The 44,930-nt window shown below is 53.1% G+C and carries 40 protein-coding genes (1 of these 40 running past the window's edge); 12 read left to right on the top strand and 28 right to left on the bottom strand.

The window, feature by feature from the left end; all coding sequences use genetic code 11:
• Nucleotides 1-216: 216 nt before the first annotated feature.
• On the bottom strand, nucleotides 217-780 hold the full coding sequence (gene gmhB, locus NC856_RS06845) for a D-glycero-beta-D-manno-heptose 1,7-bisphosphate 7-phosphatase (protein ID WP_264089671.1): 564 nt from the start codon (nucleotides 778-780) through the stop codon (nucleotides 217-219).
• A gap of 179 nt (nucleotides 781-959) precedes the next feature.
• Here gmhB and metN point away from each other — a divergent pair, with 179 nt between their 5' ends.
• The 6 genes from metN (at nucleotide 960) to proS (ending at nucleotide 6,620) form a co-directional block, all read left to right on the top strand.
• A complete protein-coding gene (gene metN / locus NC856_RS06840) occupies nucleotides 960-1,991 on the top strand; it encodes a methionine ABC transporter ATP-binding protein MetN (protein WP_264089670.1) in 1,032 nt (343 codons plus the stop codon).
• Nucleotides 1,984-2,637, top strand: a complete 654-nt coding sequence (locus NC856_RS06835; protein ID WP_264089669.1) for a methionine ABC transporter permease MetI — start codon at nucleotides 1,984-1,986, stop codon at nucleotides 2,635-2,637. Before metN ends, NC856_RS06835 begins: the two co-directional genes overlap by 8 nt.
• A 65-nt stretch (nucleotides 2,638-2,702) precedes the next feature.
• A complete protein-coding gene (locus NC856_RS06830; RefSeq protein WP_264089668.1) occupies nucleotides 2,703-3,518 on the top strand; it encodes a MetQ/NlpA family lipoprotein in 816 nt (271 codons plus the stop codon).
• A gap of 117 nt (nucleotides 3,519-3,635) precedes the next feature.
• Nucleotides 3,636-4,043 (top strand): Rcs stress response system protein RcsF, encoded by a 408-nt coding sequence (gene rcsF / locus NC856_RS06825; protein ID WP_264089667.1) that lies wholly within the window; start codon nucleotides 3,636-3,638, stop codon nucleotides 4,041-4,043.
• On the top strand, nucleotides 4,040-4,747 hold the full coding sequence (gene tsaA, locus NC856_RS06820; RefSeq protein WP_264089666.1) for a tRNA (N6-threonylcarbamoyladenosine(37)-N6)-methyltransferase TrmO: 708 nt from the start codon (nucleotides 4,040-4,042) through the stop codon (nucleotides 4,745-4,747). Before rcsF ends, tsaA begins: the two co-directional genes overlap by 4 nt.
• Before the next feature lie 154 nt (nucleotides 4,748-4,901).
• Nucleotides 4,902-6,620: a proline--tRNA ligase gene (gene proS / locus NC856_RS06815; protein ID WP_264089665.1), complete on the top strand. Its 1,719-nt coding sequence runs from the start codon at nucleotides 4,902-4,904 to the stop codon at nucleotides 6,618-6,620.
• 105 nt (nucleotides 6,621-6,725) lie between these two features.
• On the opposite strand, the gene rpoS is transcribed toward proS, so the two are convergent.
• From rpoS to cysG, 15 genes are all read right to left on the bottom strand, one after another.
• Entirely contained in the window at nucleotides 6,726-7,718 is a 993-nt protein-coding gene (rpoS, locus tag NC856_RS06810; protein WP_264089664.1) for an RNA polymerase sigma factor RpoS, read from the bottom strand.
• Between the two features lie 53 nt (nucleotides 7,719-7,771).
• Nucleotides 7,772-8,794 carry a murein hydrolase activator NlpD gene (gene nlpD, locus NC856_RS06805; protein ID WP_264089693.1) on the bottom strand — a complete coding sequence of 341 codons (1,023 nt, stop codon included), beginning with the start codon at nucleotides 8,792-8,794 and terminating at the stop codon, nucleotides 7,772-7,774.
• Nucleotides 8,795-8,919: 125 nt separating this feature from the next.
• Nucleotides 8,920-9,546: a protein-L-isoaspartate(D-aspartate) O-methyltransferase gene (locus NC856_RS06800; RefSeq protein ID WP_113868140.1), complete on the bottom strand. Its 627-nt coding sequence runs from the start codon at nucleotides 9,544-9,546 to the stop codon at nucleotides 8,920-8,922.
• Between the two features lie 126 nt (nucleotides 9,547-9,672).
• Nucleotides 9,673-10,719: a tRNA pseudouridine(13) synthase TruD gene (gene truD / locus NC856_RS06795; protein WP_264089663.1), complete on the bottom strand. Its 1,047-nt coding sequence runs from the start codon at nucleotides 10,717-10,719 to the stop codon at nucleotides 9,673-9,675.
• A gap of 19 nt (nucleotides 10,720-10,738) precedes the next feature.
• Nucleotides 10,739-11,236 (bottom strand): 2-C-methyl-D-erythritol 2,4-cyclodiphosphate synthase, encoded by a 498-nt coding sequence (ispF, locus tag NC856_RS06790; protein ID WP_264089662.1) that lies wholly within the window; start codon nucleotides 11,234-11,236, stop codon nucleotides 10,739-10,741.
• Between the two features lie 35 nt (nucleotides 11,237-11,271).
• Nucleotides 11,272-11,988 carry a 2-C-methyl-D-erythritol 4-phosphate cytidylyltransferase gene (gene ispD / locus NC856_RS06785; RefSeq protein ID WP_264089661.1) on the bottom strand — a complete coding sequence of 239 codons (717 nt, stop codon included), beginning with the start codon at nucleotides 11,986-11,988 and terminating at the stop codon, nucleotides 11,272-11,274.
• A 3-nt stretch (nucleotides 11,989-11,991) separates the two neighbouring features.
• Nucleotides 11,992-12,318, bottom strand: coding sequence for a cell division protein FtsB (gene ftsB / locus NC856_RS06780; RefSeq protein ID WP_264089660.1), 327 nt, complete (start codon nucleotides 12,316-12,318; stop codon nucleotides 11,992-11,994).
• Nucleotides 12,319-12,684: 366 nt separating this feature from the next.
• Entirely contained in the window at nucleotides 12,685-13,956 is a 1,272-nt protein-coding gene (locus tag NC856_RS06775; protein WP_264089659.1) for an FG-GAP repeat domain-containing protein, read from the bottom strand.
• A gap of 144 nt (nucleotides 13,957-14,100) precedes the next feature.
• Nucleotides 14,101-15,804 (bottom strand): alpha/beta fold hydrolase, encoded by a 1,704-nt coding sequence (locus NC856_RS06770; protein WP_264089658.1) that lies wholly within the window; start codon nucleotides 15,802-15,804, stop codon nucleotides 14,101-14,103.
• Nucleotides 15,805-15,860: 56 nt separating this feature from the next.
• A complete protein-coding gene (locus NC856_RS06765; RefSeq protein ID WP_264089657.1) occupies nucleotides 15,861-16,487 on the bottom strand; it encodes an NADPH-dependent F420 reductase in 627 nt (208 codons plus the stop codon).
• A gap of 168 nt (nucleotides 16,488-16,655) precedes the next feature.
• Nucleotides 16,656-16,988, bottom strand: coding sequence for a DUF3561 family protein (locus tag NC856_RS06760; RefSeq protein ID WP_264089656.1), 333 nt, complete (start codon nucleotides 16,986-16,988; stop codon nucleotides 16,656-16,658).
• Nucleotides 16,989-17,050: 62 nt separating this feature from the next.
• A complete protein-coding gene (gene cysC / locus NC856_RS06755) occupies nucleotides 17,051-17,734 on the bottom strand; it encodes an adenylyl-sulfate kinase (protein WP_264089655.1) in 684 nt (227 codons plus the stop codon).
• Nucleotides 17,673-19,133, bottom strand: a complete 1,461-nt coding sequence (cysN, locus tag NC856_RS06750; protein ID WP_264089654.1) for a sulfate adenylyltransferase subunit CysN — start codon at nucleotides 19,131-19,133, stop codon at nucleotides 17,673-17,675. Before cysN ends, cysC begins: the two co-directional genes overlap by 62 nt.
• 11 nt (nucleotides 19,134-19,144) lie before the next feature.
• Nucleotides 19,145-20,053, bottom strand: a complete 909-nt coding sequence (gene cysD / locus NC856_RS06745; RefSeq protein WP_264089653.1) for a sulfate adenylyltransferase subunit CysD — start codon at nucleotides 20,051-20,053, stop codon at nucleotides 19,145-19,147.
• Nucleotides 20,054-20,062: 9 nt separating this feature from the next.
• Nucleotides 20,063-21,505, bottom strand: a complete 1,443-nt coding sequence (gene cysG / locus NC856_RS06740) for a siroheme synthase CysG (protein ID WP_264089652.1) — start codon at nucleotides 21,503-21,505, stop codon at nucleotides 20,063-20,065.
• Between the two features lie 432 nt (nucleotides 21,506-21,937).
• On the opposite strand from cysG, the gene NC856_RS06735 reads away from it, so the two are divergent.
• Nucleotides 21,938-23,317 carry an aldehyde dehydrogenase family protein gene (locus tag NC856_RS06735; RefSeq protein WP_264089651.1) on the top strand — a complete coding sequence of 460 codons (1,380 nt, stop codon included), beginning with the start codon at nucleotides 21,938-21,940 and terminating at the stop codon, nucleotides 23,315-23,317.
• Nucleotides 23,318-23,457: 140 nt separating this feature from the next.
• Complete coding sequence (gene eutR / locus NC856_RS06730) at nucleotides 23,458-24,498, top strand: HTH-type transcriptional regulator EutR (RefSeq protein WP_264089650.1); 1,041 nt, start codon at nucleotides 23,458-23,460, stop codon at nucleotides 24,496-24,498.
• Nucleotides 24,499-24,502: 4 nt separating this feature from the next.
• Here the strand turns inward: eutR and NC856_RS06725 are convergent, their stop codons facing one another.
• The 4 genes from NC856_RS06725 to NC856_RS06710 all read right to left on the bottom strand — a co-directional run bounded on the left by NC856_RS06725 (nucleotide 24,503) and on the right by NC856_RS06710 (nucleotide 30,123).
• A complete protein-coding gene (locus NC856_RS06725) occupies nucleotides 24,503-25,237 on the bottom strand; it encodes a phosphoadenylyl-sulfate reductase (protein WP_264089649.1) in 735 nt (244 codons plus the stop codon).
• A 12-nt stretch (nucleotides 25,238-25,249) separates the two neighbouring features.
• Nucleotides 25,250-27,001, bottom strand: a complete 1,752-nt coding sequence (gene cysI / locus NC856_RS06720; RefSeq protein ID WP_264089648.1) for an assimilatory sulfite reductase (NADPH) hemoprotein subunit — start codon at nucleotides 26,999-27,001, stop codon at nucleotides 25,250-25,252.
• Entirely contained in the window at nucleotides 27,001-28,821 is a 1,821-nt protein-coding gene (gene cysJ, locus NC856_RS06715; protein WP_264089647.1) for an NADPH-dependent assimilatory sulfite reductase flavoprotein subunit, read from the bottom strand. The genes cysI and cysJ overlap by 1 nt, the downstream gene beginning before the upstream one ends.
• Nucleotides 28,822-29,163: 342 nt before the next feature.
• On the bottom strand, nucleotides 29,164-30,123 hold the full coding sequence (locus tag NC856_RS06710) for an AraC-like ligand-binding domain-containing protein (protein ID WP_264089646.1): 960 nt from the start codon (nucleotides 30,121-30,123) through the stop codon (nucleotides 29,164-29,166).
• Nucleotides 30,124-30,289: 166 nt separating this feature from the next.
• On the opposite strand from NC856_RS06710, the gene NC856_RS06705 reads away from it, so the two are divergent.
• From NC856_RS06705 to queD, 3 genes are all read left to right on the top strand, one after another.
• On the top strand, nucleotides 30,290-31,312 hold the full coding sequence (locus NC856_RS06705; protein WP_264089645.1) for a carbon-nitrogen hydrolase family protein: 1,023 nt from the start codon (nucleotides 30,290-30,292) through the stop codon (nucleotides 31,310-31,312).
• 126 nt (nucleotides 31,313-31,438) lie between these two features.
• A complete protein-coding gene (locus NC856_RS06700; protein WP_264089644.1) occupies nucleotides 31,439-32,326 on the top strand; it encodes a transporter in 888 nt (295 codons plus the stop codon).
• A gap of 120 nt (nucleotides 32,327-32,446) precedes the next feature.
• Nucleotides 32,447-32,812, top strand: coding sequence for a 6-carboxytetrahydropterin synthase QueD (gene queD, locus NC856_RS06695; RefSeq protein WP_264089692.1), 366 nt, complete (start codon nucleotides 32,447-32,449; stop codon nucleotides 32,810-32,812).
• Between the two features lie 36 nt (nucleotides 32,813-32,848).
• On the opposite strand, the gene queE is transcribed toward queD, so the two are convergent.
• Nucleotides 32,849-33,520, bottom strand: coding sequence for a 7-carboxy-7-deazaguanine synthase QueE (gene queE / locus NC856_RS06690; protein ID WP_264089643.1), 672 nt, complete (start codon nucleotides 33,518-33,520; stop codon nucleotides 32,849-32,851).
• 177 nt (nucleotides 33,521-33,697) lie between these two features.
• On the opposite strand from queE, the gene NC856_RS06685 reads away from it, so the two are divergent.
• Nucleotides 33,698-34,663 carry an MBL fold metallo-hydrolase gene (locus NC856_RS06685; protein ID WP_264089642.1) on the top strand — a complete coding sequence of 322 codons (966 nt, stop codon included), beginning with the start codon at nucleotides 33,698-33,700 and terminating at the stop codon, nucleotides 34,661-34,663.
• A gap of 43 nt (nucleotides 34,664-34,706) precedes the next feature.
• On the opposite strand, the gene bglB is transcribed toward NC856_RS06685, so the two are convergent.
• The 7 genes from bglB to rlmD form a co-directional block, all read right to left on the bottom strand.
• A complete protein-coding gene (bglB, locus tag NC856_RS06680; protein ID WP_264089641.1) occupies nucleotides 34,707-35,846 on the bottom strand; it encodes a beta-galactosidase BglB in 1,140 nt (379 codons plus the stop codon).
• Between the two features lie 44 nt (nucleotides 35,847-35,890).
• Nucleotides 35,891-37,450, bottom strand: coding sequence for an MFS transporter (locus tag NC856_RS06675; RefSeq protein ID WP_264089640.1), 1,560 nt, complete (start codon nucleotides 37,448-37,450; stop codon nucleotides 35,891-35,893).
• A 406-nt stretch (nucleotides 37,451-37,856) separates the two neighbouring features.
• Nucleotides 37,857-39,152, bottom strand: coding sequence for a phosphopyruvate hydratase (eno, locus tag NC856_RS06670; RefSeq protein ID WP_113868108.1), 1,296 nt, complete (start codon nucleotides 39,150-39,152; stop codon nucleotides 37,857-37,859).
• An 82-nt stretch (nucleotides 39,153-39,234) separates the two neighbouring features.
• The gene (pyrG, locus tag NC856_RS06665) at nucleotides 39,235-40,872 is read right to left on the bottom strand and encodes a glutamine hydrolyzing CTP synthase (RefSeq protein WP_264089639.1); all 1,638 of its coding nucleotides are present in this window, start codon (nucleotides 40,870-40,872) and stop codon (nucleotides 39,235-39,237) included.
• A gap of 226 nt (nucleotides 40,873-41,098) precedes the next feature.
• Nucleotides 41,099-41,896, bottom strand: coding sequence for a nucleoside triphosphate pyrophosphohydrolase (gene mazG, locus NC856_RS06660; protein ID WP_264089638.1), 798 nt, complete (start codon nucleotides 41,894-41,896; stop codon nucleotides 41,099-41,101).
• 12 nt (nucleotides 41,897-41,908) lie between these two features.
• Complete coding sequence (gene relA / locus NC856_RS06655; protein ID WP_264089637.1) at nucleotides 41,909-44,140, bottom strand: GTP diphosphokinase; 2,232 nt, start codon at nucleotides 44,138-44,140, stop codon at nucleotides 41,909-41,911.
• Nucleotides 44,141-44,154: 14 nt separating this feature from the next.
• A protein-coding gene (gene rlmD / locus NC856_RS06650) for a 23S rRNA (uracil(1939)-C(5))-methyltransferase RlmD (RefSeq protein ID WP_264089636.1) crosses the window boundary here: on the bottom strand, nucleotides 44,155-44,930 show its 3' portion. Its footprint extends 586 nt past the window's final position; only the last 776 of its 1,362 coding nucleotides appear in the window; its start codon lies off the right edge, out of view; the stop codon is at nucleotides 44,155-44,157.

The following is a 44,930-nucleotide window of genomic DNA, read 5'->3' as shown; positions in this document are numbered from 1 at the left end:
GTGCTGGCCTGAGCCACTAACGCGAGGTGGCGTATATTACGCTTTCCTCTTTCAGAGTCAATGCCTATTTCAGCATCTCTTCTTTTTTCGCCGCTTTGTTGTGATTTAGTTCACAGCGCCGTGTCGATGGAGGCGCATTATAGGGAGCGAATAAGGAAGCGCAAGCAAATATATTCAATTTTTTTCTGTTTGCGCAACTTTCATTCACTTGGTCTATTAACTACGCGTTTTTATCCATTGAGGCAGGTCGGCAAGGCTATCAATGACCCCATCCGCCAAGCTTTCCCCTTGTTCGGTGATAGGTTTTCCAGTGCGAACCAGGACATTGGTTCCAATACCTGCAGCAATCCCCGCCTGTATATCTTCTGTTTTATCGCCGACCATATAGGAAGCCGCCATATCAATATTCAGATGCCGTTGCGCGGAGAGCAGCATGCCCGGTTCAGGTTTACGACAATCGCACGTCTGACAATATTCCCCTTCACCTGCTTGAGAATGATGCGGACAAAAATAGATACCATCCAGATCGACACCACGATCAGCCAAAGACCAATCCATCCATTCGGTCAATTGCATAAACTGATCTTCAGTAAACTTGCCACGGGCAATACCGGATTGATTGGTGACGACGACCAGCGCAAACCCCATTTTCTTCAGTTCTTGCATGGCTTCGATCACGCCGTCAATGAATTGAAACTGATCGATCTCATGCACATAGCCGTGGTCGATATTGATCGTACCATCACGATCAAGAAAAACTGCTGGAACACTTTGTGCCACTTACTTAGCTCCCGATGGCGTGAATTGCCCGTTAGTATCGCATGTTTTTACCGACAGAGAGAATGTCAGGTAACCTCAATCTCAATTGACTTAGACGTCTAGACGCCCTAACATCCGCTTACTATTCCGGTTCTACGGAATCTGGTTTATCCAGCCATAGGCACTCACGATAAAAATATATGATTGAACTTTCTAATATTACCAAGGTTTTTCAGCAGAATAGCCGCTCGATTACCGCCCTTGCTGATGTAAACCTGCATGTCCCGGCGGGACAAATCTATGGCGTTATTGGCGCATCCGGCGCGGGTAAAAGCACGCTTATTCGTTGCGTGAATCTGCTGGAACGTCCCACACAAGGTAAAGTGCTGGTTGACGGACAGGATCTGACATTGCTTTCAGATACTCAGTTAACGCGCGCCCGCCGTCAGATTGGTATGATTTTCCAACATTTCAATTTGCTTGCTTCACGCACGGTATTCGGCAATATCGCTCTGCCTCTTGAATTGGATAACACCCCAAAAACGCAGATTACTCAGCGAGTAAATGAATTACTGGACCTGGTAGGGCTGACGGATAAGCATGATGCTTATCCGGCAAATCTTTCCGGCGGTCAAAAACAACGCGTCGCCATTGCTCGCGCACTGGCCAGCAACCCCAAGGTGTTGCTGTGTGACGAAGCGACCAGTGCGCTAGACCCCGCCACTACCCGCTCGATACTGGAACTCCTTAAAGATATCAATCGTCGTCTGGGGCTGACGATCCTGTTGATCACCCATGAAATGGATGTCGTAAAACGTATTTGCGATCAGGTCGCGGTAATCAGCGGCGGGCAGCTTATTGAGCAAGACACGGTCAGCGAAGTCTTCTCTCACCCGAAAACACCGCTGGCGCAAAAATTTATTCAATCCACCTTACATCTCGATATTCCCGACGATTATCTTTCTCGTCTGTCACCGGAACGCGGCGCCTGTACCACACCGCTATTGCGCATGGAGTTTACCGGCCAGTCTGTTGATGCGCCGTTACTTTCCGAAATCGCCCGACGCTTTAACATCAATAACAACATTATCAGCGCTCAGATGGATTATGCCGGCGGCGTCAAATTCGGCATCATGCTGGCGGAAATGCATGGTGAAGAAGCTGATACGCGAGCGGCTATCGCTTTCCTGCAAGAAAGTCACGTCAATATTGAGGTTCTGGGTTATGTCTGAAGCAATGTTATGGTTAATGGCGCGCGGAGTATGGGAAACCGTCGCAATGACGTTTGTTTCCGGTTTTTTTGGCTTCGTCATTGGTTTGCCGGTAGGCGTCTTGTTGTATACCACTCGTCCAGGACAGATTATCGCCAATCCCAAACTTTACCGCGTAGTTTCAGCGCTGGTGAACATCTTCCGCTCTATTCCTTTTATTATTTTACTGGTATGGATGATCCCTTTTACCCGAATTATTGTCGGTACGTCTATCGGCCTACAAGCCGCGATTGTCCCGCTGACCGTCGGCGCGGCGCCGTTTATTGCCCGCATGGTCGAAAACGCGTTGCTGGAAATCCCGACCGGACTGATTGAAGCGGCGCGCGCTATGGGCGCAACGCCGATGCAAATCATCAGAAAGGTTTTATTACCAGAAGCCTTACCCGGTCTGATTAACGCCGCAACCATCACCCTTATTACACTGGTAGGCTATTCTGCTATGGGGGGGGCTGTCGGTGCCGGGGGCTTAGGTCAAATTGGTTATCAGTATGGTTATATTGGTTATAACGCCACGGTCATGAATACGGTATTAATATTGTTGGTTGTTCTGGTTTATCTGATTCAATTTTGCGGGGATCGGGCAGTAAAGGCTGTCACGCATAAGTAATCGTTAAATTCGCATTTGCCTATTCCGGGCAGATGTCATGAAGACTTTTAATTAGAGGGAAGGATATGGCTATAAAATTGAAATCCATCGCGACCATCGGCGCATTGATCAGTGCTCTGGCGTTAGCGGGATGTGGTCAGGAAGAAAAGGATCCGAATCATATTAAAGTTGGCGTCATTGTCGGCGCTGAACAGCAGGTTGCTGAAGTTGCCCAAAAAGTGGCAAAAGACAAATATGGTCTGGATGTTGAATTAGTGACCTTCAACGATTATGTCCTGCCTAACGAAGCACTGAGCAAAGGCGATATCGATCTGAATGCTTTCCAGCATAAACCTTATTTGGATCAGCAAATCAAAGATCGTGGCTATAAATTGGTTGCCGTTGGTAATAGCTTCGTTTACCCGATTGCCGGCTATTCCAAAAAAATCACCTCTCTGGATGAGTTAACAAATGGCGCACAGGTTGCGCTGCCTAACGATCCAACCAATCTGGGCCGTTCATTGCTACTGTTGCAAAAAGTCGGTTTGATTAAACTGAAAGATAATGTTGGCCTGCTGCCGACTGTTCTGGACGTCACCGAAAACCCGAAAAACCTGAAACTGGTTGAACTGGAAGCGCCGCAATTACCACGTTCGCTGGACGATGCACAAATCGCGCTGGCTGTCATCAACACCACATACGCCAGCCAGATTAACCTGACGCCGGCAAAAGATGGTATCTTTGTGGAAGAAAAAGACTCTCCATATGTCAACCTGCTGGTATCCCGCGAAGATAATAAAGATGCGGAAAACGTGAAAAAATTCGTCCAAGCTTATCAGTCAGATGAAGTGAATGAAGCCGCGAATAAAATCTTTAATGGCGGCGCCGTTAAAGGCTGGTAAAACACGCGTTACCCGTTTTATTTAAATATATCCTCAAGACGGGCCCTGGCCCGTCTTGTTATTTGGGCGATAGCTTGCTTCAATATCCGCTCTTTAACAAAAAGTAGAGGTAATTCTATGCGCGTAGTCCCTCTTATTCTGTTAACGATATCGTTAACAGGCTGCTCTCTGTTGCAAAAGCCGACGGAACCTGTTCCTCAACCAGCCAACGAACCGACAGCAGCGCCGGCGCCCAAGCCCAAACCAGCGCCACGTCCCACGCCTGCCGTTTTATATCAAAGCGCTGAAGAACTGGTTGGCAAACCATTCCGTGATATGGGAGAAGTATCCGGTTCATCATGTCAGGTCAGCGCGCAGGATGCGCCCCCCAGTATAGCTAATGCACGCAGGAGAATGCAGAACCGTGCAACAGGGATGGATGCCAATGCGGTTTTATTGCATGAATGTCAGATCATCAGTAGTGTTGCCGGTTGCTATCGTCAGGCGGTTTGCCAGGGTACGGCACTGAAAGTTTCAAATAAATGAATCGTTTTGTTTTCAATCAGATCGGTGTCATTCGCTCGCCTTATAAAGAAAAATTCGCTATACCGCGGCAGCCGGGCCTGATTGAAGATGGTGGAGGAGAACTCCAGTTATTACCGCCTTATAATCAGGCGGAATGCCTGCGCGGACTCGCAGACTTTAGCCATATATGGCTGTTGTTCATTTTTCATCAAACCATGGAGGGTGGCTGGCGTCCGACGGTTCGGCCGCCAAGACTAGGTGGCAATGCGCGCGTTGGCGTATTCGCGACACGCTCACCTTTCCGCCCCAACCCCATTGGCATGTCGTTGGTGGAACTGAAAGCCATTCATACGCAAGGCGATCGCGTCACGTTGGAATTAGGCAGTCTCGATTTGGTCGATGGTACGCCAATCGTTGATATCAAGCCCTATCTTCCTTTTGCGGAAAGCTATCCCAATGCATTGGCTGGTTTCGCGCAATTCGCGCCCCAAGCCGCTATGCCGGTTATCTTCTCTCCGCTTGCAGAACAACAGATCGCTGACAATCAGCATAAATATCCGCATTTAAAGCGTTTTATCAGTCAGGTGCTGGCTCAGGATCCGCGTCCTGCTTATCGAAAAGGTGAGGATGTCGGGCGGGAATATGCTGTTTTACTGTTGGAATTTAACGTGCGCTGGCGGGTATCCGGGCAGCAAACCGAAGTGTTATCCCTCGACTTGCATTAAAGAAGCACTGAAACAGGCGGTGGCTATTCCACATAAATTTCTTCCCCTTCTCTTTTGACGAACGGTTCACGCTGTTAAACTAAGCCACTTTTTAAGCCTTCGGCTGCATTAGGCAGCACGTTGCTATTTCTTGTTCTGACGGAACTCAAACACCATGCGTACTAGTCAATATATGCTCTCCACACTCAAGGAGACGCCTGCCGATGCGGAAGTTATCAGCCATCAGTTGATGCTCCGGGCCGGAATGATCCGCAAGCTGGCCTCCGGCCTTTATACCTGGTTGCCTACCGGCTTACGGGTTTTGAGAAAAGTTGAAACCATCGTGCGTGAAGAAATGAATAACGCTGGCGCGATTGAGGTTTCCATGCCGGTTGTGCAGCCAGCCGATCTGTGGGTAGAAAGCGGTCGCTGGGAGCAATATGGCCCTGAATTGCTTCGTTTTGTCGATCGCGGCGAACGTCCTTTTGTTCTTGGCCCGACGCATGAAGAAGTCATTACCGATTTGATTCGTAATGAAATCAGTTCATATAAGCAGTTGCCGCTGAATTTTTTCCAGATTCAAACCAAATTCCGCGATGAAGTCCGTCCGCGCTTCGGCGTTATGCGTTCCCGTGAGTTCCTGATGAAAGACGCCTACTCTTTCCACACCTCCCAGGAATCGCTACAGGCGACCTACGATGCGATGTATGCTGCGTATAGCAAAATCTTCAGCCGAATGGATCTTGATTTCAGAGCCGTTCAAGCCGATACCGGTTCCATCGGCGGCAACGCCTCCCATGAATTCCAGGTGCTGGCCGCTAGCGGCGAGGACGATGTGGTATTTTCCACCGGTTCCGATTATGCCGCCAACATTGAACTTGCAGAGGCCGTCGCGCCACAGTTAGGTCGGGCGGAAGCAACGGAAGAGATGCGTCTGGTGGATACGCCAAACGCCAAAACCATCGCTGAACTCGTCGAACAATTCAAACTGCCGATTGAAAAAACGGTCAAAACCCTGTTGGTGAAAGCGGCGGAAGAGAGCGGCCATAAATTGGTTGCGTTGCTGGTACGCGGCGATCATGAACTGAATGAAGTTAAGGCCGAGAAAATCGCCCTGGTCGCCAGCCCGCTGACGTTCGCAACGGAAGAAGAAATTCGCGCTATCGTCGGCGCCGGGCCAGGTTCGCTGGGACCGGTGAATTTACCGATTCCAGCCGTTGTCGACCGTTCTGTGGCGGCGATGAGCGATTTCGGCGCCGGGGCCAATACCGATGGTAAGCACTATTTTGGCATCAACTGGGAACGTGACGTAGCCCTGCCGATGGTTGCGGATATTCGCAAAGTGGTGGAAGGCGATATCAGTCCTGATGGCAAAGGCATGCTGCAAATCAAACGTGGTATCGAAGTCGGTCATATTTTTCAATTGGGCAGCAAGTACTCTGAAGCGCTGAAAGCGACCGTGCAAGGAGAAGATGGACGCAATCAGATCCTGACTATGGGGTGCTATGGCATCGGGGTTACTCGCGTGGTCGCTGCCGCGATTGAGCAAAATCATGATGAGCGCGGCATTATTTGGCCGGATGCCATCGCGCCGTTCCATGTGGCGATTCTGCCAATGAACATGCACAAATCTTTTCGTGTGAAAGAGGTGGCTGAAGATATCTATCAGCAATTGCGCGCCAACGGTATTGACGTTCTGCTGGACGACCGTAAAGAACGTCCGGGCGTGATGTTCGCCGATATGGAACTGATTGGCGTACCGCACACTATCGTCATTGGCGATCGCAATCTGGATAACGAAGAGATTGAATATAAAAACCGCCGCGACGGTGAAAAGCAGATGATTAAAACCAGCGAGATCATTAACTTTCTGCTGGCAAACATTGTTCGCTAATCTTTACTCCAATATCCCTTCTCTCCCACAGGGGAAGGATAGACGCAAAAAAACGGTGGGTTGCCCCACCGTTTTTACTCTGACAAATACCGTGTCGAACCGATATTATTCACGGAACAATTCTTCAATGTTAAGGCCTTGCACCTGCAAAATTTCACGCAGACGACGCAAGCCTTCAACCTGAATCTGTCGAACGCGTTCACGAGTTAAACCGATTTCCCGGCCAACATCTTCCAACGTCGCAGCTTCATAACCTAACAAACCAAAACGACGAGCCAGGACTTCACGCTGTTTGGCGTTTAGTTCAAACAACCACTTCACGATATTCTGCTTCATATCGTTATCTTGAGTGGTATCTTCAGGTCCGTTGTCTTTTTCATCGGCCAGAATGTCCAACAGCGCTTTTTCCGAATCGCCACCCAGCGGTGTATCAACGGACGTAATACGCTCATTCAGACGCAGCATACGATTAACGTCATCAACTGGCTTATCAAGCTGTTCGGCAATTTCTTCCGCGCTCGGCTCATGATCCAGTTTATGAGAAAGTTCGCGTGCAGTACGCAGGTAAACATTCAGTTCTTTGACAATATGGATAGGTAAACGAATGGTACGGGTTTGGTTCATGATTGCCCGTTCAATCGTTTGCCGAATCCACCATGTGGCGTAAGTGGAAAAACGAAATCCTCTTTCAGGATCGAATTTTTCGACTGCTCGAATCAGACCAAGATTCCCTTCTTCAATCAAGTCCAGCAACGCTAGACCACGATTGTTATAGCGGCGGGCGATTTTCACCACCAGTCGCAGGTTACTCTCGATCATCCGGCGGCGCGATGGAACATCACCGCGTAACGCGCGCCGGGCAAAATAGACTTCTTCTTCTGCGGTTAAAAGTGGGGAATAACCAATCTCTCCCAAATAGAGTTGCGTTGCGTCTAAAACTCGCTGTGGGACTCCTTGTGATAATAACTCGTCGTCAGCCGCATCATTATCAGTGGTTTCTTCCTCTGCCAGCGCCTTGTCGTCAAAAACGTCAAGTCCATTCTCTTCGAAATCAGCATCTTCCTGTAACTCGTTAACTTTCAGCGTGCTTTGGCTCATAAGTGGCTCCTACCCGTGATCCCATGGCAGAATACCGAAATATTCTGCCCGATTTATCGCTGCGGAAGGAAACGCAGCGGGTTTACGGATTTCCCCTTGTAACGAATTTCAAAATGCAAACGAACTGAACTGGTTCCGGTGCTACCCATGGTAGCGATTTGTTGCCCCGCCGTGACCTCTTGTTGTTCCCGGACCAGCATTGTGTCGTTATGGGCGTAAGCACTCAGGTAGTCATCATTATGCTTGATGATTATCAGATTACCGTAACCTCGCAAAGCGTTGCCCGCATAAACTACACGCCCACTGGCGGTAGCCATGATCGGTTGCCCACGTGAGCCGGCGATATCAATCCCTTTATTTCCCCCTTCGGATGCGGAGAAACTATCTATGACTTTCCCTGAGGTAGGCCAACGCCAACTGCCGACAGCAGCGGTACTGCTTGTATTGCTGCTGGCAACAGCCGCTGGTGCGGTAACAGGAGCGGTGGCTGTTGCTCCTGCCGTAGGTAACATTTTACCTACATTCTGTTTACCCGAATTACCAGAATACGCGTTAGTTGACTGAGAATCAACCTGCGTAGTTTGTATTTGAGTACTTGACGGCGGCACCGGGACGCCCCCCGTTGTTGCATCCGTCGCTGCCAGCATACCACCACTACCGGTCGAACCGCTACCTGCCGTTCCTACAGCGCCATTGCCAATACTCAGCGTCTGACCGACATTCAGGCTGTAGGGCTCTGGAATATTATTACGCTGCGCCAGATCCCGATAATCGTTACCGGTGATCCAGGCGATATAGAACAGGGTATCGCCCCGCTTAACCGTATAGCTATTGCCGCTATAACTACCTTTTGGGATATTGTCATAGCTACGGTTATAAACAATGCGGCCATCACGCGTGGCAACCGTTGGGTCACCGGATGCGATTCGTGATGAAGGCGTAGACGACATGCCGCCTCTGCTGCCCGCATTCCCGTCAACACGACTTATCGGTGCGGATTTGCCGTCATTGTTGGAACACGCGGCCACGCCTAAGATAATCACCGTACAAGCAGCAATCTGACGCAAATTCATCATTCGGCTTACCATGCGCCCACTCCCCTATAACTATTAAAATACCAGCAATATCAACAAGTTTTAAAAAACCTCGTTGTACTGAAATGTTAAACACTTAACAACAATACCAAATCACCGCAACGGTATCAGGCTAATTCGCCTTTGACTAGCGGAACAAACCGAACTGCTTCAACCGCCTGGATAATAAATTCCCCCGCCTGACGTTGCACCACCTGCAATGTTTGCGATTGATCGCCAACCGGCAAAACCATTACTCCGCCTTCATCCAACTGGGCCAGCAACGCTTTCGGGATCTCAGGCGGAGCGGCGGTCACGATGATGGCATCAAAAGGCCCGCGAGAAGCCCAGCCCTGCCAGCCGTCGCCGTGACGAGTGGAAACATTGTGTAAATCAAGTTGTTTAAGCCGACGCTTGGCCTGCCACTGCAATCCTTTGATACGCTCGACAGAACAAACATGTTTGACCAGATGCGCCAGGATCGCCGTTTGATAGCCGGAGCCCGTGCCAATTTCCAATACGCGTGAGGCTGGCGTCAGACACAGCAACTCCGTCATTCGCGCCACCATATAAGGCTGAGAGATGGTTTGACCGGAGCCTATCGGCAAGGCGGTATTTTCATAAGCTTTGTGCTCAAACGCCTCGTCAACAAAGCGTTCTCTGGGGACGGCTTCAATAGCTTTCAGCAGGCGCTCATCCTGTATGCCTAACTGACGCAGTTGCGTCAGCAACGTTTGCATGCGTTTGTTTACCATTCTCCGCTAACCTCAGATTGGGTTAACCCCGTCGTCAATGCGCATTTTCCCCCAGGTGGGGTAAAAATTGCAGCTACCATCATCATCGTTAAAGATACCCGATCAAGAAAAATAAACCGCAATGCATCAGGCAATGCTATCCGTGTCCTGCTGCAAGTTGATAATTTCACGCACCACGCTGGTCGCGAAACTGCCAGCCGGCAACCAGAATGTCAGTTCAACCGCACTGTCATCCAGCCAGTTCCAGCCCATACGCTGCGGATACAACAGGATCGCGCGCCGAGCGGGTTCAACCCGTTCACGCCGCAATAACGACAACAACGTTTCCTGCCCGCCCAGACTCTGCTGCTCAAAGGCCAGCGCGTCCTCCTGCGAACCAAACGCGCCGTCGCCGGGCAATGGCGCGGTGATCTGAAGTTCGCCCGCATCAACCCTTGCCTGTAAATCCGCCAGTTCATCCTGTCTGGCGACAAACCAGCTTCCGCGGCCGGTTAATTGTAATGCATCGCCAGATAACACGGTTTTCGCCTGCTGTTGGCTAAGCCTGGCGCTGGCGACCTGATTAAACAACGCGCTACGGCTGGCGGAAAGATAAAAGCTGCGTTTGTTACGCTCTTTTACCCGAATGTCATTATTCGCCCATAGCCGCGCCTGTTCGAGATTATTCCCGCCTTTGCCGAATCGCTGGCTGCCAAAATAGTTCGGCACGCCCTGTTCGGTAATCTGCTGTAACCGGCATTCCACCGCATCGCGATCGCTTATCTGGCGCAACACCAGCGAAAAATCATTACCTTGCAGCGCGCCAATACGCAATTTACGGCGATGACGTGCAAATTCAAGCACCTCGCACCCTTGCAATTCGAATGCGCTCACATCAGGTGATGTCTTACCGGGAATGTGCAGGCAAAACCATTGTTCGGTAACCGCATGACGATCTTTCAAACCGGCGTAACTCACTGCGCGTTGCGGCAGACGACAAAATTTCGCCAACGCGTCAGCCACAAACTGCGTATTGCAACCGCGCTTGCGAATACGAACCAGAATATGCTCGCCGTCGCCATCAGGCTTAAATCCCAAATCTTCGATAACGCTGAAATCTTCCACGCGGGATTTCAGTATTCCTGATGCCTGCGGCTCGCCATGCAGCCAGGTTAGCGCATTGCTGTTATCCATTGTTATCATCTGAGAAAACTCACCATGCGACAATTTCACCCGCTTCATTTTTGACCAGCAGCGCCACGGCTTCGCAGGCAATCCCCTCGCCTCGACCGGTAAATCCCAACTGTTCTGTGGTGGTAGCCTTAACGTTCACGTCATCCATATGGCATTGCAGATCTTCGGCCAGATTAACGCGCATTTGCGGAATATGCGGCGCCATTTTCGGCGCTTGAGCAATAATCGTGACATCCAGGTTTCCCAGACGGTAGCCCTTCTCATTAATTCGCCGCCACGCTTCCCGCAATAATCCCCGGCTGTCGGCGCCTTTAAATGCCAAGTCAGTATCCGGGAACAATTTACCGATGTCGCCCAACGCCGCCGCGCCCAACAAGGCATCCGTCACCGCGTGCAACACCACATCGCCATCAGAATGCGCCAGTAATCCCTGAGAATAAGGAATACGCACCCCACCGATCACCAGCGGACCTTCTCCGCCGAATTTATGAACATCAAAACCATGACCGATACGCATGCGTGCACTCCTTATTGTGTTTATCCAATTTATGTTTATCCAATCGGATGATTGTGGTGCAAATTCGTTAAATAAAACGCAGCCAATGCCAAATCTTCCGGGCGGGTGACTTTAATATTATCAGCCCGACCGCTGATAATCTGTGGGCGATAGCCACAATATTCCAGCGCCGAGGCCTCATCGGTAACCGCCACGCCGTCGGTTAAGGCTCGACGTAAACAGGTTTTCAGCAATGCGGACGGAAACAGTTGCGGCGTCAATGCATGCCAGAGATCGTTGCGCTCAACCGTATGCGCGATAACCTGTCCTGAACCGCGTTTCATGGTATCACGCACCGGCGCGGCAAGAATTCCGCCGACGTCACTGCGTCCGACCAGACTCAGCAACCGTTCCAGATCGTCCTGATGCAAACACGGTCGCGCAGCGTCGTGCACCAATACCCACGCCGTATCCGCGATATCCTGTAGTCCCGCCAATACGGAATCGGCACGCTGTTTTCCGCCCATCACCACGCTGACGCGCGGATCGCAGGCAATAGGCAATGAATGAAACGAGAGATCATCAGGGCTAATAGCAATGATGGCGCGATGAATCCGGGGATGGGATAACAGCGCGTTCACGGCATGTTCAAGAATGGTTTTATCGCCGATAGTCAGGTACTGCTTGGGGCGATCGCTGTGCATCCGGCTGCCATTACCGGCAGCAGGCAGGACCGCGATAATTTCTGGCTGGGAAACGCTCTGTTTTAGCATGTGTCAGCGTGATACGTTGTCAGGTAAGGAGGACGAGGCGGTTGCAGAGCGATGGCTGGACTCCGGCACCAGACGATAGAAGCTCTCACCGGGCTTAATCATGCTCAGTTCATTGCGCGCACGCTCTTCAATCGCTTCCTGTCCGCCGTTCAGATCGTCAATTTCTGCAAACAGTTGTTCATTACGGGCTTTCAGTTTGGCATTGTTGCCCTGTTGGGCCACAACATCATCCTTTACCCGCACATAGTCATGAATACCATTTTTGCCCAGCCACAGCGAATACTGAAACCAGCCGAGCAATATCAATAATAACAGCGTAAGCTTTCCCATCCCGCCCCCTGAAAAACCGCCTAATCATCCCATAACTTTTGCTCCGACTCCACACTGTCAGGCGGCAGATGGCAAGATTCGCGCTCAGCGGGCGGAAAAACAAGGCATATTGACCTTCGAAAAAGCGGTAAGCGTCCCCTGTTGGCAACGAATGCCGGATAAAACCGGCATTTATCAGAGGAGAGCGGCGCTGCATTTTCGTCACGGCATCCAGCACCGTCATCGACGGGGATCGCGCATCATAGGCCGACCAATGGGTTAATCTCTCGCCATTGGGATTGCTGGTCTTGAAGTTCCCTCAGGCAGCATCCTCACCATGAGAGTGAGCGCTCATACAGTACCGGGCGCGGCGTCATTAAAGAGAGATCAGTCCTTCGACAGCACCATCGGCGTGGGCGCTGGCCGTGATGGTTCCAGAATCGCGGTGTTCGTCAGCAGTAAACGCGCCTGAGAGCGCCAGCCGCCGATAAAAATGTCCGGTTTCCCGTCGCCGTCAAGATCGCCTTGCGCCATGCTCCAACTGCGTCCCACCGTCTCGCCGGGCACAACGGAAAGGGTTACATCCTTGAAATTACCCTGCCCGTCATTGCGCCATCCGCGAACTTGCAGAGGAACGAATCCCGGCACCTGAATAGCGCTCACCAGAATGTCGGGCGCGCCATCCTGATCGAAATCCACGATGGTGCCGCCCCAGCTTGAGAAGCGATGCGACGGCAGTCGCTCAGTTTCATCCCGGAAACGGCCCTTGCCGTCGTTGATAAGCAAACGTGTCTGGGGATCTTTTTCCCAGTCCTGATTGTTGCTGGTGAGGTTGAAGAACAGAATATCCGGTTGTCCATCGCGGTTCGCATCGAACACATGGACTTCCCTGGTTTCCAGCGGCACCTTAAGTTCCAGCCGCTCAGTCGCATCCGTGAACCGTCCGGTGCCGTCATTGAACAGCAGACGGTTCGGAGGCGACTGGTTGGCGATCACCATATCCAAATGGCCGTCGCCGTTCATGTCGGCCAACACGATGCCCTGAGTGTGATCTTCCGTCGCAGGCAGGTGCGTTTCCGTCACATCAATAAAGTGACCCGGACGCTTGGCATCGTTAAGCCACAGGAAGTTGCGGGCAGGCTCAGACTTGCCTTCCGGCGTGTTGCCGACCACAATGTCCGGCAACCCATCGCCGTTAACATCGCCCACCGCGACGGCATTACCTTGGCTACCGCGCGGCAGGCGATCGCTCATGTCCGAGAACCCGCCTTTGCCATCGCCGAAATACAACGCATGCACTTCATCGTCCTCAGCGACAAAGATAAGATCCATATGACCGTCGCCGTTGAAATCCGCCGCTCTTACATGCTCATTATCACGGGGTGTGCTGTCGAATACACCAGGCTTCCACGTAAGCTGTCCCTTGCCGTCATTGACATACAGCGCGTTGGGGCCGCGCTCGACCGCAACGACCACATCCAGATCCCCATCCTTATCGACGTCGATCATGGTCGCATCGACGGCGTGCATATCAGGGCCGACAGGAACATGTGTTGTGGTGACGTCAACATAGGTCTTTGCAGGACGCTCCAGGGCATAGGCCTGACAGGACAACGCGGCAATTGCGACGGCAAGGCTGGTGGATAGTCTATGTTTCATGGATTGGCTCCTTTGTCTTGACGGGAAAATCTGCGGCGTATAGCGCCAGTTAATGGATAGCGGATTTTGACGGCGGTTGTGAATTAAAGGGCGTTGAACGATCCACCGCGTTCACGGATTGATCTCCGTGAACGCCTTTACGTATTATTTTATCTCCGCTGGCGTCACCTTCAGGTTGCGGAAGTGACCGATAGTGCCGGACTCCAGCCAGACGCCGACGCCGCCCTTCTGTGCCGCGCCAAATTTCAGATCATTCACCACCAGTACCGGCTCCGCTTGCTTATCCAGATACAAACGAGCTTCGCTTCCCTTTACGACCAACTTCATATGGATCCATCGGCCAAGCGCGATGTCGGCGTAGGTTTCATACTTGCCAGGCGCCTCTTCACGCAGGCGACTGAAGCGGAAATCAGGGTAGGCGACATACTGGACGCTACGCTGGCGCCGCACCGGGTCATCGACAGTGCTGTTCGTTGGGCGCAGGTAAATACTTTCAAATCGACCTTTCTCGTCAATACGGAAGGTCAGCCCAATAAAGCCTCTGGCATAGGCGGGCGCGTCCGGGGCTAGGTCGCTTGCGACATCCACCTCAATTGTGCCGTCCTGAAAATCGGCCGGCAACCACGCCATGAAGTCCCGGTCGCTGAGTTGCTCGCGGGCTGGATCCTGATAAGCCGAGGACGGCATACGCAGTTCGAATGCCGCGCTGCCCTGATAAGTCGACGGGCGCAGCGTTACCCCGGAGAGGCGATAAGAGTCGATGACATCCGTACGTAGCGATACGGATGACGCAGAACGAGTCTGGCTGGCGGCGCGTTTCTGAGCAGCGCTGTCATCATGCATTTTCGTCTCCTTAGATGCTCCGTCCAGAAAGGCGCGGAGATCGGCGACAAATTTGAATGGATTCTTGAACATCAGGAAGTGATCGCCCTGCTCCGCTTTTGAATAGACGAAAAGTTTCGATCCTGGGATGGTTTTTTGCATCCACCGCTGGCTCGGCAGGTTGTTGCTTTCCTCGCCGGAGAAAATCGCCACCGGGATGTCGATCTTATGCCTGATGACGTCACGCCAGTCATTGGTGATGTGATCGAACAGCACCCGACCCAATGCTTGCGGATCATTCTTGACGAAAGTACTGGCGAAGGAGGAGGAGTTCACGTAGTAAGGCGAATCCTTGAGCGTGGAGCGTTGTACCGGCAGCAGATCGGTGATCAGCTTGTTGAGCGGCGCTCCCTGCGTAAAACCGGCGACCATACGTTCAGGCGAGGTGGTGGTGCCGCCAGCATCGAGACGCTCCTGCTCGCTCCAGTCATCATGCGAGTAGATCGAGATCGGTTCATCGACGAAAACGGCTTTGTTGATGCTGTCGGTGCCGAACAGATCAATGTAGCTCCATAACACCGCGGCCCCCATCGACCAACCGGCGTAGTCAGCCTTTTTCAAACCGAGGTGATCGCCGAACTCTTTTAAATCCATGGCGAAACGTGCGATGCGTCCGCCGTGTTCAACACGTTGCGATAACCCCTGATTGCGCGGGTCGATCACATAGACATGATAGTTGCGGCTCAGTAAGTACAATAAGTTGACGTATTCGGCGCCGTTAGCCGACCAACCTGGAATAAATATCAGCGGCTTGCCCTGACCGGCTTCCCAATAAGCCAGTTCCACGCCGTCGCTGGTGGTAAAGCGATTGATTTCAAGCCCTGGAAAATCGGAAAGCTTGCCCGGCAATCCTTCGAGACGATTGGGGAAAGTGTAATCCTTGCCGAGTACTTTAAGCGCTGGTTCGGCAAGCGCGGTGGACGTGGCCAGAACAAGACTCAGTCCAAGCATCAAACGTGTCAACATGTCGGTGTTTTCCTGCTAGAAGACGAACGCGCCCACGAGCGCGTCCTGATACGGGTTCAGGCATGCGCCCACGATGGCGCGGTGGTTGGACCGGCACCGAGGAAGAAGCCGAATTGGATGTTCATCATCCCGACCGGTTCAAGGAAGCGGCTGTTGCGCAACGGCCCCGCATTGACCGCAACGAAACCCAGCTTCTCAGCCAGTTCGCTCACTTGCGTGTTGGCGGCGGCGTCATCACCCGCAACAAACACCTGCAACGATTTACCTGCGCGCGCCTCGGCTGAAACCAGACCGGCGAAAATGGTATTGAACGCCTTGACCACGCGCGCAGTCGGCGCGGCGGCCTGGATCTGTTCGGCGGCGGATGTCGTCAAGCCTACCACCAGATCCTGGAAGTCAGCGCTCACCGGATTGCTCACATCCACCAGCACTTTACCGGCCAGGTCGCCGGCTTCGGATAGAATCTCAGTGACGGCTGGATACGGCAGCGCCAGAATTGCGATATCGGCGAGTTTTAACGCAGCCGCAATGCCGCCGCCTTCCGTCTGAGAGCCGATCTCCTGAGCTAATACCGCGGCCTTGCTCGGATCACGATGTCCGATTACGACGTCAAATTTCGCCTCCGCCAATGCGCGAGCGTAAGCCGTACCAATATTACCTGTCCCAATCACAGCGATCTTCATAAGAAACCTCTTTGCTTAAGGCATTACAGAAATCTTAGATTAAATTTGATTCAGGGAAGGATAAATGACCAAAATGATTCATCATTACAAACAGTATGTTTCTAATAGGCTGTTGGCAGCATGAATAGTTTTGGTTTTATCGGGAAATAAGGAGGGATTGCTGATCACTCACCAACCGCTGAGAAAAGAGAAAAGCAGCCAGAACAGGCATACCACTGACAATCCTGTGGCAAACAGCGTATAGAATGCGCTGCCATCCAGCGCATAACTGAATCCCACGCCCATCAGGATAGATAACGGCATCAGAGCCAGAAAAAAAGGCCAAGTGTAAAGCATAAAGAAAAACGTGGCATTGGAACCGTATACCAGAAAAGGAAGCGTAAAGGCCAGCCAGTAGAAAGAGAAACCAGCCACCGCCCCCATAAAAGGATGCGTGACATACTCTTCGTCGTCACGAAGCGATTTGGTTTTGCTTATGGTCAGCTGACTGGCATTTGGCATTATCTTTTACTCTCCTGCAACTCTCACGCACCACGCGGCAAAACGCGATATTGGCGTGAACATCAGAGTTTGATAATAGCTCGACCACGCAACAGATCTAACAATCGCCCCGTCAAATTTGTTACTAATTGTTCGCCATTCAGATGAATATCAGGTGTTTGCGGCGCTTCATAAACCGCATCGATCCCAGTGAAATTACGCAGTTCGCCCGCGCGCGCTTTCTTGTACAACCCTTTGGGATCACGTGCTTCGCAAACCGCCAACGGCGTATCGACGAACACTTCGATAAACTGCCCTTCATCCAGCAAATCCCGCACTATTTGACGCTCGGCGCGATGAGGAGAAATAAACGCGGTCAGTACCACCAACCCGGCGTCTACCATCAGTTTGGCGACTTCACCGACACGGCGGATATTCTCCCGCCGATCATCATCGCTGAATCCCAAATCACCACATAATCCATGCCGGACGTTATCGCCATCCAACAGGTAAGTGCTTACCCCTTGCTGATGCAACGCCTGCTCCAATGCGCCCGCCAGCGTGGATTTACCGGAACCGGAAAGCCCGGTAAACCAGAGCACGACGCCCCGATGTCCGTGCAATCGCTCGCGCGCCTGACGCGATACGGCATGCGAGTGCCAGACGATATTCTCGTCGGCAGAAGCTGGATGACCTGAGGACACGTTATTTCCCCCCCAGCAAATCACGGGCGCCCCAATGTGGGAAATGACGACGAACCAGCGCATTCAGTTCCAGTTCAAATGCGCTATAGGCGCCGGGCTCCTGATAAACCTGTTCAACCGGCTCTCTTACCAGCCCCGCGCCGACGGTGACATTCGTCAGACGATCGATAAATATCATGCCGCCGGTAACATGGTTTTGCTGATAATTGTCCAGTACCATCGACTCATCAAACGCCAGTTCAACCAGCCCGATCCCATTCAGCGGCAGATTCTCCGCGACGCGCTGCGTCAGCGAGTTGATCTCCACCTGATACTGAATGTTCTCAACTCTGGCGCGCGTTTTCTTACCGCTAATCTTGATATCGTAGCTTTGTCCCGGCACCAGCGGCTGTTCCGCCATCCACACTACATCCACCAGGGCATTGCGCACCGTACTCAGGGTTTCGCCGCCGTCCACCAGCAGATCGCCGCGGCTGATATCAATTTCGTCGGCCAGCACCAGGGTAATGGCTTCGCCCGCCTGCGCTTGTTGCCGATCGCCATCAAAAGTCACGATCCGGCTAATGGTCGATTCGATACCGGAAGGCAGCGCTTTTATCCGCTGACCGACACGGACGACACCTGATGCCAGCGTTCCCGCATAGCCCCGGAAATCCAGATTAGGCCGGTTCACGTACTGAACCGGGAAACGCATCGGCAGCGTCAGACTACGCTGCGCCACATTCACGGTTTCCAGCACATCCAGCAGTGTTGGCCCACTATACCAACTCATGGTGCCGGCTGGCGTCGCGACGTTGTCGCCATCCAGCGCGGAAATCGGCACAAAGGTAATATTCAGGTCAGCCGGGAGTTGCTGGGCGAAATCCAGATAATCCTGTTTAAACTGTTCGAATACCGTTTGCTGGTAATCCACCAGATCCATTTTATTCACCGCCACCACCAGATGACGAATGCCCAACAAGGTGGCGATAAAACTGTGACGGCGGGTCTGATCCAGCACGCCTTTACGCGCATCGATCAGCAGGATCGCCAGTTCACAGGTCGATGCTCCGGTCGCCATATTGCGGGTGTACTGCTCATGCCCCGGCGTATCGGCAATAATGAATTTACGCTTTTCCGTGGAGAAGTAACGGTACGCCACATCAATAGTGATGCCCTGCTCACGCTCAGCCTGAAGGCCATCCACCAGCAACGCCAGATCCAGCTTCTCACCCTGCGTTCCCAGACGCTTGCTGTCGCTGTGCAACGTGGTTAACTGATCTTCATAAATCTGACGGGTATCGTGCAGCAAACGGCCAATGAGGGTGCTTTTACCATCGTCGACGCTGCCGCAGGTCAGAAAACGCAACAGGGTTTTATCTTGTTGCGCGTGCAGATAGGCTTCTACACCGCCTTGCTCGGCGATCTGTTTCGCGATTGCGCTCTCTTTTATCTCTGCATCTTTTTCCACAAACGAGTTCATGCAACGGCTCCTCAGAAATACCCTTGACGCTTTTTCAATTCCATCGAACCGGCCTGATCGCGGTCGATCATTCGTCCCTGACGCTCACTGGTGGTGGAAATCAGCATCTCTTCAATGATCTCCGGCAGCGTTTGCGCGTTGGATTCCACCGCGCCGGTCAACGGCCAGCACCCCAGGGTGCGGAAACGCACCATCCGTTGTTTAATCACTTCGCCCGGTTGCAGATCGATACGATCGTCATCCACCATCAGCAGCATGCCGTCACGTTCCAGCACCGGGCGCATCGCCGCCAGATAAAGCGGCACAATGTCGATATTTTCCAGATAGATGTATTGCCAGATATCCAGTTCGGTCCAGTTGGACAACGGGAAAACGCGAATGCTTTCGCCCTTGTTGATTTGGCCGTTGTAGTTATGCCACAGTTCGGGGCGCTGGCTTTTCGGGTCCCAGCGATGAAAACGATCGCGGAAGGAATAAATCCGTTCTTTAGCGCGGGATTTCTCTTCATCACGCCGGGCGCCGCCGAATGCGGCATCGAAACCATATTTATCCAGCGCCTGCTTCAATCCCTCGGTTTTCATGATATCGGTATGCTTGGCGCTGCCGTGGATAAACGGGTTAATGCCGAGCGCCTCGCCCTGCGGATTACGATGCACCAACAACTCGCAACCATAGGCTTTGGCTGTCCGGTCGCGGAACGCGTACATTTCACGGAATTTCCAGCCGGTATCCACATGCAGCAGTGGGAACGGCAGCGATCCCGGATAAAACGCTTTACGCGCCAGATGCAGCATGACTGAGGAATCTTTGCCGATGGAATACATCATCACCGGGTTGCTGAACTCCGCCGCCACCTCACGAATGATGTGGATGCTCTCAGCTTCGAGTTGCTGTAAATGAGTGAGTCGTTTCTCGTCCATAACCATTCCTTAAGCCAAATTCACTACCGCCGGACGGCTGTCTTGCCGCGCCGCCAGCGTTTGCTGTCCAAACCAGGCGATCTGATGATGCAAATTCACGACTTCGCCTATCACCAACAAGGCCGGTGTCGGCGTCTGCCGGGCCAATTGTTCCAACTGTCGCAGCGTGCCGGTGAGCACCCGCTGATCGTGTCGGGTGCCGCGGCCTATTACGGCGACGGGCGTTTGCGCCGAACGACCATGGGCAATCAGTTGTTGACTGATTTCCGCCGCCTTCACCGTTCCCATATAAATCGCCAGAGTCTGGCGTCCACGCGCCAGCGTTGACCAATCCAGCGCATCGCCATCAGGCCGACAATGGCCGGTGATAAACATCACGCTTTGGGCATAATCCCGATGCGTCAACGGGATACCAGCATATGCCGTCGCCCCCGCCGCCGCCGTCACGCCGGGCACCACCTGAAAGGCAATGCCCGCCTGCGCCACCGCTTGCAGTTCTTCGCCGCCGCGCCCAAACGTAAACGGATCGCCGCCTTTCAACCTCACCACCCGCTTGCCTTGCTGCGCCAGCGTCACCAGCAGTTGGTTAATCTCATCCTGCGGCAACGAATGCGCGCTCGCCCGTTTCCCCACGCAAATACGTTCGGCATCACGGCGCACCAGTTCCAGCACCTCGCCGCTGACCAGATGATCATATAGCACGACATCCGCCTGCTGAATAACTTGCAAACCACGCAGCGTCAGCAGTCCGGCATCACCGGGGCCCGCGCCCACCAGCACCACCTCACCACGGGTCGCCGCAGGCTGTTGCTGCGCATGCTGCTCAAGCTGCAACTGCTGTTGCAGTTCGTCTTCAGCCTGCGCCAGTTGTCCGGCGCCGACCAGCGAGGCAAAGCGCCCCATGAACAGCCGCTCCCAGAAACGACGGCGCGCGCTCACCGAATGGAGTCGGGATTTGATGCGCTCGCGCCAACTCCCCGCGAGCGCGGCCAGGGTTCCCAGACTGGCGGGCAACAGCGCTTCCAGTTTTTCACGCAACAGGCGCGCCAGCACCGGCGCTTGACCGCCAGAGGAAATCGCCACCACCAGCGGAGAACGATCGATGATAGAAGGAAAAATAAAAGAACATTTGGGCTGATCATCCACCACATTGACCAGCAGATGGCGCTGATTGGCGGCCTCGAATACCGCCGCATTCAACGCGGCGTCATCGGTGGCGGCAATCACCAGAAACACGTCGGACAACAACGTCGGCGTAAAATGCCTGGCCAGCCATTGAATCTTGCCTGACTCAAACTGTGCGACCAATTCATCCGCCAGCGACTGCGCGACAACTTTTACCTCGGCGCCGGCTCGTTGCAACAGTCCTATTTTACGTGAGGCGATATCACCGCCGCCGACCACCAACACAGGGCGGCCCCGAAGGTCAGCGAATAAAGGGAGATAGTTCACAATCGCCTTAACTAAACAAAAAAATGGATAAAGCGACTATACGGTGCGGTCAGCACACTTATGAAATGCCGAATTGGAATGACAAGTTCCGTAATGGAATAACAACACCAAAAAGCGGGCTGCTGTCATCTATTCAATAACCGGATGCGCTCACAAAATAGAAAATGAGTTTATGACACGCATCAAAGTTGTGAAGCGTTTGCCGATTTTTGATATTTCCTTTCATTGATTCATTGCAACATGCATACGGCCCAACCGGGCAATGGACAAGTTGCAAGACAGATGATGTGCGCACGTGATCTGTTCGCGCTACGTTCGAATACAGGATGGATTCGCCGTATCCCGCATTGATAGTCGGATTGCCGTATTCACCTTCGCTTACTATTAAGCTGTTTGAGTTTATCTCACTGATATAAATAGAGGATTGCGCATATGAAACAGTCAACCCAAGAGCTAAGCGCCCCGACATACCCGTTTGTTGAGTTTGATGCACAATACGGCGTATTTGAATCGCTTGATGATGCCGTTAATGCAGCGACTCAGGCACAAAAACGTCTGGATAACGTGGTTTTGCGTCAAAACGTGATCGCTGCCATCCGTCAGGCCGGCGAGCGGTATGCTCAGGTGCTGGCAGAAATGGCGGTAGAGGAAACCGGCATGGGACGCGTGGTCGATAAATATGCCAAAAATGTCTCTCAGGCGCGCAGCACGCCGGGCACAGAAAGCCTGTCGGCGGAAGTCATCACCGGCGACAATGGCCTGACGCTGATTGAAAACGCGCCCTGGGGCGTCGTTGCCTCGGTTACGCCGTCGACCAATCCTGCGGCGACCGTTATCAATAACGCTATCAGTATGATTGCCGCAGGCAACAGTATCGTTTTTGCGCCCCATCCTTCGGCGAAAAAAGTGTCGCTGTACACCATCAGCCTGTTGAACAAAGCCATCGTCGCGGTAGGCGGACCGGAAAACCTGCTGGTCACCGTGAAGGATCCCAATATTGAAACCGCACAGCGTTTGTTCCGTCATCCCGGCGTCAACCTGCTGGTCGTGACGGGCGGTGAAGCGGTTGTGGAGGCGGCGCGCAAACATACCGACAAACGGCTTATTGCCGCCGGAGCAGGCAATCCCCCGGTTGTCGTGGACGAAACCGCTGATATCCACCGTGCTGCGCAGGCAATTGTTCGTGGCGCATCGTTTGACAACAACATCATTTGCGTTGATGAAAAAGTGGTAATCGTCGTCGATAGCGTTGCCGATGCGTTGCTGGCGGAAATGCAGAAAAATCAGGCCGTGTTATTGAATGAAGCGCAGGTAAAACAGTTACTGCCCGTAGTGCTTAGCGATATTGATGAGAACGGAAAAGGACGCGTCAGCCGTGACTGGGTCGGACGCGATGCGGCAAAAATCGCGGCGGCGATCGGCCTGGATGTCGGCGAGCAAACACGCCTGCTGCTGGCGGAGACTGATGCCCAACATCCCTTTGCCGTCACGGAAATGATGATGCCGGTGCTCCCGGTTGTACGCGTAAGCAACGTAGAGGAAGCGATTGAACTGGCCGTGCGGCTGGAAGGCGGTTGCCGTCACACCGCCGCCATGCATTCATCCAATATCAATAACCTGCACAAAATGGCCAACGCGATCAATACCAGCATTTTTGTCAAGAATGGTTCCTGTATCGCGGGGTTGGGGTTAGGCGGCGAAGGCTGTACTTCCATGACTATTTCGACGCCAACCGGAGAAGGCGTGACGTCGGCGCGCACATTTGTGCGCATCCGTCGTTGCGTAATGGTGGATATGTTTCGTATTGTGTAGTCATCAATAAAAAACCATGTTGCCGCTGTCTATCGACAGCGGCAACCGAGGATAACGTATCCGTACCAGTTCGATACCACAGCCTGCATAGATAAGGGGCGTTTAGTAGCATCATATTGTTTTCCTGGAGGTAAGCGCACATGAGAACAGGCAACCTTACCCATCTGCACCATCTTGATGCTTTGGTTTTTTCTCAGGAAAAAATGGCGTCCTCCCTGGGCAAAGCTCAAAACATCCACCAGTCCTCGACTCAGGACGTTTACGCGCAATCCTGCTCAATTACCGCCTGGCAACAACTTTACGATCAGGTTTCGCCCGGTCATTTCCGTGGGGAGCTTCAGGAGTTGCTGTTAGACGGCGTTCAACTCTGTCACGAATATACCAATCTCGCGTTACGTCAGTCCTGCATGGTGTGGCCGGGATCATTCTGGTTTGGCATTCCGTCCACGCTGGAAAATCGGGGATTTATTGGCTCACAGCGGCTGGACCAACACTCCATTGCCGTCAGTCCCGGCGGCAAGGAGTTTGAATTAACCACGCCCGATGATTTTTCCATTCTGGGAGTGGTGATCTCGCAGGATGTGCTTTACCAGTATATTGGCGCGTTAAATGACCCGGAATGGATGCTCCAACGCTTAAATCAGGGAACCGCGCTGATGGTTGAACCTGACAAAAAAGCCACGCTGTGCGCGTTTATTCGTCAGGCGCTCTGGCATAGCTGCCACTCTCCTGGGTGGATGAAACAGAAGAATGCGGAGAAAGTGCTCCAGCATAATCTGCTGACCACGCTGATTTCGTTTCTGGAAAACGTACAGCCCTCCGCCGACCAAACGCAAGGCAAGCATCAGAGAAAACTGATCGCTTTTGCGCGTGAGTACGTGTTGAGCCAGACATCCGAACCGGTGACCGTGCTTGAGTTGTGCCGACAATTGCATGTCAGTCGGCGGACATTGCAAAACGCCTTCCAGAATATATTGGGAATTGGGCCTAACGCATGGCTTAAAATTATCCGTCTCAACGCGGTACGTCGCGAACTCATCAGTCCCCGATCGCAGCACCACACCGTACAGGATGCGGCAATGCAATGGGGATTCTGGCATCTGGGGCAGTTTTCCAGCGATTATCAGAAATTGTTCAATGAGAAGCCTTCATTAACGCTGCGACGACGTTTGCAGCATTAACGCGTTACCCCTCATGCAAGCCGCACTCGCGTTTAAGGCCGAAAAAGCGCGTTTCTTCCTCGCTCATTCCCGGTTCCCACTTGCGGGTGGTGTGCGTGTCGCCCACCGAGAGATAGCCCTGTTCCCATAACGGATGATAGCTCAGGCCGTTTTGCTTCAGGTATTGATAAACCTGACGGTTGTCCCAGTCGATAATCGGCAGGAGTTTGAATACCCCGCGCTGCACCGCCAGTACCGGCAGATGCCCGCGGCTGCCGGATTGTTCGCGCCGTAATCCCGCGAACCAGGTTCGGGCCTTAAGTTCGCTCAGCGCGTGATTCATCGGTTCAACCTTGTTCATCTGGTTATAGCGTTCAATACCATCAACGCCCTGCTCCCACAGTTTTCCGTAACGCGCCTCCTGCCACGCCGGTGACTGAGCGGCACGATACACCTTCAGATTCAACTTCAGTTGATCCGTCAGCGTATCAATAAACTGGTAGGTTTCAGGAAAAAGATAACCGGTATCCGTAAGGATAACCGGGAGATCAGGCCGAAACTGCGTGACCAAATGCAGCGATACCGCCGCCTGAATCCCGAAGCTGGAAGACAGCACATATTCCCCCGGCAGATGTTCCAGCGCCCACGCCACCCTTTCCTGCGCGGACAATGACTCAAGCTGCTTATTCACTTCAGCCAGCGCGTCGGACTGCGCGGCTTTCGGCAACGCATTGAGCGCATCAAGATTAAGCTCAGACATCAGGATCTCCTGTCAGTCATAGAAATCACGGGCGGGATCGCGCACCGGCTTGATGATGTTGCTGCGGATGGTGAAATCGCCAAAACCTTCATTCTCAAGACGATCTTTCGCCCACAGGCCGATTAACCGATCAATTTCGCCGAGGATCTCGGTTTCATTGATATTTTCGCGGTACATGCGCGGAATACGCGTGCCTTCGCGATTACCGCCCAGATGCAGGTTATAGCGTCCAACCGCTTTCCCCACCAGACCGATTTCCGCCAGCAGCGCCCGACCACAGCCATTCGGACAGCCAGTGACGCGCAGTACGATATGCTCATCGCCCACGCCATGCCGCTGCATGATATTTTCAACGTACGTGACGAACGACGGCAGAAAACGCTCGGCTTCCGCCATCGCCAGCGGACAGGTCGGAAACGACACGCAGGCCATTGAGTTTTTACGCTGTTCGCTTACGTCATCATCCATCAGACCGTGTTCGCGCGCCAGCGTTTCGATTTTCGCCTTATTCCGCGCTGACACGCCAGCGACGATCAGGTTCTGGTTCGCCGTCAGACGGAAATCGCCTTTATGAATTTTAGCGATTTCCGCCAGACCGGTTTTCAGCGGACGCCCCGGATAATCCAGAATACGACCATTCTCGATAAACAGCGTCAGATGCCATTTGTTATCAATGCCCTTCACCCAGCCGATACGATCGCCGCGACCGGTGAATACATAGGGCCGTACCGCGCCAAAAGTTATACCGGCGCGCTTTTCCACTTCCTGCCTGAAGGTATCGACCCCCACACGCTCCAGCGTGTATTTGGTTTTGGCATTCTTACGGTTGGTGCGGTTACCCCAGTCACGTTGCGTGGTCACCACCGCTTCGGCAACCGCCAGCGTATCCTCAATGGAAATGTAGCCCAATTCGCTGGCGGTGCGCGGATAAGTCGCCTTGTCGCCATGCGCGATGGAAAGCCCGCCGCCCACCAGCACGTTGAACCCCACCAGACGCCCATTATCGGCAATCGCCACAAAATTCAGATCGTTGGCGTGCAGGTCCACATCGTTTTGCGGCGGGATCACCACGGTGGTTTTAAACTTACGCGGCAGATAGGTCGCCCCCAGAATCGGCTCTTCATCAGTGGTGGCGACCTTCTCCTGATCCAGCCAGATTTCAGCGTAAGCGCGGGTGCGCGGCAACAGGTGCTCGGAAATCTTTTTCGCCCACTCATACGCCTGCTGATGCAGTTCCGACTCCACCGGGTTCGAGGTGCACAATACGTTACGGTTTACGTCATTGGCGGTCGCCAGCGAATCGAGCCCCAGACGGTTCAGCATCTGGTGCGCCGGCTTGACATTCGGCTTGAGAATGCCGTGAAACTGGAATGTCTGGCGGTTGGTCAGACGAATACTGCCGTACAGCGTGTTTTCAGCGGCGAATTTATCGATGCCCAGCCATTGTTGCGGCGTGATCACACCGCCCGGCAAGCGACAACGCAGCATCATCGCATGGCGCGGCTCCAGCTTCTGCTCGGCGCGCTCGGCGCGGATATCGCGGTCATCCTGCTGATACATGCCGTGAAAGCGGATCAGTAAAAAGTTGTCGCCATTGAAGCCGCCCGTCAGACCATCCGTCAGATCGTCGGCAATAGTGCCGCGCAGAAAATTGCTTTCCTGTTTCAGCCGTTCGGCGTCAGCAAGTTTCCCTTCTACCACCAACGGACCGGGATGCTTGTCATCCGCCGCCGATTGTTCATCTAAGACTGACTTTTCGCTCATTAGTACACATCTCGCTGATAACGGCGCGCAAGGCGCAGATCACTTAAAAATTCGTCGGCTTGCTCGATATCCATGCCGCCGTGCTCAACCACCACGTCCAGTAATGCCTGTTCGACATCTTTCGCCATGCGGTTGGCATCGCCACAGACATACAGATGCGCGCCCTCCTGAAGCCAGCGCCAGACTTCCGCGCCTTTTTCCCGCAGTTTGTCCTGTACATACACTTTGTGTGCCTGATCGCGTGACCACGCCAGATCGATGTGGGTCAGCAGCCCTTCTTTCACATAGCGCTGCCATTCAACCTGATACAGAAAATCTTCGGTAAAGTGCGGATTGCCAAAGAACAGCCAGTTTTTGCCTGTAGCGCCCTCAGCTTCACGCTGCTGCATGAAAGCCCGAAACGGCGCAATCCCCGTACCGGGGCCAATCATGATCACCGGCGTTTCCGGGGCGGCGGGCAGGCGGAAATTGTCGTTATGCTCGATAAATACCCGCACTTCATCGTCTTCGTTGAGGCGGTCGGCCAGATAGCCGGACGCGCCGCCGGTCCGCGCGCGACCATCAATCTCATAACGCACCACGCCTACCGTAATATGCACTTCGCTTTCCACTTCCGCCTGTGAGGAAGCGATGGAATATAAACGCGGCGTCAGCGGACGCAACAGGCTAATCAACTGTTCAGACGTCAACGCCGTCGGCGCCTGACGCACCATGTCCGCCAACGGGGTGCGTTGGGCAAACTGCTGCAACGCGGGCTTATCGCTCACCAGCGCCAGCAATGCTTCATCACGCGACAGCAAGGCATACTTTTCAACCATCGGCGCAGTATTCTGCGTCAGTTCAAAATGGCTTTTCAGCGCCTGCGATAACGGCAGGGTGTTGCCCTCGACACTCACTGGCTCATCGCCTTTCAGCCACAACAATTCAAGAATTTCCCGCACCAGCGCCGGATCGTTTTCAAACCACACGCCCAACGCATCGCCTGGCTGATAACGCAAACCGGAATCACCCAGGTCGATCTCAATATGACGCACATCCTTTTCTGAATTGCGTCCGGTGATTTTCTGATTAACGGAAAACGCCGCATGCAATGGCGCCGCTTTGCTGTAAGGGCTACTGGTGATTTCATCCAGCGCGCCGCGGCTACTAGCCTGGAGCGCGGCCTCACTCTGCGCGGGCAAACGCGCTTGCAGGATATCCACCAATTGGCGTCGCCACTGTTGCGCGGCGGTCTGATAATCCACGTCCGCATCAACGCGATCCAGCAACCGCTCGGCGCCCAGTTCGGCAAGACGGTGATCAAAATCCTTACCCGCCTTGCTGAAAAACTCGTATGACGTATCGCCCAGACCAAAGACGGCGAACGCCGCCTCTTTCAACGACGGCGCTTTTTTGGAGAACAGGAATTTGTGCAACGCCACCGCTTCTTCCGGCGGTTCCCCTTCGCCCTGCGTCGATGTCACCACCAGCAACAGTTTTTCCTGACCGATTTGTTTGAATTTATAGTCGCCGGCATTCACCAGATTGACCGTCAGCTTCGCCGCCAGTAAATCGTCGCGCAGTTGTTCGGCCACTCGACGCGCATTGCCGGTCTGGGAGGCTGAAATCAGCGTGATCGCCGGCAGCGGCGCGGCGCTGACCGCGGATGCGCCCGCATTCGCAACCTCTGACTGTTCGACGGGCGCTTGCAGCCGCCCCCAAAAATAGCCGGATAACCAGGCAAGCTGGGCAGGCGAAAAATCACCGGTCGCCGCCTGCAAACGTGCTAATTGCTCCGCGCTCAACGGGAGCAATGAAGTAGGAGAAACCGGATTTTTCATTATGATCGCTATTTCCTTGTCTCTAACCGCCACTCATGCAAATAAGTGAAATAAAAAGATGAATTGCCCATAAGGTTAACCATCCGCATCTTAACAATTAAAGAAATGATAGAAATATTAAATAACCAAAATGACTAAATGGTTTTTCTGATAATCCTTATTGCTTAAAGTGTTATAGGCAGATGATTTCGGATGGCGAAAAGAGGGAAAGTGGCGGCGATGAGCCCGGTTTATGCGGAAATAAACCCGGTATCACGCTTGGATGCCGACCGGGAAATCAGTCGTTTGCGGTTATAGCGACAACGTCAGGCGGGTCGAGGGTTGCCCTGGGCGTCACAACAATTAATTATGATTAAGACGAAACTCACGCGCAGACATACCGAACCGCTGCTTAAACACACGGCTGAAATAAGAAATATCGCTGAATCCCCAATGAAAAGCGATTTCATTGATCTTTCTCTGCCTCTGCGCGGGCGCGCGTAATTCTCTGGCACAACGTTCAAGACGGCAATGGAGCAGATAGCGGCCAAACGTGGTGCTTTCGCTTTCAAACAGCATACTGGCATAGCGGGTTGATATACCAAACATTGAGGCCAGAACCGTCAGCGACAACTGCGGATCACTCAGACGATCCTGTATCGCCATTTTCATTCGGTACAAGAGCGCCATATTTGTCGGTTTCTCAGGCAAAGACCGAGGGACACGTTCAGCCAGCACCATACCCAGTAGATCGAGCGCCTGTTCTTTCAGATGCAGTTGCGGCGCTTCACCCAGGCTATGATGTACCGACCATAGACCGTGAAGAAAATCAAAGGTGAGCTTTTCCATCGGACGGTTAGCGGACAAGGTAAGCGCGGTTAAATATTCAAGACCGGCGACACGACGGTGCAATTCCGCACGCGGGATTTGCACTACCATTTGTCGGAATGCCCCATCAAAGTGCAGTTCATACGGGCTCCTGGTATCGTAAAGAGCGAAGTCGCCGGGCGTCAGCAGCGCCTCCCGTCCCCCTTGAACCACGAGGGAACGACCGGAAAGCACCATACTCAACAAAATAAATTCTTCCCTGCTGCGGGCTATCTCCTGCTTGTTTCTCAGCACTTTCTGGCGTGACGCGCTGACATCGACCAGCGAAATGCTTGCCAGATTCTGCACTTGTATACGTCCAGAGAAAGCATCATGCTTCAGAAATTCACAGTGTAACGGCACAAAGGTTTCACACACCACCTCCCGCCAGTAATCCTTACGTTCATGCATGGCTACGCTATCCGTATCGAAACGATGATCAACTGCAACAGGCATGATCCCCCCGGAAGAAAGTGATTGGACAACCCAATCTTAGCAAAATCCATGCCTGTATCTCCTTCTTCCTCAGTCAATTTTTACTTCCGTCTCGTCCTACTGAACCCGCGGTAAATCACGGTACAACGTGATGGTACGTTTATCGATACCGTTTAAGGAGAAGACCATGCAAAACCCCATTACTGTCGCTTGTGTTCAGGCCGCCCCGGTATTTATGGATCTGGATGCCACAGTAGAAAAAACCATTGCCTTGATTGAAGAGGCCGCACGAAAGGGCGCGCAGTTGATCGCGTTTCCTGAAACGTGGATACCTGGTTACCCTTGGTTTTTATGGCTGGATTCGCCGGCAGCAAACATGCCGCTGGTACGCCGCTATCATGAAAACTCACTGATTCTGGATAGCGTTCAGGCCAAACGCATCAGCGATGCGGCCCGTGAATCCAGGATCTGGGTGGTGCTGGGCTACAGTGAACGCGACGTCGGCAGCCTATATATCGGCCAATGGATTATCGACGATCAGGGCAACACGGTAGCGACACGCCGCAAACTGAAAGCCACACATGTCGAACGCACGTTATTCGGTGAAAGTGATGGCTCCTCCCTGAGAACCTTCAATACCCCGCTGGGCATTATAGGTGCGCTGTGCTGTTGGGAGCATCTGCAACCGCTGTCCCGCTATGCGCTGTATGCGCAACACGAACAAATTCACATTGCCGCCTGGCCGAGCTTTAGCGTGTATACCAAGGCTACCGCGGCGCTGGGTCCGGAAGTCAATGTGGCGGCCTCGCGGGTTTACGCCGCCGAAGGTCAATGCTTTGTCATCGCCCCTTGCGCCATTGTTTCACCTGAGATGATAGCGATGCTGTGCAATGACGATGCCAAACTGTCGCTGCTTCAGGCTGGCGGCGGTCACGCGAGAATTTTTGGGCCTGATGGCAGCGAACTGGCAACGCCGTTAGCTGAAGATGAGGAAGGATTACTGTTGGCGACCCTTGATCCCGCTGCGATCATCTATGCCAAATCCGCCGCCGACCCGGTGGGACACTATTCGCGCCCCGACGTGACGCGTCTGCTTATTGATCGCCGGGCGAGAAGTCCGATGCAGGAAATCAATCCCGCCGCGTTGGAAGAAGAGGATGACGCGTATCTGGAACCATTCTCCTCATTCCAGGAGAAAGAGAGTAAGTAGCGTCGTTCCTTCCTGCGCAACTGCGTATTCCCAGTATGAACCGGCCGCCACGCCGGACATGACCAGCCGCCCCTCCCGGCGTGGTCTGCTTAACCAGGCGGACTCATTTATTAAGGAATATCGAAAATGAATAAAAAAAATCGTTCTGTCATTTTTGCGGGTTTATTATTGTCAGGCAATGCCTGTATCCCAAACGCCAGCGCGCTTGAAATCACACCGGGCGATTATGAGCCACTGCCGGCGCAAACCACCATGCTGTTGCTTTACTACCAGCACGCCGAGCGTACGGATTTTTATCTGAGTGGAAAAAAACTCTCGGATAATTACCGGCTGAATTCCGATATCGGTATGCTGCGTGTTATTCACGCGATCGGGTTGAATGACAACATATCGATAAGTCCACAGGTCATTCTTCCTTTCGGGCGAATGGCCGCTTCGGGAGAGGCGCAGGCACTGGGGAAAACCTCCGGCATAGGCGATCTGGTGTTGGGCGCGCCGGTAAAAATACGGCTGAATACCGCGTCAAACGATATTCTCGCCTTTGGCCCTTATCTGTATCTGCCGACTGGCAGCCATGACCGCAATGATGCGCTCAATATGGGAGAGAATCGCTGGCGGTTTCTGTTGCAAGGCGCCTGGATCCATCGCGTCTCCGATAAATGGGCGCTTGATACCGCCGCGGATGTTTCCTGGGTGACGGATAATAATGAATACGGTCCGAACGCGCAGACACAGAAACAGAAGCCTCGCTATGAATACCAGGCATACATGAGATACCAGTTGACGCCTCAATTGGCGCTGGGTTTCGGCGGGGGTTACATTGATGGCGCAAGAAGCTCGATTGATGGCGCCGATCAAAATGACGCGCTTCGCACGACCTATGCCCGGCTGACGGCAACCTATTTTATTACTCCAACCTTACAGGTACAGGCGCAAGTCGGCAGGGATCTGCATGTCAGCCAAGGCTTCGAGGAAGACAGACGCTTTAATCTGCGGCTGGCGACATTATTCTAAGCCCTGAATGATCAGGGCCGCGGGTTTACTGAGCAGTGACGGCGCGTGCTTCACGCTGCAATTTCCGGTAGTATACGATGGTTTTTTTGACAGCATTTATTGAAAGAACCTGAGAACATCATCATGGTCACAACGCTATTTAAAGATTTTCAGTTTGAAGCCGCTCACCGCCTGCCTCATGTGCCGGCCGGACACAAGTGCGGTCGTCTGCACGGACATTCCTTTATGGTTCGGCTGGAAATTACCGGCGAGGTTGATCCGCAGACCGGCTGGGTAATGGATTTTGCCGAATTAAAAGCCGCGTTTAAACCGACTTGGGAAAAGCTGGATCATCATTATCTGAATGATATTCCCGGTCTGGAGAACCCTACCAGCGAAGTGCTGGCGCACTGGATATGGCAACAACTGAAATCCGCGTTGCCGCCATTAAGCGCGGTGATGGTGAAGGAAACCTGCACCGCGGGTTGCGTTTACCGCGGAGAATAAGTGAAGACGGCATGAGGCGCCCGCCCCACGCCGCCCTCAGGCAATGTTCAGATATTTATGCGTCTGCATGGAAAGCCGCCAGTTGCGGGCAATGCAGGTTTCGATACACAGTCTGGTCGCCTCATCTTTCTGGCTAATCGGCTGTAATGCCACAATCCGCGGTTTGTCGTCATGCAGACGCGCCAGCAATTCATCCAGCGCGTCGATATCCCGCGCCCGGCCAACCGGATGCTTGATTTCATCCGCCCGCTGCAACGCCTGATCGAGCACCTTCATACCGCCGCGCATATTCACCTTGGGCGACACCGTGACCCAGGTTTTGGCGGAGCAACGCACCTCGTGCGTCCCGCTGGTTTCGATCTGACAACTGAACCCATGCTTTTCCAGCGACAATGTCAGCGGCGCCAGATCATGAATACAGGGTTCGCCCCCGGTGATCACGATATGACGGGCGGTATAGCCTGCCCCCGTCATCAACGCCAGAATATCCTCGGCACTGGCGGCGCCCCAGACATCGCTTTCCTGTGTTTTGACGATGATCTCGTCCAGCGAGGTTTCCCGATCGGCCAGCTTGTCCCAGGTGTGTTTGGTATCGCACCAGCTACAGCCCACAGGACACCCCTGCAATCGCACGAAGACCGCCGGTACGCCGGTAAAATAGCCTTCGCCCTGCAACGTCTGGAACACCTCATTAATCGGGTACTGCATGTTTGCCTACTATCCTGTTTTACGATCACGCCTGCTCAAAAAACCATTATCGCAGATCGCAGGTCAACTCGCCAAACCGGGCGTGCCTGAGGTATTTCATTTGAGTAATCGCCCAACGCAGTCAATAATCAATCTGCTGATCTTTTTCACCTGCCTTATCAACAAGGAACGAAATATATGAAGTTATTGCAGCCGTTAACATTATTACTGGCGTTCGCATGCTCTCCGGCATTTACACAGGCGCAAAGCGTGGCCCAGGTAAAAACCCAACCAGGTTATTACCGGATGATGCTGGGCCAGTTTGAAATAACCGCCTTATCCGATGGCACCAATACCCTGCCGATGGATAAATTGCTGGCCCGTATCCCGCCGGAAAAAATAACCGAACTGCTGGCGGAAAAATCACTGACCTCGCCAGTGGAAACCTCGATCAATACTTTTCTGATCAATACCGGCAAGAACCTGATCCTGGTCGATACCGGCAATGGTAAACAAGCCAACCCTACCGTCGGGAAAATCCTGAGTAATCTGCAAGCGGCGGGCTATAAACCGGAACAGGTGGATACGGTATTGCTGACCCATCTGCACGGCGATCACATTGGCGGCCTGCTTAACGAAGGCAAACTGGCTTATCCGAACGCCACTGTTTACGTCAATAAGCAGGAAACCGATTACTGGCTCAGCGAAGAAAATCTGAAACAGGCCCCGGAAGATCGCAAACCCGCTTTTCAACGCGCACAAGAAATTTTCCGACCAATTATCGCCGCCAACAAATTGAAAACCTTTTCCAGTGACGAAACCATTCATCCCGGCATTATCGCGCAGCCCGCTGTCGGCCACACGCCGGGACACACCGCGTATCGGGCGGAAAGCGACGGTAAGAAGATGCTGATGTGGGGCGACACCATCCACGCGGAAGCGGTACAAATGGCGCTTCCCGCCACCACCATCAATTTTGACTCCGATATGGATGCCGCCGCCAGCGCGCGCGCCAAACTGCTGGCTGATGCGGCCAGTCAGGGATTCTGGGTGGCCAGTGCGCACATTTCATTCCCCGGCATCGGCCATATCAAAGCCGAACCCGGCAATGACGGCTATCGCTGGGTTCCGGCTAATTACAGTCTGAGCGGATTAGCACGCTAACCGCTTACTGCGCAGGGCGCCTTCAAGCTGTGCTGCGCAATGATTACAGATAAACCCGCAGATATTCCGACAGGCAAAGGATTGCCATCGCTTGTCCGTAAGGCATGGAGGTCAACGGGATCTGACGGTAGTAATCCAAATCCTGCCCCATCGCCGTGCCGAATGACACCTGAACCAGTTCTCCTTCGGTATTCACGTTGCCAATCACGCCGCGGATCGCTTTTTCCGCCACCGACGCATAGCATGTATCCACATAGCGCTTACGCACCGCTTTCAGAATACCGTAAGCAAAACCGGCTGTTGCCGAGCTTTCAAGATATGACGCGGGATCATCGAGCAGCGTATGCCACAGACCGCTATCGTCCTGATATTTCGCCAACGCGTCGATCTGGCTTTCCAGCACCTGCAATAGAAAACGGCGCGTGGCATTCTGTTCCGGCAATTCCAACAGTTCGATAAACTCAGGGATGGCGACGGTCAGCCAACTGTTGCCACGCGCCCAACGCGCCTGGGCAAAGTTATGTTTCCCCTCAAATGTCCAGCCGTGGAACCACAAACCGCTTTCACGATCCATCAGATACTGGACATGCAGCAGAAATTGATAAGTGGCCTCTTCCACAAATTCAGGGCGGTTCAACAGCTTGCCGATTTTTGCCAGCGGCAACACGCTCATCATCAGCGTGTCGTCCCACATTTGCTCCGTATTTTCATTGTTATAAACAATGTGTTGCAGGCCCTGCTTTTGCGTGCGCGGCATGTCGTACATCACCCACTCGGCCCAGCGCTCCAGATAAGGCAGCCAACGGGCATCGCGCGTCTCTTCATAACGATAAGCCAGCGTCAGGAACGGACAAACGGTGTTGACGTTCTTGGTCGGCGTGCCTTCATCCAGACGCGCGCTAAACCAGTCATCGATGATGGCCCGCATCCGCTGATCGCCGGTTTGCTGGTAGTACTGATAAATACCGTACAAACCGATGCCATGCGTCCATTCCCAACCCGCCCAGCCTTTGGTATCAATTACCCGGCCATCATCCAGCCGCAACAAAAATTCACCGGTTTTATCCTCAATACTCACCAGATTATGAGTAATACGGCCAATCAGCGCTTTCAACTCCTCGCGGGAGATGAAATGTTCTGGCTGACGTAACAGCGGGCTATGTTTTACACTGAATACAGTCATAGTCATTCATCCAATTTTATTTATCATTCAAAAGCTTAAAATATTCATGGTTGGGTAACGCGGGTGATGGGATCATTGGCCTTATTGCGGTTCAGGTAGCCAATATTATTATTGCCCCACAGCGACTCATACGGCATCCCGGCCAGCATTTCGACCACCACGCGCGCTTCGGGCGTAAGTCGCTCAGGAACCGGGCGTCCGGCTTCACGCATCTTCTGCGTTTCTTCGCGTAATACGCTATGTGTCTGAAGGTTGAGTTTGAAGCGCAGGGAAACCAGGAATCCTACCGCCAGCACGCCCACCGTGCCGAAGCTCAGGATCATCAGAATCGTATGGCTGACCTCCGGCGACTGCACGCTCTGCCCGGACACAAAACCGGACAGTTGCAATACCACGCCCACCAGCATCACCGCACCGGCCTGTGAAGCCTTACGGGTCAGCGTCATGATGCCGGCAAAGATGCCTTCACGACGCTGTGCGGTGATCACTTCATCCACATCAGCGATATAAGTGTACGTGTTCCACGGTACGTAGTTGATCCCGCCCCGGCCTAATCCCGCCAGCGCGGAAATCAATAGCAACAGCGAGAAGGCATCATGCAGATTGCTATACCACAGAAGGGAATAAGAGATGGCGCTCAGTCCGAACAGGCACACCACCAAACGATAAGATGGCGCGGGGCCGAAACGGATACACAGCGGGATCATGCCGATAACGGCAATAAATTGCAGGATCGCCATGGTGCCCATCAGGTTGGACGCCACCGTCGGGCTTTGCATCAGTACAAAGACCACATAGTAAGTGAAGACGGCGTTGAACACGTCCTGCGCAATATAACCGCCCAGATACATCCCCAGATGCTGACGGAAAATACGGATACGCAATGTAGACAACAACTCGACATTCAACCGTTTCAGGCTATCGACCAGCGACAGGGACTGGCGCTCTTTTTCCGCCCGCCGCGAGGCTTCCGACATTTGATCGCGTGGTCGCTCCCAGGTGAAGAGATAGACCAGCGTCAGCACCGCCGCGCAGATAATCGAAAACACCAGGCTGGAATAGAAGAACGACACCGCATTGTCTTTACCAAAATAGCCCAGCAGGATCCCTGGTAAAAACGCCGCCAGGATCGCGGACAACTGAGCCAACGCGATACGCGCGCCGGAGAATTTGGTTTTCTGTTTGAAATCGTCGGTCATCTCCGGCACCAGCGTTTCATACGGCACCAGCACCATGGTGTACACGATGTCAAACAGCAGGTAGGTCAGCAGATAGTACCAATATCCCATGTCGCCGACCCACATGAAGCTGTAGCTGAAGACACAGGGGATACCAAGCAGAATGAAAAATTTACGCCGACCAAAACGCTTACCCAGCCAGGTCGAACCGAAGTTATCAGTCAGGAAGCCCATTAACGGACTGACGACGGCATCCAGTACGCGGGCCATCGCAAAAATAAAGGTTGCTTCAATCGGCGTTAAGCCACAAAACGTGGTGTAAAAGTAGAGTAACCAGGCGGCCGTCAGCGCGGTGGTGCCTGCCCCAAGAAAGTCGCCCGAGCCATAGGCTAAGTAATTAGCCAACCCGATCTTACGTGTTTTCATACCCATCCTTCCTCGGTCATTGTATTTATGAAGGTGTTATGGCGGGTAGGAAGCGCTGTATCTCACTGCTTGCAAGTTGGCAGATGTCCTGCCGCCATTGCAGTTAAGGTAACGTTCGGCTTTCCCGAAAACCTTTGTACTTTTGCCACCGGATGCCGCTCACTGGCATCCCAGGGAAGAATGACCCGATCGGCTTCAAAGATTTTATAAAAAACGATTTTAACTTAAGAAAACCCCTGGTTCGTTTATGACGATCACAGGATAGACGGCGGGATATAAGGACTGGAAAAGGTAAGAGCGGAAGAACGCCGGACATAAAAAAATCCAGAAGCGATCTAACGCTTCTGGATTCATTGGTCAATCACGCTATGCGTAAGTCAGTTCTGACTCACGCAACATACCGCAATTATTGACCTTTCACTTCTTTCAGACCGTTGAACGGCGCACGGTTGCCCAGCGCTTCTTCAATACGGATCAGTTGGTTGTATTTGGCAACACGGTCAGAACGGCTCATGGAACCGGTTTTGATCTGACCTGCCGCCGTACCTACCGCCAGATCTGCGATGGTGGCATCTTCGGTTTCACCGGAACGGTGAGAGATTACCGCCGTGTAACCCGCATCTTTCGCCATCTTAATGGCAGCCAGCGTTTCGGTCAGAGAACCAATCTGGTTGAATTTGATCAGGATTGAGTTGGCGATGCCTTTATCGATACCTTCTTTCAGGATCTTGGTGTTAGTGACGAACAGATCGTCGCCAACCAGTTGAATTTTGTCGCCCAACACTTTGGTCTGGTAAGCAAAACCGTCCCAGTCAGACTCGTCCAGGCCGTCTTCGATAGAAACGATCGGATATTGTTTGGTCAGATCTTCCAGGAAATGAGTGAATTCTTCAGAGGTGAACGCTTTGTTGCCTTCGCCGGCCAGAACATATTTGCCGTCTTTGTAGAATTCAGATGCCGCGCAGTCCATCGCCAGTGTGATGTCTTTGCCCAGTTCGTAACCCGCCGCTTTCACCGCTTCAGCGATAACAGCCAGCGCTTCGGCGTTGGAACCCAGATTAGGCGCGTAGCCGCCTTCATCACCCACAGCCGTGTTCATACCTTTGGATTTCAGCACTTTAGCCAGGTTGTGGAAAACCTCAGAGCCCATACGGATGGCTTCTTTAACGGTTTTCGCGCCAACAGGCTGAATCATGAATTCCTGAATATCGACGTTGTTATCCGCATGCTCGCCGCCGTTGATGATGTTCATCATCGGCAGAGGCATGGAGTATTTGCCTGGGGTGCCGTTCAGTTCGGCGATGTGTTCATACAATGGTTGGCCTTTGGATGCCGCTGCTGCTTTGGCGTTAGCCAGAGAAACCGCCAGAATCGCGTTGGCGCCGAATTTGGATTTATTTTCCGTGCCATCCAGATCGATCATGATTTTATCAATGTTCGCCTGATCTTTCGCGTCTTTACCCAGAACCGCGTCGGCAATCGGGCCGTTAACCGCGGCAACCGCTTTGGTCACGCCTTTGCCCAGAAAACGAGATTTGTCGCCGTCGCGCAGTTCCAGCGCTTCACGAGAGCCGGTGGAAGCCCCTGACGGCGCCGCAGCCAGACCGACAAAACCACCTTCCAGATGAACTTCCGCTTCAACAGTCGGATTTCCGCGTGAGTCGATGATTTCACGGCCAATGACTTTAACAATTTTGGACATTAGATTTTCCTCAGTACAAGTTAAACTAAAACCTCAGACGAACAACGCGCCATCCTGAGATCGCGCGTTGCTGACAAAATCCTTACTTCATCTGACGCTTTTGATAGGCGCCAGCGGCTTTAACAAAGCCGGCAAACAAGGGATGTCCATCACGCGGCGTTGATGTGAATTCCGGGTGGAACTGACAGGCAACGAACCAAGGATGATCCGGCAACTCGATAATTTCCACCAGTCGGCGGTCGGCGGAAAGACCAGCAACCCGTAATCCCGCCGCTTCAATCGGTTTCAACAGCATGTTGTTGACTTCATAACGGTGGCGGTGACGTTCAATGATCGTCTGCTCGCCGTAAAGCTGACGAACCAGGCTGCCTTCGGTCAGATGACATTGCTGCCCGCCGACGCGCATGGTTCCTCCCAGATCGCTCGCTTCATCACGCACTTCAATGTTGCCGTTTTCATCGCGCCATTCCGTGATCAACGCAACCACCGGGTATTTACAGTCTGGCATAAACTCTGTTGAGTTTGCCTGATCCATGCCGGCAACGTTACGGGCAAATTCCATTAATGCGACCTGCATCCCCAGGCAAATGCCCAGATAAGGGACATTATTTTCGCGCGCATAGCGCGCCGTCATGATTTTGCCTTCAACGCCGCGGTAGCCGAAACCGCCGGGGATCAGGATAGCATCCAGATCTTTGAGCACTTCCACGCCGCGTGTTTCCACATCCTGCGAGTCAATAAGCTTGATATTCACCGTCAGACGATTTTTCAGGCCGCCGTGCTTCAATGCTTCGATTACCGATTTGTAAGCATCCGGCAGAGCGACATATTTGCCTACCATCCCGATGGTGACTTCGCCGCCCGGATTCGCTTCTTCGTAAACCACCTGCTCCCATTCTGACAGGTCAGCTTCGGGACAGTTCAAGCTGAATCGTTTACAAATATAATCGTCCAGGCCCTGAGATTTCAATAGCGACGGGATTTTATAAATGGAATCAATGTCTTTAAGGGAGATTACTGCTTTTTCCGGCACATTACAAAATAAAGCAATTTTTGCACGCTCATTAGCGGGTACGGTGCGATCGGAACGGCAAATCAGCACATCCGGCTGAATACCAATGGAAAGCAGTTCTTTTACCGAGTGCTGAGTGGGTTTGGTTTTCACTTCCCCCGCCGCCGCCAGATAAGGCACCAGCGTCAAATGCATGAACAACGTATGTTCGCGACCAACCTCCACCGCCATTTGCCGAATCGCTTCAAGGAACGGCAGCGATTCGATATCCCCTACCGTTCCGCCGATTTCAACCAGCACCACGTCATGACCTTCGCCGCCTTCCAGAATGCGTTCTTTGATGGCATTGGTGATATGGGGAATAACCTGAATGGTGGCGCCCAGATAATCGCCGCGGCGCTCTTTACGCAACACGTCGGAGTAGATCCGGCCAGTGGTGAAGTTATTGCGGCGCGACATCTTGGTGCGAATGAAACGCTCGTAGTGGCCCAGGTCAAGATCGGTTTCGGCGCCATCTTCGGTGACAAACACTTCGCCGTGTTGCGTCGGGCTCATCGTGCCCGGATCCACGTTGATATACGGGTCCAGTTTCATGATGGTAACGTTGAGGCCACGGGCTTCAAGAATAGCCGCTAGAGAGGCTGCGGCAATGCCTTTACCCAGAGAGGAAACGACCCCGCCGGTCACAAAAATATAATTAGTTGTCATGCTGAACCTGAGAGTTTAGGTTTAAGGACGATGGAAGAACCAAGACGGGAAAGTAGTATACCGGAACCTGTTGAACGCCACAAATGTTCGTTTTACTCATTATGGCGATCCCAACCCTCAGGCCGTAGGGGACTAACCCCGCTACTCAATATTGAATAACTGATTTAAAATCATTTAACTATCATAATAAAGCCGAAAAAATAGTGCTTTGACGAAAAAAAAACGGTCAATGCGTATTTTCCAGTGCTTTTACTTTTTGCCACGCGGCTTCCATTTCTTCCAGCGACGCCTGTTCCAGCGTTTTACCGGATGCATTAACTATCTGTTCTACCTGACGAAAACGGCGGGTGAATTTGCGATTGGCCGCCTGCAACGCGCGCTCGGCCTTATGCCCCAGATGACGAGAAAGATTGACTGTAGCGAACAATAAATCGCCAATTTCCTCACCCAGTTTCTCTTCATCGACAACGGCTTGCCGCGCTTCATGCATGACTTCCTCGATCTCTTCATACACTTTGTCGACCACCGGCCCCAGACTGTTCCAATCGAACCCCACTGACGCACAACGCTGCTGAATTTTTTGTGCTTTCATCAAGGCTGGTAAAGCATCGGGAATATCGTCCAACGGGGAATGACGATCTTTTTCCGCACGCTCTTGCGCTTTGGTCTGCTCCCAATTCACCAACACCGCCTCGCTGTCAGCGAGATCGGCATCAGCGAAAATATGCGGATGGCGACGTTCCAGTTTGTCGCTGATGGCATCGCAAACGTCGGAAAAATCGAACAATCCTTGTTCCTGCGCCATCTGCGCGTAAAACACCACCTGAAAAAGCAGATCGCCCAGTTCACCACGCAGATCATCAAAATCCTTGCGGCTGATGGCATCCAGCACTTCGTAAGTTTCTTCCAGTGTGTAAGACGTGATGGTGTCAAAGGTCTGTTTGCGATCCCACGGACAACCCTGCTCAGGATCGCGCAGGGTTTTCATGATGGAAAGCAGGCGTTCAATAGCAGATACCGTCATCGTGTTCTCCACTCATCCTCCTTGCTGGCGGCGGGCATCAATCACGTCCGGCAGTTGGTTGAGTTTGGCTAATACGCGGCCCAAAATCTGCAAATTGTAGATCTCTATATCCATGTCGATGGTCGCCAGTTGCTGTTTAGTATCGCTGCGGCTTGCCACGCCCAGCACGTTGACTTTCTCATTCGCCAGAATGGTGGTGATGTCACGCAGCAGACCACTGCGATCATTGGCTATCACCCTCACCACCAGCGAATAGCCGCTTGAGTAGCTTTCGCCCCACACCGCATCCACAATACGCTCCGGCGCGTTGCCGCGCAGATCGTCCAGTTGTTCGCAGTCGGCGCGGTGAATGGAAATTCCCCGCCCGCGGGTAATGAATCCGATAATCTCATCACCCGGTATCGGCTGGCAGCAGCGGGCAATGTGATGCATCAGATTGCCTACGCCCTCAACCACCACGCGGCCATTATCTTTACTGCGTGTTGCCGACTGCTGGGATTTTTGCGTCAGTTGACGCAACGCTTCGCGATCCTGCTCTTCGGCGCTGGGCTGGTTAAGCTGCGATTGTAGGAAGTTAATCAGTTGGTTGAGGCGCACGTCGCCGCCGCCAATCCCCGCCAACAGATCATCCAGCGAGTTCACGTTATAACGCGGCAACAATAGCTTTTCCGCCGCCTTGAGGCTAATGCCCAGATGCTCAAGTTCACTGTCCAGGATCTGCCGGCCAGCCAGTATGTTCTTGTCGCGATCCTGCTTGCGGAACCAGTTATGAATCTTCGAGCGCCCGCGGCTGGTGGTGATATATCCCAGATTGGGATTCAACCAGTCGCGGCTTGGATTCGGCTGCTTCTGCGTGATAACTTCGATCTGATCGCCCATCTGCAACTGATAGGTAAAGGGTACGATGCGCCCGCCGATTTTCGCGCCGATGCAGCGGTGGCCAATATCGCTGTGTATATGATAGGCGAAATCCAGCGGCGTCGATCCGGCGGGCAGATCCACCACATCGCCTTTGGGCGTGAACACATACACGCGATCGTCAAACACCTGACTACGAACTTCATCCAGCACTTCATCGGAATCCGCCATCTCTTCCTGCCACGCAATCAGCTTGCGCAGCCAGGCGATGCGGCCTTCGTAGCCGGAGCGTCCGCCGACCACCGTGCCTTCTTTGTATTTCCAGTGGGCGGCAACCCCCAGTTCGGCATCTTCATGCATTTGGCGGGTACGGATCTGGATCTCCAGAGTTTTGCCGCCCGGCCCCAACACCACGGTATGAATGGACTGATAACCATTCGGTTTCGGGTTGGCGACATAGTCGTCAAACTCATCCGGCAGATGACGGTAATGGGTATGCACAATGCCCAACGCACCGTAGCAATCCTGCAAGCGTTCCACCACGATGCGCACCGCGCGCACATCGAACAGTTCGTCGAACGACAGGGATTTTTTCTGCATCTTGCGCCAGATGCTGTAGATGTGCTTCGGACGGCCATAGATTTCCGCCTGTACGCTTTCTTCTTTCATCGCATTGCGCAGCGTTTTAACGAAATCATCAATGTACTGCTCGCGATCGATACGGCGTTCGTGCAGCAACGTGGCGATACGTTTGTACTCCTCGGGATGCAGATAGCGGAAACAGAAATCCTCCAATTCCCACTTAAGCTGACCAATCCCCAGCCGGTTGGCCAACGGCGCATAGATATTGGTGCACTCTTTGGCCGCCAGCACCCGTTCTTCTTCGGGCGCATCCTTCAGTTCACGCAGGTGTGCGATTCGTTCGGCAAGTTTGATGACCACACAGCGGAAATCCTCCACCATCGCCAGCAACATCCGACGAATGTTATCCACCTGTTCAGAAGCAACCGAATCATGCTGCGTCGCCTTCAGTTGGCGGATTGCATCCATATCGCGCACACCATGCACCAGTTCTACGATATTTTTACCAAATCGTTCCTGTAGCGTGGCTTCATCCACCACATTGGCATCGGCCAGAGGGAACAACATGGCAGCACGCATGCTGTCATTGTCCATACTCAGCGTGGAAAGAATTTCCACCATTTCGATACCGCGCCATAGCAACAGCAACGCATTGGGATGGTCTTGCGTTTGCTGTTCACAATAGCGCCAGGTTTCGGCTAAACGTTCACATGACTGTTGACTGGCAATACCAAGCGAAGCAATCCACGCGTCAGGCACGAATTCACCAGCCATGTTCAAATGCGCACTTCTTACCGCAACCATAATCTCTCCCTACGTTACCGACTGCCAGAGCCGTGCAAAAACAGTGCCATCGACTCTAGGTGTCCGGTATGTGGAAACATATCCAGCATCGCGACATTCGCCAGCCGATAACCGGCGGCAAGCAATATTTTACTGTCACGCGCCAGCGTCGTGGGGTTACAGGAAACATAAACCACACGTTGCGGCGCAAGCCTGACAATTTGCTTCATGACGCCTGCGGCGCCGGCGCGTGCCGGATCAAGTAATATTTTATCAAAACCCTGGGCTGCCCAGGGCTGCTGAGTGACATCATCGTCAAGATTTTGGTGAAAAAATGTGACATTGCCCAGCGCGTTGCGGCGGGCGTTCTCGCGCCCCTTCTCCACCAGCGCCATCACGCCTTCCACGCCAACAACGCAGGCTGCCCGCTGCGCCAGCGGCAGCGTAAAATTGCCCATGCCGCAGAACAAGTCCAATATTCTATCCTGTGGCTGCACATCCAGCCAGGCCAGCGCTTGCGCGACCATCTGCTGATTCACCGCATCATTGACCTGAATAAAATCCCGCGGGCTGAAGGTCAGATCCATGCCGGCAATCTGATACACCGGGGGTTCTCCGGCAAGGCGCGCCAGCGATTGCGCATCGGGCGCCAGATAAACCGCCAGAGCCTGTCGCTGCGCGAAATCACGCAGCGCCTGCGTATCGGCGTGACTCAACGGATCGAGGTGGCGCAATACCATCAGCGGCCCGTTATCCGCCAGAACCAGTTCGACATGCCCCAATCGCTTAGCCGCTTGCAGGCGACCCAGAC

Origin of the sequence: Brenneria izbisi (assembly GCF_025840185.1) — a bacterium.
Classification (GTDB): Bacteria; Pseudomonadota; Gammaproteobacteria; order Enterobacterales; family Enterobacteriaceae; genus Brenneria; species Brenneria izbisi.
Note: the sequence above shows the minus strand (reverse complement) of the source record. Positions and strands in the feature narration are given on the sequence as shown.

What these genes read in the sequence shown, in the direction of transcription:
- ispD (WP_264089661.1), bottom strand. Translation starts at nt 11,988, where the DNA reads ATGCTAAAACAGAGCGTTTCCCAGCCAGAAATTATCGCGGTCCTGCCT.
- relA (WP_264089637.1), bottom strand. Translation starts at nt 44,140, where the DNA reads ATGGTTGCGGTAAGAAGTGCGCATTTGAACATGGCTGGTGAATTCGTG.
- NC856_RS06735 (WP_264089651.1), top strand. Translation starts at nt 21,938, where the DNA reads ATGAAACAGTCAACCCAAGAGCTAAGCGCCCCGACATACCCGTTTGTT.
- NC856_RS06770 (WP_264089658.1), bottom strand. Translation starts at nt 15,804, where the DNA reads ATGTTGACACGTTTGATGCTTGGACTGAGTCTTGTTCTGGCCACGTCC.
- NC856_RS06800 (WP_113868140.1), bottom strand. Translation starts at nt 9,546, where the DNA reads ATGGTAAACAAACGCATGCAAACGTTGCTGACGCAACTGCGTCAGTTA.
- NC856_RS06765 (WP_264089657.1), bottom strand. Translation starts at nt 16,487, where the DNA reads ATGAAGATCGCTGTGATTGGGACAGGTAATATTGGTACGGCTTACGCT.
- NC856_RS06710 (WP_264089646.1), bottom strand. Translation starts at nt 30,123, where the DNA reads ATGCCTGTTGCAGTTGATCATCGTTTCGATACGGATAGCGTAGCCATG.
- cysI (WP_264089648.1), bottom strand. Translation starts at nt 27,001, where the DNA reads ATGAGCGAAAAGTCAGTCTTAGATGAACAATCGGCGGCGGATGACAAG.
- nlpD (WP_264089693.1), bottom strand. Translation starts at nt 8,794, where the DNA reads ATGATGAATTTGCGTCAGATTGCTGCTTGTACGGTGATTATCTTAGGC.
- eutR (WP_264089650.1), top strand. Translation starts at nt 23,458, where the DNA reads ATGAGAACAGGCAACCTTACCCATCTGCACCATCTTGATGCTTTGGTT.
- rcsF (WP_264089667.1), top strand. Translation starts at nt 3,636, where the DNA reads ATGCGCGTAGTCCCTCTTATTCTGTTAACGATATCGTTAACAGGCTGC.
- NC856_RS06725 (WP_264089649.1), bottom strand. Translation starts at nt 25,237, where the DNA reads ATGTCTGAGCTTAATCTTGATGCGCTCAATGCGTTGCCGAAAGCCGCG.
- NC856_RS06775 (WP_264089659.1), bottom strand. Translation starts at nt 13,956, where the DNA reads ATGAAACATAGACTATCCACCAGCCTTGCCGTCGCAATTGCCGCGTTG.
- ispF (WP_264089662.1), bottom strand. Translation starts at nt 11,236, where the DNA reads ATGCGTATCGGTCATGGTTTTGATGTTCATAAATTCGGCGGAGAAGGT.
- rpoS (WP_264089664.1), bottom strand. Translation starts at nt 7,718, where the DNA reads ATGAGCCAAAGCACGCTGAAAGTTAACGAGTTACAGGAAGATGCTGAT.
- NC856_RS06830 (WP_264089668.1), top strand. Translation starts at nt 2,703, where the DNA reads ATGGCTATAAAATTGAAATCCATCGCGACCATCGGCGCATTGATCAGT.
- NC856_RS06700 (WP_264089644.1), top strand. Translation starts at nt 31,439, where the DNA reads ATGAATAAAAAAAATCGTTCTGTCATTTTTGCGGGTTTATTATTGTCA.
- NC856_RS06760 (WP_264089656.1), bottom strand. Translation starts at nt 16,988, where the DNA reads ATGCCAAATGCCAGTCAGCTGACCATAAGCAAAACCAAATCGCTTCGT.
- mazG (WP_264089638.1), bottom strand. Translation starts at nt 41,896, where the DNA reads ATGACGGTATCTGCTATTGAACGCCTGCTTTCCATCATGAAAACCCTG.
- NC856_RS06675 (WP_264089640.1), bottom strand. Translation starts at nt 37,450, where the DNA reads ATGAAAACACGTAAGATCGGGTTGGCTAATTACTTAGCCTATGGCTCG.
- cysJ (WP_264089647.1), bottom strand. Translation starts at nt 28,821, where the DNA reads ATGAAAAATCCGGTTTCTCCTACTTCATTGCTCCCGTTGAGCGCGGAG.
- NC856_RS06685 (WP_264089642.1), top strand. Translation starts at nt 33,698, where the DNA reads ATGAAGTTATTGCAGCCGTTAACATTATTACTGGCGTTCGCATGCTCT.
- tsaA (WP_264089666.1), top strand. Translation starts at nt 4,040, where the DNA reads ATGAATCGTTTTGTTTTCAATCAGATCGGTGTCATTCGCTCGCCTTAT.
- bglB (WP_264089641.1), bottom strand. Translation starts at nt 35,846, where the DNA reads ATGACTGTATTCAGTGTAAAACATAGCCCGCTGTTACGTCAGCCAGAA.
- pyrG (WP_264089639.1), bottom strand. Translation starts at nt 40,872, where the DNA reads ATGACAACTAATTATATTTTTGTGACCGGCGGGGTCGTTTCCTCTCTG.
- NC856_RS06705 (WP_264089645.1), top strand. Translation starts at nt 30,290, where the DNA reads ATGCAAAACCCCATTACTGTCGCTTGTGTTCAGGCCGCCCCGGTATTT.
- cysC (WP_264089655.1), bottom strand. Translation starts at nt 17,734, where the DNA reads ATGCGCTGGTTCGTCGTCATTTCCCACATTGGGGCGCCCGTGATTTGC.
- queE (WP_264089643.1), bottom strand. Translation starts at nt 33,520, where the DNA reads ATGCAGTACCCGATTAATGAGGTGTTCCAGACGTTGCAGGGCGAAGGC.
- eno (WP_113868108.1), bottom strand. Translation starts at nt 39,152, where the DNA reads ATGTCCAAAATTGTTAAAGTCATTGGCCGTGAAATCATCGACTCACGC.
- truD (WP_264089663.1), bottom strand. Translation starts at nt 10,719, where the DNA reads ATGGATAACAGCAATGCGCTAACCTGGCTGCATGGCGAGCCGCAGGCA.
- metN (WP_264089670.1), top strand. Translation starts at nt 960, where the DNA reads ATGATTGAACTTTCTAATATTACCAAGGTTTTTCAGCAGAATAGCCGC.
- ftsB (WP_264089660.1), bottom strand. Translation starts at nt 12,318, where the DNA reads ATGGGAAAGCTTACGCTGTTATTATTGATATTGCTCGGCTGGTTTCAG.
- cysN (WP_264089654.1), bottom strand. Translation starts at nt 19,133, where the DNA reads ATGAACTCGTTTGTGGAAAAAGATGCAGAGATAAAAGAGAGCGCAATC.
- proS (WP_264089665.1), top strand. Translation starts at nt 4,902, where the DNA reads ATGCGTACTAGTCAATATATGCTCTCCACACTCAAGGAGACGCCTGCC.
- NC856_RS06835 (WP_264089669.1), top strand. Translation starts at nt 1,984, where the DNA reads ATGTCTGAAGCAATGTTATGGTTAATGGCGCGCGGAGTATGGGAAACC.
- cysD (WP_264089653.1), bottom strand. Translation starts at nt 20,053, where the DNA reads ATGGACGAGAAACGACTCACTCATTTACAGCAACTCGAAGCTGAGAGC.